Below are 57,671 nucleotides of genomic sequence, written 5' to 3' on the forward strand. Positions count from 1 at the left end.
CGGTGCGCGCCCATCTCGGGGTTCTGTACGGCACCGATACCGATGACTGGCAGCTGGTCGCCCGCTACCCGGTCGCCCCCCCCCGCCCCCCGGGGGGGGCCCCCCCCCCCGCCCCCCCCCGACGGACTCGTCCCGGCACGTTTCAGCCAAGCCACAGAACGCGCAGGACCGTGAGGGTGAGCCACCGCCCCTCGATCGTGTAGAGGATCACTCCTCGTCCCCGGTCGTAGCTCGTCGTCCACTGGTCGGTGCGCTTGTCGCAGGTGCCGATTCGAGGGTCCCGCAGGAGCTGGTGGAGCATCTCGTCGAGCCTGGCGCGGGGGTTGACCGGGAGGCTGCCGCGTTGCTCGCGGGCATGGTCGACCCAGCGAGCCGCGAAGGCGGGCATCAGGCGATGCGCGAGCCGTGGGGGTGTTCGGCCGGGGGGCCAGGTCTCGACGATGACGTTCGGGTCGCCCGCCTCGATGCGGCGGCGGTCCCGGTCCGCGCCAGCCTGGATCTCGCTGTGCTCGTGGGTCAGGCGGACGAGTCGGGGTGATGATCTTCTGGGGCGGGTCGGGGCTGTCCGGTGCGCGACCGGTGGGGAGACGGTGCTGGCCGCGCGGGGTAGAACCCAGGCATGGGGCGCCCAGGCGGATTCCGGCCATCGCGGCGGGACCGCGGGCGGCCGGGGGAGGGCGGCGCAGATGGCGGACAACGGTGCGAACGGGGCGGGTGCGAACGGGGCGGGTGCGAACGGGGCGGGCGAGCAGATGATCTGCCATCTGGGCGGGCGGTCCGCGTGGGCGGTCGGGGCGGCGGCCTACCGACCGGCGAGCCTCGGTACCGAGGGGTTCATCCACTTCTCGACGCCGCAGCAGGTCGCGGCCACGGCGAATCGGTTCTACCAGGGGCGGGGTGACCTGCTGCTCGTCGTCGTCGACCCCTCGCGGCTGCACGCGCCGCTGCGCTGGGAGCCCCCCGCCGAACCGGCCGGCGGGTCGAACGGCGCGCCGCCGGCCGCCGGGGAGCTGTTCCCGCATCTGTACGGGCCGATCGACGCGGGCGCGGTGGAGGCCGTCCTCCCGTTTCCGCCGGCGGCGGACGGCACGTTCGCCGCGCCGCCCGCCCTCTGGTGAGATCGGCCCGGGTGCGACCGGTCAGCCGTGGCCGCGACGCGGATCGGCGCGGGGGCGCGTGGGAAGAGGGCTTCCTGTCTCCTCCACAGGCTTTCGCTGCGGAAGAGACGGCGCGGCCAGCCGCCGGTGGCGCGCGGGCGGACGGGTCAGTAGGAGACGCCGGCCGACTGGAGGAGCTGGGAGATGCGGCGGGCGAGGGTGATGTCGAGGTCGGTGACGCCGCCTACGGAGTGCGTCCAGACCGTGAAGGTCAGGGTGCCGGGGCCGCGGTCGATCGTCGGGTGGTGGTCCATCTCGTCGGCGGCCCGCATGACCTCGGTGGAGATGGCGTCGGCCTCGTCGCCGTCGACCATGATCTCCAGCTGGAGGCGGTCGGCGTCACCGAGCCAGCCGGGGAGCGATACCAGCGTGTCGGCAACCTCGGCGGTGTCCAGTCTGGTCGGCATGCTGCTGCCCTCTCTCGTCGTCCTCGTTCGTGCTCTTCGACGGCCCGGCGGCGCGGTGGGCGCGGGCCGGGATGACTCCGTTGCGTGCCTAGCCGATCGCGGTGCTCTCCCGTCGGCGGCGCGCCGGAGGGAGCCGTGCCGTACCTGTCACGGATGCCGCCCGCGGCCTGCCGCCCTCGGATGGCACCATCCGGTCCTCCGTCCCGATCCGCAGGGAACGCGTCCACGAACAGTCGGAGTCTGGGAGAGTCCGGCAGCATGACTGCGGATGTACACGGCCCGGGTGCCTGTGCTCCTACCCCGCCGGTGCGCGGCGCAACGCGTGGCGGCCAGGCCGATGTTGCCGAGCCCACAGCCGGTTACGCTCCCGCGCCGGGACGGCTCGTGGTCGCCGCCGCGCTGCTGGACGACGCGGGCCGGGTGCTCGCCGCGCGTCGCCGCGAGCCACCGGCCTACGCGGGGATGTGGGAGTTTCCCGGCGGCAAGGTCGAGCCGGGGGAGGGCGCCCTGGACGCGCTGGTCCGCGAGTGCCGGGAGGAGCTCGACGTCGAGATCGAGGTCGGGCCGTGGCTCGGCGAGGTGAACCTGGCGCGGCCCGGCTGGGTCCTGCGGGTGTGGTTCGGTCGGGTCACCTGCGGCGATCCCCGGATAGTGGACCATGACGAGCTGCGCTGGCTGGCCGCGGCCGAACTGGACGACGTCGCCTGGATGCCCGCCGACGGCCCGCTGGTCGAGCGCCTGCGTGAGGTGCTGACCGGCGAGGATCCACTGGACTGGCCCGGCACCTGAGCCGTCCGCCCTCGCCGGGGCCGGCCGATCGGGTCTGGCCGGGGCGGCCCCCGGCGATGCGGCCGTGGATGACGAACGGATGTGCTGGAGGTGTCCGGACCGGGTCGGGCAGTGGTGGCACGAGCAAGCCGGGGCGAGGGATCCGTACCATGGGTTGTGGTACGAGCGTCGCCAGGCGGGCAGTGACCGCTGGCGGGCGCGCCGTCGTGCCGGGGCACCGCCCCATGTGCGGTGCCATTGTCCGTCTGTTGCGGGGTTGAGAGCCCCATGTCCGCCCCGGAGCGCCTCACCGTGTCCACACGTGCCGATCTTCGTAACGTGGCCATCATTGCCCACGTCGACCATGGCAAGACCACTCTCGTCGACGCCATGCTGCGCCAGTCCGGCGCCTTTGGCGAGCATGTCGAGCTGACTGACCGCGTCATGGACTCGATGGACCTGGAACGTGAGAAGGGCATCACGATCCTGGCGAAGAACACCGCGATCCGCCATGGCGATCTCACGATCAACATCATCGACACTCCGGGGCACGCCGACTTCGGCGGCGAGGTCGAGCGCGGGCTGTCCATGGTCGACGGTGTCGTGCTGCTGGTGGACGCGAGCGAGGGCCCGCTGCCGCAGACCCGGTTCGTGCTGCGCAAGGCGCTCGCGGCCCGGCTGCCGGTCATTCTTGTGATCAACAAGGTCGACCGTTCCGACGCCCGGATCGCCGAGGTCGTCGACGAGACCTACGAGCTGTTCCTCGACCTCGACGCCGACGAGGAGCAGATCGACTTCCCGATCGTCTACTGCAACGCCAAGGCCGGCCGCGCCTCGACGACCCGCCCGGCCGACGGGTCGAGCCCCGACTCGCCGGACCTCAAGCCGCTGTTCGACGTGCTGCTCGAGACCATCCCGGCGCCGTCGTTCGACCCGGAGGCGCCGCTGCAGGCGCTGGTCACTAACCTCGACGCCTCCCCGTACCTGGGCCGCCTCGCGCTGTGCCGGGTGCACAACGGCACGATCCGCCGAGGCCAGGCGGCGATGCTCTGCCGTGCCGACGGCACCCAGACCCGCGTCAAGATCAGCGAAATGCTGATCACGCAGGCGCTGGACCGGGTTCCCGCGGAGGAGGCCGGGCCGGGCGACATCATCGCCATCGCCGGCATCCCGGACATCACCATCGGCGAGACCCTCGCCGACGTCGAGGACCCGCGCCCGCTGCCGGTGATCACCGTCGACGAGCCGTCGATCAGCATGACGATCGGCATCAACACCTCGCCGCTGGCCGGCCGCTCGGGCAAGAAGCTCACCGCCCGGCTGGTGAAGAACCGCCTCGACGCCGAGCTCGTCGGCAACGTGTCGATCCGGGTGCTGCCGACCGAGCGGCCCGACACCTGGGAGGTCCAGGGCCGCGGTGAGCTGCAGCTCGCCGTCCTCGTCGAGCTCATGCGCCGCGAGGAGTTCGAGCTGACGGTCGGCAAGCCGCAGGTCGTCACCCGCGAGATCGACGGGAAGGTGCACGAGCCCGTCGAGCGCCTCACCATCGACGCGCCGGAGGAGTTCCTCGGCACCCTCACCCAGCTCCTCGCGCTGCGCAAGGGCCGGGTCGAGCAGATGATCAACCATGGCACCGGCTGGATCCGGCTGGAGTACCTGGTCCCGGCCCGCGGGCTGATCGGGTTCCGCACCGAGTTCCTCACCGAGACCCGCGGCACCGGCCTGCTGCACCACGTCTTCGAAGGCTACGAGCCCTGGTTCGGCGAGCTGCGCACCCGCTCCACCGGCTCGATGGTCGCCGACCGCTCCGGCCCGACCACCGCGTACGCGCTGTTCAACCTGCAGGAGCGCGGCACGATGTTCGTCGGGCCGACGATCGAGGTCTACGAAGGCATGATCGTGGGTGAGAACTCCCGGGCGGACGACATGGACGTCAACCCGACGAAGGAGAAGAAGCTCACGAACATGCGCTCGTCCACCGGCGACGAGCTGGTCCGGCTCACCCCGCACCGGGTCCTGACCCTGGAGCAGGCGCTGGAGTTCTGCCGCGAGGACGAGTGCGTCGAGGTCACGCCGGGCTTCGTCCGGATACGCAAGGTGGCGCTGTCCTCCGGGGAGCGCGAGAAGCTGCGCTCGCGGCGCCGCTGAGCCAGTCCGTCCGTTCGTCCCCGCCCCCGGTCACGCCCGGGGGCGGGGACGTCCGAGGTGGTTCTGTCGGTGGCGGGTCATAGGGTCGGAAACATGACGCCCGACGCCGCGCAGCCGGCCCCGGCCCACCGTCCGCCGGCGACCCGCCGGCTGATGTTCGTCCACGCGCACCCCGACGACGAGGTCATCTCGACCGGAGTGTCGATCGCCTCCTACGCCGCCGCCCCGGACACCTCCGTGACCCTCGTCACCTGCACGCTGGGCGAGGAGGGCGAGGTGCTCGTCCCGGAGCTCGAGAACCTCCGCGCCGACCTCGGCGACCAGCTCGGTGGCTACCGGATCGGCGAGCTGGCCGGCTCCTGCGCCGCGCTCGGCGTCACCGACCACCGATACCTCGGCGGCCCGGGCCGCTTCCGCGACAGCGGGATGATGGGCACCCCGGCCAATGACCACCCGCGCTCCCTGTGGCAGGCCGATCTCGACGAGGCCACCGCCGAGCTGGTGCGGATTGTCCGTGATGTCCGGCCGCACGTGCTGGTCAGCTACGACTCGTTCGGCGGCTACGGTCATCCCGACCACATCCGCGCCCACGATCTCACCGCGCGGGCGTTCACCGATGCCGCCGACCCCGCCTTCGCCCCCGACGCGGGCCCCGCCTGGCAGGTCGCCAAGCGGTACGAAACCGCCCTGGCGCGCGCCTGGGCCCTCGAGGGCTTCGAGCACTTCCGCGGGTCGGACGCCCCGAACAACCCCTTCGCCGGGCTCGACAACCTGGACGACTTCCCGGTGCGCCTCACCGACGACGCCAAGCTCACCACCGAGATCGTCGCGCCGGAGTACTTCGACGCGAAGATCGCGGCGATGCGGGCGCACCGCACCCAGATGGCCGTCGACGGCTTCTTCTTCGCGCTCGCCGACGGCATCGGCCAGCGGGCCTGGGGTGCGGAGCACTTCGTCCTGGCCGCGGGCACCCGCGGCCCCGGCGCCGGCACCGACGGGCGGGAGACGGACTTCTTCGCCGGGGTGAGCCTCTGACCCGGGAGCGGGGCGGGGCCCGGGCGGGCCATCCCGGCGAACGCCGGGGAATCGATGCGAAGCCCTGCTCGTTTGTAACGCTGTAATCCCCGTAAGGGAGGGTGCGGTCCGGGAGGTCGGATGCACGTCAGCAACAGCGGACAGAACCCCATCGATCCCACTGATCCCAACCAGCCCACCGAGCCTCGCGTCGACCCGGTGCCCGGCCCGGCCGCCGAGACGCCGCTCGACGCCTACTCGGCCGTGGTCACCCGGGTGGCGGCCGAGCTCATCCCGTCCGTGGCCAGCCTGCGGGTGCGGACCAGCCGCGGCACCGGCGCCGGCGCCGCCGTGGTGTTCACCGACGACGGGTTCCTGCTCACCTCGGCGCACGTCGTCGAGGGCCACCCGGGCGGCGCCGGCAGCCCGGCCGGGCTCGCCCAGTTCTCCGACGGCACCGAGCGCGACTTCGACGTCGTCGGCGCCGATCCCCTGTCCGACCTGGCCGTCCTGCGGACCCGCGGGGCGACCCCGCCGGCCGCTGTCCTCGGCGATGCTGCGGACCTGCGCGTCGGCCAGCTGGTCGTCGCGGTCGGCAATCCGCTGGGCCTCACCGGCAGCGTGACGGCCGGTGTCGTCAGCGCCCTGGGCCGCTCGCTGCCGACCAGGTCCGGCACGGCCGCCCGGATCGTCGACGAGGTGATCCAGACCGACGCGGCGCTCAACCCGGGTAACTCCGGGGGCGCGCTCGTCACCGCGGACGCCCGGGTGGTGGGGGTGAACACCGCCGTCGCCGGCGTCGGCCTGGGCCTCGCGGTCCCCATCAACACGACCACCCTGAAGATCCTCGGTGCGCTGATGCGGGACGGCCGGGTCCGTCGTGCCTACCTGGGCGTGGCCGGGGCGCGGGTTCCGCTGCCGCCGGCGGTCGCCGAGCGCACCGGGCAGCGGCACGGCGTCCGGCTGGCGGAGGTCGTCGTCGGCAGCCCGGCGGGCAGCGCGGGCCTGTTCACCGGTGATCTCGTGCTGTCGCTGGGCGGTCGGCCGGTCGTCACCCCGGGGGACCTGCAGCGGCTGCTGACGGAGACCACGATCGGGCAGCCGGTGGAGCTCACGGTCTGGCGGCGCGGTGCACTCGTCGACGTCATCGCCATTCCGCGGGAGCTCGTCACCAGCTGATCGGGGATGTGCCGCCGAGGTGGGATCAGCCGCCGGATGTCCTAGTGTCGAGACATGCCCCGTCCCGGTTCCGAGCCTCGCCGCACGCCGCCCCAGGCCCGGTCGCCGCGGCCGCCCGCCGCGGATCCGGCCGCCGGCGCGCGGACCGGCGGCCGCAGGAGCCCCGGTACCGCAAACCCCGAGGTCGGGACGTCCGCCGGCGTCGTCCCGGGTACCGCCGGGCGGGGCGCGGAACCCGAGCCCGGGCGGCTCTTCCTGGGCGCCGCGTACGTCCTGGGTGTGGTGCTGGGGCTGGGGCTTGGGCTCTACGGCGTTTTCCTCCTGCCGGCCGGGCCGGGCCTCGGCGGCACGGTGATCGCTGTGGGCCTGCTACTGGCACTGTTCGGCAACGCCGCGGCGGCGCTGCTGGTGCGCTGGCTGACCGGCACGCGGCTCGGGCCGATGACCGTGCTGATCGGCTGGGTGCCGGTCGTGCTGCTGTTCTCGGCCGCCCGGCCGGAGGGCGACCTGCTGCTGCGCGCGAACGCGGCGGGCTACACGTTCCTGCTGGTCGGAGGCCTGAGCCCGGTGGTCGTGACGGCCGTCGGCAGGGCGCGGCGCGGGCTGACCGCCCTTCCGCCGCCGCGCTGAGGACCTCGGCGCCACCGGTGGGCCGCAGCTCCGCGACCTGCCGCCGTTCGGATGAGCGGGGCCGCGGCGCGCTCGCTGTGCTCGATGTGCTCGATGTCACCGAACTCGTTGTCCGTGGGCGCCGCGTGGGATCGCGACGGTAGCGTGAAGCGGGTGGGAGGCCTGCCGCCAGAGATCCGCGCCGGGACGTCCGCCGTCCGGGCACCCCTGCAAGCGGGTGAGTTTCGCCAGGCTGTGGGCCGCTTCGCGACCGGCGTGACGGTGCTGAGCACCCTGGCGGGCGAGCGTCATCTGGGAATGACGGCGAACTCGTTCGTATCCGTCTCCCTCGACCCGCTGCTCGTGCTCGCCAGCGTCCGCCGTGATGCGCGCTTCCACGACCCACTGCTCGCGGCGGGCGTCTGGGGTGTCTCGGTGCTGGCCGCCGACATGTCCGAGGCGTCCCGGTTCTTCGCGAAGCGCGCGCACGATCTGCCCGACCCGTTCGCGCGGTGGGCGCATGCGATCGGCCCCGAGACCGGCGTCGTTCTGCTCGACGGTGCGCTGTCGGTGTTCGAGTGCCGGACGGTCGCGACCCATCCCGGCGGGGATCACACGTTGGTCATCGGCGAGGTGGTGTTCCTCGACCGCCGGCACGAGGACGCCGGGCCGCTGGTGTTCTACCAGGGCGACTACGTCGAGCCCGTCGCCGTTCGGACCGGTCCGAACGGCCCGGCCTGACCCGGGCGCCGCGGCGCGGGTCCTCGCTGCCTGGCGTCAGTTGAGTCTGGCGCGGGCCGCGGCGGCGGCCTGGCGGGCGGCCGCGGCTGCGGTGGGCTCCACCGCGGCGACCGTGTCGGCGAAGGCCGTGAGGTCCCGCGCGCCGCCGAGGAAGTCGCCGAGGCGCACCCGTAGCTCGCCGCGTTCCCGGCGCAGGTTCGTCGGGTGATGCGGGAGCAGCAGCGACAGCTCGACCGCCCACAGCCGGGTGCGGGGGGCGTCCGTGCGAGCCCCGAGGACCCGCACGTTGCCCAGGATGCGGGCCAGCACGTCGTGGGGCTCCATCGGCGCGAGCTGGCTCCGGTTGAACGCGGCACCCGCCGCGCGGACCTTCGCGGCGGCGTCGTGGATCGTCAGCAGCCGACCGGCGTCGTACGGATCGACGAGAACGTAGTCCTCGGGCGTGCCGACCGCCACGATGACGTGCCCGGGCAGGCCGACCGGGTAGGCGGCGACACCGAGCCGCCGGGCGACCTCCAGCCACACGACCGACAGCAGGATCGGCAACCCGCGCCGGCGGCGCAGCACGTCGGGCAGCAGGGAGGAACGCAGATCGGTGTAGTCCTCCTCGGAGCCGCCGAAGCCGGCGTCGAGCCCCAGCGCCTCGTGCAGGGCCTCGGCGGCGGACCGGGGCGTGAGCGAGCCGAAGCGGCCGACCTCACCGAGGCGCCCGACCGGATCGCCGCCGCTGCCGGCCTGGGCCGCCGCGCCACCGGTGCCGACGGCGGGTTGCGGGCCGGTGGACGAGCCGTGCTCCACCCGGGGGAAGCGGGGGGCCGTTCCGGCCCGGGCGGCCAACCTTGGCCGGGCCCGCGCCGCGAGGGTGTCGAGCAGGTCGAACGTGACGGCCGGGTCCTGGGTGTCGGCGCTGGCATCGGCCTCGGCGGCGAGCAGGTGGCAGGCGGCGGCCAGGTCGACGGGCTCCCGGCGGACGATCTCGGCGAACCGTCGGCGGCTGCGGTCGCTCACCTCGGCTCACCTCCCCGTAGGCGCTCCCCGTAGCCCGGGGATCCCGACTCCGGGTACCCCGTGTCCGTGTACGTCGCATCCGGCAGGGTCATAGGAGGAATTGTCGCGCGGTCCACCGGCTGGGTTCGGCCGAAGGTGGCGGGATTTGGCAGGTCGGCTGATGTCCCTGTACCGCTCAACTGACCATCGTCTGTGAGATTGGCGACTGCGCGTGACCGCCGCCTGGGCGGTCGGGCGGGGATAACGCGTGCCGCGACGAGGTCATCCTCGGTAATCTGAACAGCAGAACCTTCCGCCGTTTCGACCGTCAGCACGCGCGATGACCATGACCGCAGTGTCCCGAGCACGTCACTGAGAGGTACCGGACCCGGGATACGCCGCCGGATCATGACTCGCGCGCCGATGTCGGCCCGAGTGATGCGGACGACATACACCACCTGCGCACGCCCTTGCTGTCGACACGGAACGGTCCATGTCGATACTAGGGACTCAGTCGCCCGTGAGCCCGAGGAGGAACATCCGGTGACCTACGTCATCGCGGAGCCCTGTGTCGATGTCAAAGACAGGGCCTGCATCGAGGAGTGCCCGGTCGACTGCATCTATGAGGGCGGTCGGATGCTGTACATCCAGCCCGACGAGTGCGTCGACTGCGGGGCATGCGAACCGGTCTGCCCGGTCGAGGCCATCTACTACGAAGACGATGTTCCCGACCAGTGGAAGGGATACACCGACACCAACGCGAACTTCTTCGAGGAGCTCGGCTCGCCCGGCGGCGCCTCGAAGGTCGGCGCGCTCAGCTTCGACCCGCCGGCGGTTTCCGCGCTGGCCCCCCAGGGCGAGTCCTGAGCGGCGCTGGGAGGCCGGGCAACACCCCCGGCGTCCTGCGGTCACCGGCTCGTTCCCGCGTGCGGCTGCCAGACTTCCCCTGGGACCAGCTCGCTGCCTTCCGGGAGAAGGCACGCGCGCATCCCTACGGTCTGGTTGACCTCTCCGTCGGAACCCCGGTGGACTCCACGCCGGCCGTCGTGCAACAGGCGCTGGCCGGCGCCGCGGACGCGCCAGGTTATCCGCAGACCGTCGGCACACCGGATCTTCGAGAGGCGGCGGCGGGCTGGCTTGCCCGCCGCCTCGGCGTCCTCGTCGATCCGGGTGCCGTCCTGCCCGTGCTCGGTACCAAGGAACTGGTCGCCCAGTTGCCGGGGCAGCTCGGCCTCGAACCGGGCGACCGGGTCTGGGTGCCGACGCCGGCGTACCCGACCTACGAGGTCGGGGCGCTGCTCGCCCGCTGCGAACCCGTGGTCGGGCCCGCCGAGGGCGTGACCATGGTCTGGCTGAACTCCCCGGGCAATCCGACGGGCCGGGTCATGACGGTCGAGGAGATGCGGGCCGTCGTCGGCTGGGCCCGCGAGCGGGGTGTGATCGTCGCCAGCGACGAGTGCTACATCGAGCTGGGCTGGGAGGCCCGGCCCGTCTCCGTGCTGCACCCCGACGTGTGCGGGGGCTCGCACGAAGGCCTGCTCGCGGTGCACTCCCTGTCGAAACGGTCCAACCTCGCTGGTTACCGGGCCGGCTTCGTCACGGGCGACCCGCATCTCGTCGCGGGGCTGCTCGCCGTCCGCAAGCACGCCGGGTTCATGATGCCGACCCCGGTGCAGGCGGCGATGACCGCCGCGTACGCCGATGACCTGCACGTCGCGGACCAGCGGGCCCGGTACGCGAACCGCCGCGCGGTGCTCGCCGCGGCGCTGTCGGTCGCCGGTTTCACCATCGATCACAGCGAGGCCGGCCTGTACCTGTGGGCGACGCGCGGCGAGGACGCCTGGGCGACGCTCGACGCCCTCGCCGGCGTCGGCGTCCTGGTCGCGCCCGGGACGTTCTACGGCGAGGCCGGCCGCCAGCACGTCCGGGTCGCCCTGACGGCGCCGGACTCGCAGGTGGCGACCGTTCCCGAGCGCATGACGATGATCCCGCCGGCCGCCGCGCCAAGCCACGCCGGCGCGCACCAGCTCGGTGCCGCCTCGGCCCAGCCCGCTGCTGGTGGCTACCCGCCGGGTCAGGGGCAGGGCGGGGGCGGGGGCGGGGGCGGCGGTTATCCCGCCGCGGCTCAGCAGCAGGCCGGCTACGGCCCCGCCGCCGGCTACCCGCACACGTCGCCGACGCCGGTGCCGTACGAGCCCGCGCCCGGGTACGACACCCAGCGCGGTCAGGACCCGCGGCCCAGCCAGGAGCGAGACCCGCGGACGGCGTACGACGCCCGTCCGTCGGGTTACGAGGCCCGGCCCGGCGCCTACGAAATGCGCCCCGCCGGCTACGAGAACCGACCGGACGCCTACGACACCCGCCCGAACGGATACGAGACCGGGCCAGGCGGATACGAAAGCGGCCCGGCGAGCGGTTACGGCGCCCAGCCCGGCAGCGGATACGAGGGCCAGTCAGGCGACTACGAACAGGCGTCGCGTTACCACGCCCTGCGTCGCCGTCCGGGGCAGGCGAAGCCCGGCCCCGGCGGTTACGGCGCCGACCCGGCGGACCGCTATGACCGCCCCCCCGCCCGATCCGACGAGGACGCCGCCGGTACCTGGCGCGGTGAGCCCGACATTCGCTGAGCCGGCGCCGCGCGCCGGCCGGGATCCGGCCCGCGCGCGGCGGCCAGCCGTGGCCCGCCGGCCCCGCCACCTCATAGGGTCGGGCCTGTGAGCGCCTCCAACACCGCCATCGACTCCCCGATCGACCCCGTCATCGACGAGCTGTGGGAACGCCGGGCCGACCTGAGCCCCGAGAACGTCGACGCCCGCAAGACCATCGTGGCCGCCGTCGACGCCATCGACGCCGGCGACGCCCGGGTCGCGACCGTCACCGCGGACGGCTCCGTCGCCGTCGACGAGCGGGCCAAGCGGGCCATCCTGCTGTCGTTCAAGGTCCTGCCCATGGTCGAGTCGTCCGCCGGGGACTTCCACTTCCACGACCGGGTGCCGCTGAAGACCCGCTTCGACGGCGTCCGGGTGGTGCCGGGGGCCATCGTCCGCTGGGGCGCGCACATCGAGCCCGGCGCGATCCTCATGCCGAGTTACACCAACATCGGCGGCTACGTCGGCACCGGCACCCTCGTCGACACCTGGGCGACGGTCGGCTCCTGCGCTCAGGTCGGCCGCAACGTGCACCTGTCCGGCGGGGTCGGCCTCGGCGGGGTGCTCGAGCCGCCGAACGCGGTGCCCGTCGTCGTGGAGGACGACGCCTTCGTCGGCAGCCGCTGCATGGTCGTCGACGGAGCCAGGGTGCGCCGCGGCGCGAAGCTCGGCGCCGGGGCGATCCTCACCGCCTCCACCCACGTCTTCGACGCGACCACCGGCGAGGAGTACCCGCGCGGCGAGATCCCCGCGCGGGCGGTCGCCGTCGGTTCGACCCGGGTCCGCTCGTTCCCCGCCGGCGACTTCGGGATGCCGTGCATCCTCGTCCTGCGCACCCTCGCCGAGGGGGAGATCCACGACAAGCTCGCCCTGAACGACGTCCTGCGCGAGCACGGCGTCGCCGGCTGAGCGTTCGCCGGCAGGGTGTTCGCTGGCAGGGTGTTCGCCGGCCGGCATCTCCGGCTGGGTGTCGCCCGCTGAGCGCGGCCGGGGCGGGTCATAGGGTGACGGCATGGAGCTGGAGCTCACCGCCCCGGTCGGGGAACTCACCCGGTGCCTGGTGGACGTGCCTTCCGTCAGCGGCGACGAGGCCGCGCTCGCGGACGCGGTGCAGTACGCCCTCACCGGGATCCCCGGGCTGCGGGTCGACCGCGACGGCGACGCGGTCGTCGCCCGGACCTCGCTGGGCCTGCCGTCCCGGGTGGTGCTCGCCGGCCACCTCGACACCGTCCCGCTCGCCGACAACCTGCCGGCGCGCCTCGACGGCGGCCGGCTCTACGGCTGCGGCACCTCCGACATGAAGGCCGGGGTGGCGATCGCCCTGCGGCTGGCCGCCACCCTCCCGCTGACCGACCCCGGCGCGCTGCGTCATGACATCACCTGGATCTGCTACGACAACGAGGAGGTCACCGCGGCCCGCAACGGCCTGCGGCGCCTCGCCGAGCGCCACCGCGAGTGGCTCGACGGCGACCTCGCGATCCTCATGGAGCCGACGGCCGGCGAGATCGAGGCCGGCTGCCAGGGCACGCTGCGCGTGGTCGTGACACTGTCCGGCACCCGGGCCCACTCGGCCCGCTCCTGGCTCGGCGACAACGCCATCCACAAGGCCGGCGAGGTCCTGCGCCGCCTCGCCGACTACCAGCCGCGCAGTGTCACGCTGGACGGCTGCACCTACCGCGAGGGCCTGTCCGCGGTCCGGGTCGAGGGCGGCGTCGCCGGCAACGTCATCCCCGACGAGTGCCGGGTCACGGTGAACTTCCGCTTCGCCCCGGACCGGACCGGCGACGGCGCGATCGCCCATGTCCGCGAGGTGCTGTCCGGCTACGACGTGGCGGTCACCGACCTCGCTGGCGGCGCGCCCCCCGGTCTCGCCGCGCCCGCGGCCGCGGCGTTCGTCGCCGCCACGGGCCGTACCCCCGTGGCCAAGTACGGCTGGACGGACGTCGCCCGCTTCGCCGAGCTCGGCATCCCGGCGCTGAACTACGGTCCGGGCGACCCGAACCTCGCCCACACCCGGGACGAGTACGTCGAACTCGCCGCGATCGACGCGGGCGAGCGGCTGCTGCGTGACTACCTGAGCTAGCAGCTACCCTGAGTGATGATGGCTGACCTTCCGTCGACCCCTGCCTCGCTCGTCGCTGCACGGTTCCGGAACCTGTCACCTGCCTATGGCAGGACCGTGGGGCATTTCGGGCTGTTGGTTGGCAGTAGGTCTTGGTGTGTGGGGGAAATTCAGGGTCTGGCCCGTCCTGACGCATCGGCCGGGATTCCTGTGCGAGGTCGGTGACCTGCATGGATGTCCTTCACTCCCGGCGATTCATCCCGCTACGTGGCGTCCGTCGCGTTTGGTGCTTGAGTCCTGCCGGATCGACCGTTGACGGAGTAAGTTTGGTCCGCGCGGATTTTTCCGTGAATTGGCCGAGCAGCGATTTTTGTCACGTCAACGATCCATCCTGTGATACCTCCGTAGATCTGCCAATGCCGGGACGTTAGAGTTGTCGTGTACATACAGTGCCGGCCGGACGAAGTCCGCCAGACCGGCGCGTCGTCGGGTCTGGGGGGGCTCGGTCGTTGGCCAGGTACATCGCCCATCCGCATCGTCGGGGCATCGGCCCTGCTTGGCGCCGTTGATGCCGCCCGGCCCGCACTCTGTCCTTGCCGCCTGGCGGGGTCGTGACCGTGGAGGGTCTGCCAGATGACGGACACTGTCTTCAGCCGCGGCAGGATCGACGCACATGATGATCCGATGGCCCAGCCCGGACAGTCCAAATCCGAAAAAAAGCCCGTTATGCCCGATTCTGGTAGCCTGCTGGGCGCCTTCCAGCACCCGTTGACCGGGCCTGAGTCGCTGCCCGGCGAGCTCGACGAGGACGCCCTGGACCTGGTCCCTTCGGATCGCACCATTCCGATGCAGCGGATCCGCGTGCGCACCGCGGTCCTCGACCCTGTCGACGCGCGGGCCGCCGCGGTCGCCGCCGAGGCCGAGGCCGCGAAGGATCATCGTCGGCCCTCGTCCACCGGGCGGCGGGCCGGCTCCACGCCGGAGCTCGACGGCGTCTCCTTCGACGGCTACCGGGCTCGCGTGCCGTGGGAGCGCAGGTACAGCTGGCTGTTGTTAGCTCTGGACACCGCCGCCTGCGTGGTCGCCGCCGGCGTGGCCTACCTGGTGCGGTTCGGTGGGCTGGTCAAGTTCGACCTGAAGCCCGTGTCGGTGACGCCATACCTGGTGATGTCCGTCGTGTTGCCGCTGGTCTGGGTGTTTTCCCTGTTCCTTGGCCGGTCCTACGAAAGCCGGTTCCTGGGCAACGGTTCGGAGGAGTTCCGCCGGATCCTCAACGCCGCCGCGCACCTCACCGCTGTCGTCGCCGTGGTGTCGTACGCGACGAAGGCCGAGCTTGCCCGTGCCTACGTCCTCATCGCCTTCCCGGCCGCCCTGGTGCTCACGGTGCTCGGCCGTTTCGCCGCCCGCGGTTACCTGCACCGGATGCGCCGCAACGGCCGTGGTCTGCACCGGGTGCTCGTCGTCGGCGCCGGCGATTCCGCGGCGTCCCTGGTCCGGCTGGCCCGGCGCGACCCGTCGGCCGGCTGGTCGGTCGTCGGCGTGGTGCTCGACCGTTCGCCCGGTCGGCACAGTCATGACTACTCCGACCGCGGCGGCTTCGACCTGCTGGGCGTGCCGATCGTCGGGACCTCCGAAAGCCTGCACACCGCCATCCGCGCGACCCACGCCACCACCGTCGCCATCAGTCCGCAGATGGACGGCGAGACGCTGCGCCGGGTGCTGTGGATGCTCGAGGGCAGCGACGTCGACGTGCTCGTCTCCTCCGCGCTCACCGACGTCACCGGCCCGCGCATCTCGATTCGCCCGGTCGCCGGCCTGCCGCTGCTGCATATCGAGGAGCCGGAGCTCTCCGGTGCCCGCCGGGCGGTGAAGGGCCTGTTCGACCGCAGCGTCGCGCTGACGGTCCTGCTGCTGTGCTCACCGCTGTTCATCACCCTGGCGCTCGCCGTGCGGCTGACCAGCCGCGGGCCGGCGATCTTCCGTCAGGTCCGGGTGGGACTGGACGGCAAGCACTTCACGATGTTCAAGTTCCGCTCGATGTACATCGACGCGGAGGAGCGCAAGAAGGAACTGGAGTCCCTCAACGAACGTGGCGAGGGCCTGCTGTTCAAGATGCGCGATGACCCGCGGGTGACCAGGGTCGGCAAGATCCTGCGCAAGTGGTCGCTCGACGAGCTGCCGCAGCTGCTGAACATCGCCAACGGCACGATGTCGCTGGTGGGACCCCGTCCGCCGCTGCCTAGCGAGGTCGCCAAGTACGAGGACGAGGTCCACCGCCGGCTCATGGTCAAGCCCGGCCTCACCGGCCTGTGGCAGATCAGCGGCCGCTCGGATCTCGAGTGGGACGAGTCCGTCCGCCTCGACCTGCGCTATGTCCAGAACTGGTCGCTTCCGTTGGATTTCTACATTCTGTGGCGCACCGTCTTCGCCGTGCTCCGCCGCGAGGGTGCGTACTGAGCACAATCATTGCCGCGTGCCGGCCACGGCGATGAGGACTTCCAGCGATATGTCCAGGCGGCCGTCGGAGCGCCTGGCTGCCTGGCTGCCTGGTGGTTCTCGGCGTCCACGGCCGCCTGGGAACTCGGCGTGGTGCGACTTTCCGGGTAGCGCGCCGGTAAAACGGCGCGGAGGGGCAGTCATCTCCGCCCCGAGGTTGGTTTCCGCGCCTTTTGGCGAGCCAGGGCGCAGCGGCGGCCTGCCCGTCTCGCCTGAGAATCTGTGCCCGGGGTACGGGTAGCCGTCCCCTGGCCGCAAAAGTGGTTGGGGGGCGGGAACGTGCGGCGCTGTCCGCGTCCCGTGGTCTCTGCTGTGTCGCGTCCGCACCATGCGTACGTCGTCGGCGAAAGGGGCGGTCTTCTGGGCGCGTGGCGAAGACTGCCCGCACGTCCGTCAAGCTGCATTCATTGACAGTGGAAAGCAAACCCAGGTCGCACGGCGGGTGAACTCGTCAGATTCATCAACATCGCTGAAGGTCAAGCTGTTCGGCGGACTCCCATCGTATCGGCTCGGCCAATGGCCTGGCCTGGCCCGGGTAGGCGGCCCGAGGTGGCGGTCGGGCGGTATCTCGAGGTTTGCCTCGCTGTCACCGGGGAGTCAATCGACAATCTGGTGTGACCGCCTGGGTGGATCTGTTCATTGCGATTCGTGTCACCCATAGTAAATATGCTCCCACTCTCCAGCGATGACATCGTCCACGGTGGTGTCCGGGGCCTGGGTTCGCGGTCGGAGGTCTCGATGCGTGGTGGCCACCGGCGCCGGGAACGCCCGGGTTGGGGAACGTGTGGTCGGCGGTGACCGCTGCGACGGCGGCGAGTGTGCCGTCCAGGCCGCCCCGTCGGCCGGTGTGGCTGCCCGAGTCGCTGTCCGGTGGGTCCCGGGCGACCGATCGTCGACACCGCCCCGGCGAGGCCGCTGTGGGCGCTGGCCCGGATCGGCTCGGACGGGCCCGGGCGCCGTTCTCAGGGGGAGACGGGAGCCTGCCGGGGTGGAGGCGGCGCCAGATAGAGCGCTGACGGGACGGCGCCTCGATCGACCGGCCTCGGCGCTGTGGTGGCGCGGGTGATCCTTGCGGTGCCGATGCGTGCGATCGAAGGGGTTTTCACCCTTGGCGGGGTGTACCTGGACGGGGACCCTTGGTCTGGGGCGTTTCGGAAACGAGCAAATAAACAAAATCTGTTCGACATGGGAGCGGAGACTGCGGCGCAGCAGATTTCTGATCGGGTGTTGCGGAGTGCTGGATCTCGCGGCAGCCCGACCCCTGTCGGCCGATTCGCGCGCTGACATGCACTTATGGCGGGTCTGACCACTCGTAACCCGCGGTGCTGCCTGTGTGGTGTTCTGCGAGCGGGACGGTGACGCGAGACACAATCGAGTCGTTCCGCACGGGCGCCGCGACGGAAGGTGAAATTCTCTGGCTCGTTGCAGGGTCGAAAGTTCGGTGTGGCCGGTCACGATCGAATTCTCGATGATCGGTGGAGGTCGTTGTGGCTACGGGGGTCGGCTGCCGCTGTCGGCATCGCCGCCCGCCGTTCCGCCGCGCTCCACGCTGATCCTTTATTAACATGGTTGGCATCTAGCTGGTACAAGGTGTGCTGAGTGTCACCGGAGTGGCGCATGCCTCCGTGCTACGCTTTGCGCCAAGACGGGGAATCTTGACGAATCTTCGCCAAGTCGAGGAATATCTTCGCTGGCGGGGGCGAGGGGGAAGTCGCAGCCGAGAGGGATTTCGGCGCGCTCATTTTCTGCCAGCGGCGGCCGTTCCAGGCCTACGCCTCTACGCTGTCCGCGCGATCTCTGGCTGAGATACGGATCGCGAACCAATGTTTGTAATCGGGGTGAAGCGTTGAGTAGTTCCGACGGCGCGCCGTCGATCAGTATTGTCGTTCCTACGCTGAACGAGGCGCGAAACCTATCGCACGTCTTCGCCAGACTTCCGGCGGACGCCGAAATCATTGTTGTCGACGGTCGTTCGACCGACAACACCATCGAGGTGGCGCGTTCGCTGCGACCGGACGCGGTCATCGTCCACCAGACCAGGCGGGGCAAGGGAAATGCGCTCGCCTGCGGTTTCGCCGCCGCCACCGGTGACGTCATCGTCATGCTCGACGCGGACGGCTCCGCGGACCCGGGCGAGATCGACGCGTTCGTCGCCGCGCTGACGGCCGGCGCGGACTACGCGAAGGGCTCCCGGTTCCGCGCGGGCGGCGGCAGCAGCGACATCACCCGGTTCCGGCGCGCGGGCAACGCCGCGCTGAACGGGCTGGTCAACACCCTGATCGGCAGCAACTACTCCGACCTCTGCTATGGCTACAACGCCTTCTGGCGGCACTGCCTGCCGTTCCTCGCCCTCGACCCGGGCGAGCACGGCACGGCCGGCCAGTGGGGTGACGGCTTCGAGGTCGAGACCCTGATCAACATGCGGGTTTCCCGGGCCGGCCTACAGGTCGCCGAAGTGCCGAGCTTCGAGCACCGGCGCATGTTCGGCGTCAGCAATCTCAATGCCTTCTCGGACGGCCTGCGGGTACTGCGGACGATTCTCGTCGAGTCCCGGCAGCGGCGGACGGATGCCGACGGAACGCGCCTGCGCCGCCGGCCGTCCGCGCGACCGGCGTCGGTGACGACGGTCAGCACCGGCGGCACGGTCAGCACCGTGGCCACAGTCGGTCCGACAGACGTGGCGGGTGCTGACGGCGCGGCCGCGGGCCGGCCGGCGACGGCGGGTCCGCGGGTCTGCATCGTCGGGTCCGGCTGGGAGTTCGTCTCCGGTATCAGTTACTACACCCACCAGTTGACCCAGTCGTTCGACCGCACCGAGAACCTGCGCACCTCGACGGTACTCATGCGTCGCCTGCTGCCCGCCAGGTTCTATCCCGGGCGCGCCCGCGTGGGCGACGCGTCCATCGTCAATCAGCGGTATCCGGACACCGTCCCGGTGTTCGACGGTGTCGACTGGTTCTGGGGACCGACGATGGCGCGGGCGCTCGCGTTCCTCCGCCGGGAGCGGCCCGACGTGGTCGTGCTGCAGTGGTGGACCGGAACGGTTCTGCACAGCTACCTCGCCATCGCCGCGCTCGCCCGGGCCCGGGGCGCCAAGGTCGTCGTGGAGTTCCACGAGACGCAGGACACCGGCGAGGCGACCCGGCCAGGCGTGGCCGCCTATGTGGACCGGGTCCTTCCGGCGCTCCTGCGGCGGGCCGACGCCATGGTCGTGCATTCCGAGCATGACGCCGCCGCCGTGCGGGAGCGGTTCGGAAACCTCGGCCGGCCGGTCGCGGTGATTCCGCACGGGCCGTACGGGCAGCACGCGGGAAGCGCCGGCGTGCCTGCTCCGCGTCGGCATGACGGGGTCACCAACCTGCTGTTCTTCGGGACCATCCGGCCGTACAAGGGCCTGGAGGACCTGCTTTCCGCCTTCGAGATGCTCACGGACGAGGAGGCGGCCGGATTCCGGCTGACCGTCGTCGGTGAGACCTGGGAAGGTCACACCCTGCCGGCCCGGATGATCGAACGCTCGCGCCACCGCGACCGCATCGTCTTCGTCAACCGGTACGTCACCGATGTCGAGGTGAACTCCCACTTCGCCAACGCGGACGCCGTGGTGCTGCCCTACCGACGGTCCTCGGCCTCGGGGCCGCTGCACGTGACCATGGCGGCCGGTCTGCCGGTCGTCGTCACCGACGTCGGTGGGCTCACCGAGATCGCGGGGCAGTACCCCGGTGCGACCCTCGTCCCGCCGGCCGACGTGCCCGCCCTGCTCGCCGCGTTGCGCGAGCTGCCGGCGCGGTGCGGCCGCCACTACCCCGACCCGACCTCGTGGGCCGAGACCGCGCGCCGCTACCAGGACCTGTTCGACGGACTGCTGGGCGGTGCAGGGCGGCCCGAGCCGGTCGGCGGCGCGCGACCCGCGGACCTCGCCGACACCGCCGCATGACGGCACCTGGCATCAGCGGCGCCACCACGCCGGAGCTGACCAGTGCTGTCGATGAGCTCGCGGTGACGGTGGTGATCCCGACAGTCGGACGGGCCAGCCTCGCCGCGGCCGTGCGCAGCGTGGCCGGGCAGACCTGCCAGCCCGCGCAGATCGTCGTGGTGGTCGACGGCCCGGACGGCGACGGGCTGGCGCCCGACGTGCGCGACGAGCCGCTGGTCGACATCGTCACCACCGGCGGCGGCGCCGGGCCAGGGGGCGCCCGCATGATCGGTGCCCGGCACGCGACCGGAGATCTCGTCGCGTTCCTCGACGATGACGACGAGTGGCTGACGGACAAGCTGGAACGGCAGGTCGCCGCCTACCGGCTGGCCCGCCGCTCGGCGCGGCTGCCGCTGATCTCCTGCCCGGTGCTGCTCGTCAACGACGCCGGCGCGGTTCTCGATGTGGCCCCGCGGCGCGCGATGCACGGCCCCGGCGAGGACGTCGCGGAGTTCCTGTTCCGTCGTTCGCTGCGGCGGGACAGCGGGTTCGGGATGGGCTCGTCCACCCTCCTGTGCGACCGGGAGCTGCTGCGGGCCGTGCCATGGGACGTGCACCGCACCCTGCACGAGGACTGGGAGTGGGTGATCCGCGCCGCGCGCCATCCCGAGGTGCGGGTGATCATGCTGCCCGACCCGCTCGTGCGCTATCTGTCCCACCCGCCGGGCACGTCGGCGTCGCAGCCGCGCGGCGGCTGGCGGCGCAGCGAGGCCTTCGCCGAGGAGACCCTGCGCAGCCCGCGGGCCCGGGGGGACTTCCTGCTGGCCGTCACCGCGCTCATGGCCCTGTCCGAGGGCAGTCGGGTCGGCGCGCTGCGCGTCGCCGCCCGCGCGGCGGTGCGGGCCCGGCCCGGGATCGCCGCCTGGGGGCTGTTCGTCACCCACGTCGTCGCGCCCCGCGGCGGCGGCAGCGCCCTGGGCCGGCTCCGCGGCGTGCTGCACCGCCGCCGACCGGACGGCATGCCCGCGCCATGACCGACCTCGGAATCCCGAGCTCCGGCCACCGGGTCCCCGCCGAGCCGGCCAGCGGGCCGGGCCCGGCGCCCGCCCGGCCGGCCGGGCGGGTCGGCGAGATCGACCCCGCCACGATGCGCATCTCCCGGCTGCGGTCCCGGCCGGACGGGGACGGCGCCCCGCCGACCCTGCCGGTCCCGCGGGGCCGGGCCAGGGCGGACAGCCAGGTCGCGCCGCCGACCACGCCGATCCGGCGGGTCCGGACCAGACCGGACCAGCACGACGCGCCGGCGGGCGTGGCCACCCCGGACCCGCCGGCGGCCCGCGACCGGCGGCTGGTGTTCGACGCCTACGCGCTGACGGCGAGTTCCGTCGGCAACGCGCTGACCGGGCTGCTCTGCTACGTGCTGTCCGCGCGGCTGTACCCGCGCGACGTCGTCGGCCAGGCCGCCGGGCTCACCTCGGGGCTGGCGCTGATCTCGGCGATCGCGTCGCTGGACCTGCACACCGCGCTGCAGCGGTTCCTGCCCGGCGCCGGGCGGTCCGCCGGGCGGCTGGTGTGGGGCTGCTATGTCACTGTCGCGGTGGTCAGCGCGGCGGCGGCCGTGCCGTTCGTGCTGGCCTTCGGTTCCGACCTGTTCGGCGGCAACCCCGGCCAGGGACTCGTGTGGTACCCGGCGTCGGTCGGTGCCTGGTCGGTGTTCGCGCTGCAGGACATCGTGCTGCTCGGCCTCGGCGCCGCGGTGCTCGTGCCGGTGGAGAACCTGGCGTTCGGGCTGATGCGGCTCGCGCTGGTGGCGCTGTTCGTCGGCGGGGGCGGGTACGCGGTGTTCGCCTCCTGGCTGCTGCCGGTGGCCCTGCTCATCGTCGTGGTCAACCTGGTGGTCTGGCGCCGGGTGCTGCCGCGGTTCGCCGCGGCGGCCCCACCCGGGCCGCCGGGCTGGGACGTCCCGACCGTCGCCCGCTTCGTCGGCGGCAGCCACATCGGCAACCTCGTCGGCGTGGCCAGCGCGAACCTGCTGCCGCTGATCGTGGTCGCGCACCTGGGCACCGCGGGCAACGCGGTGTTCTACATCGCCTGGATGGTGCCGTACAGCCTGCGGATGATCGCCTTCAACTTCGGCTCGTCGCTGCTCGTCCACGGCTCCGTCGACCCGACCCAGATCCCCTCCCTGCTGCGCACGGCGCTACGCCGGCAGGCGATGCTGCTCGTGCCCGTCCTCGTCGTGATCCTGCTGTTCGCCCACCCGCTGCTGATGGTGTTCGGCCCCGCCTACGCGCAGGCCGCGAACCTGCTGCGGTTGCTGTCCCTGAGCCTGATCCCGATCGTGGTGGTCTCGGCGTACCTGCCGATCGCCCGGGTGACGGGCCGGCTGCTGGAGGCCGTGGCGATCAGCATCGTCTGCGGCGTCGCGGAACTCGGCGGCGCCTGGCTGGGCCTGACCCGCCACGGGCTGACCGGTCTCGGCCTGGGGTACCTCGCCGCGGACGTCGCCGTCGGGCTGCTCGTCCTGCCGCGGCTGGCGGCCTTCCTGCCGCTGCGCTCCCGGCACGCGCCGCCGGCGGCCGCGCTGGCCGGCATCACCGGAGCGGGCGGCGGCCCGCGGCCGCGCCGCGGGCGTGGGGCCCGACGAAAGGCGATCGACGATGACACCTGATCCGGCCGGCCGCGAGTTCGGTGGCCGCGACCTCGGTGGCAGAGGCAGGCCCGGTCCCGTCCGGTCTGGTCGGCCCGTCGACGGGGAACCGTGGGTGGACTCGGCGGCGACCATCGAGATCAACATGCTGGACCGCGCCGGCCGGCGCGGTCGCCCCGACGGCGACGACGCGGACGGACGGCGGGCGGACACCCTGCCCGAGCGGGCCCGGGTCGCCGTCGACGCGGTCCTTCTCGCGGCCGTGGCGGTGCTCGCCGTCGTGGTTCTGCTCGCTCCGCACTCGCCTGTGCGGCCCGCCGTCGCGTTCACCTGCCTGGCGCTGCTGCCCGGCTGGGCCGTGCTGACCAGGCTCGCGCCGCTGGACGCGGCGACGACGGTGGGCCTCGCGATCGCGTTCAGCCTCGCGGCGGACCTGCTCGTCGCCGTAGCCCTGGTGTTCGCCGGGGCCTGGCATCCCCTGCCGGCCGCGCTGCTGCTCGGGGTGCCGAGTGTCGGCCTGGTCGGCCATGACCTGTACCGCCGGGGCGCGCAGCGAGGCGCCGGCCCCACCCGTCCTGTCAGTGTGCTCGGATCTACAGGTAAGGACTCTGCGCGATGACTGATCCTCGGCAGCGGTGGGAGCGGTCCCGCCCCGTACCGACCTTCTGCGGTGAGGTCGAGCTCGGCGACCCGGCTCTGCCCGCCACGGTGCTCACCCGTGCCGGCGGGGAGCCGTACGAGCAGATCCGTCTGCTCGTCCGACTGCACGGCGAGCCCCTGGGCTACCTCAACCTGCCGTTGACGGACGGCCTGCTCGACCACGAGGACTTCTACGACACCGCGACCGCGGCGTTCCGTGACCGGGTGGCGATCCACCTGCGCGGCGACGGCCTGCACGCGGTCGCGACGCTCGGCCCGGGAGTGATCCCGCCGCGGGAGAAGGTGGCGCACTGCGCGCGGTCCGTGGTCGACCCGACGTCGGTGACCGTGGTGGTGTGCACCCGTAACCGGGCGGCGATGCTGCCCGCGTGCCTCGCGGGGCTGCGCGCGCTGGACCATCCGGACCTGGAGATCGTCATCGTCGACAACGCGCCGTCGGACGAGTCGACCCGGGAGGTGTTCGACCGCGAGGTCGGCGACGTGGCGCGGTTCCGCTACGTGCGCGAGGACCGGCCGGGCCTGTCCTGGGCCCGTAACCGCGGGGTCGCCGAGGCCAGCGGCGAGATCATCGCCTTCACCGACGACGACGTGCGCGTCGACAGCGGCTGGGTCGCCGGGCTGCTGCGCGGGTTCCGCACGGGCACGCACGTCGGCTGCGTCACCGGCCTGGTCTCGACCGCCACCCTGGAGAACCTCGCCGAGTACTACTTCGACTCGCGGGTGACCTGGGCGTCGAGTTGCCAGCCGCACCTGTACGACATGGACCGTCACCGGCTCGCCCACCCGCTGTACCCGTACTCGGCGGGCGTGTTCGGCGCCGGCGCGAACTTCGCGGTCCGCGCCGACATGATCCGCGAGATCGGCGGCTTCGACGAGGCGCTCGGCGCCGGCACCGCCACCGAGGGCGGCGAGGACCTCGACGCCTTCGTCCGGGTGCTGCTCGCCGGCTACCAGCTCGCCTACGAGCCCTCCGCGCTGGTCTGGCACAGCCACCGCAGCGACCTCGACGCGCTGCGCCGCCAGATGTGGGGCTACGGCACGGGCCTGACGGCCTACCTGGTCAAGCACCTGGGAGCCCGGCGCAGCCGCAACGAGATCCTGGCCAAGCTGCCCGTCGGCTTCTGGAAGATCTGGAAGATCGGTGACGCCACCCGGGAGAGCTACGGCCGCGAGCACACGATGCCGCGCGGGCTGCTCGCCCGCGAACGCATCGGCATGATCGCGGGTCCGGTGCTCTACGCGCAGTCGCGCGCCGCCGCACAGCGGGCCGGCGCGGTCCGGGCCGGGGCGGTCGATGCCCGCTCCTGACAGCCCGCCACTGACCGCGCCACCCCGGCCCAGCCGGCGCGCGACGGTGCTCGCCACCGTCCTGCTCGGGCTCGTCCTGTGGGTGGTCAGCCTGCGCGTCATCCGGGTTGACCACCTCGGTTCCTACGGGCTGCTGGCGGCACTGCCGGCGATCTGGTTCGTCGCGCTGGGGCTGGTGACGTTCGCCGCCGTCGGCGCGCTGGCGGCCGCCCGGCCGTCCGGGGCCGTGCTCGCGTGTGCCGGGGTCGCGCTGGCCGTCGTGCTGTACGCGACGATCCCGGCCGTCGCGGACATGCCGCAGTACGCCTACGTCTACAAGCACATCGGCGTCACCCGCTACATCGAGGCCCACCACGGCGTCGACCGGTCGATCGACATCTACCACCGGTGGCCCGGGTTCTTCGCGCTCGCCGCGCTGTTCGGCGAGGTCGCCGGGCGGCCGAACCCGGTGTCGTTCGCGGCGTGGGCGGAGCCGCTGTTCGCGGTGGTCGACCTGCTCCTCGTCGTCGCCCTGGCCCGCGCCGTGGTCGGCGGCACCCGGGTGCCCTGGTTCGCCGGGTACCTGTTCACCGCGGCGAACTGGATCGGCCAGAACTACTTCGCGCCGCAGGCCATCGGTTTCACCCTGGCGCTGGCCATCCACGTCCTTGTTGCCGGTCAGCTCACCGGCCACGGGGCTACCCGCGGTTCGGGCCGCCGCGCCCGGCTGCTGCGCCGGCTGCTGGGACGCTCGGGGTCCGATGCCGGCACCGACGCCGGCACCGACGCCGGCGTTCCCTCGCGCCGCGACGGCGGCTGGCCGCGCCCCGCCGTCCTCGCCGTGATCCTGCTGCTGACCGCGGCGGCCGTGGTCAGCCATCAGCTCACCCCGTATCTGGTCGTGCTCACCGTCGGCGCGCTCACCGTGCTCGGCGCGGTGCGCCCGCGCTGGCTGGTGGTGGCGATGGCCGCCCTCGCGGTGGCCTTCCTGGTGCCGAACCTCGCCTACATCCGGGATCACTTCGGGCTGTTCAGCGGGGCGGACGCGGTCGCCAACGCGACCAACTCCGGGGTCTACATCGAGCTGCACAAGTCCGCGGGGAAGATCCTCTACGCGCGGGCCGGGCTGCTGCTGTTCGCCGGCGCCTGGCTCGCCGCTGCCGTCGGCGCGCTGGTGCTGCGCCGCCGCGGCCGGGCGGGCCGCGGCGTCCTGCTGTGCTCCGGTGCCGTCGTCGGCACGGCGCTGGTGCTGTTCCTGCAGACCTACGGCGGCGAGGGGCGGCTGCGGGTCTACCTGTTCACGCTGCCGTGGTGCGTCATCCTCGTCGCCGCCGCGCTGCTCGGCGAGGGCCGGCCGGGCCGCGGGCGGATCGCGCTCGCCCTCGTCACCCTGGTGTCCACCCTCGGCCTGTGGATGTGCGCGTTCTACATCCCGTTCGACGCCGACAACATGACCCGCGGCGACGTCGACTCCGCCGCGTGGATCTACGACCATGGCGATCCGCGGATCCCGGTGATGCTCGGCGACAGCGACTGGCCCGGCAACTACGGACCCCGTTACGCCGAGTTCACCCGCACCCCGCAGCCGTCGTACACGCTGTTCGAGGACCCGGTGTTCCGCGGTACCGCCCTCGGGCGCTCACCCACCGTGGAGACCGCGGGCGTCATCGCGACGATGAGTCGTTACGGCCCGCGCGGCTACCTCGTGTTCTCCCGCAGCCAGGTCGCCTACGCGCACTCCTACGGCCTGGTGCCGGACGGCGCGTTTGACCGCGTCGAGCGGCTGGTCCGGGCGGACCGGCACTTCGCCGTCGTCCACACCAACCCGGACGCCACGATCTACCTGTTCACCCGCGACGTGAGGAGTCCGACCTGATGACAAGCCCGGTCACGGTGCGCCCGGCCCTCGCCCTGCCGGTCCGGCCCATCGCCCTCGGCGACCGGGTCTGGCGGCGCACGCACATCATCGGCATCATCGGCCCGATCGACCTGCCCTCGCCCGAGCAGATGCGCGACGTGCTGTTCCGGCTCGCGGCGGTCGCGCCGGGCACCCGCCTGCTGTGCACGCTGGAGGGCAACCGCAGCCGGTGGCGCCGCGTCCCCGGCCCGCGCCTCGCCGAGCACATCGACCGGATGGTGCGGACCCTGCCGGGCCCGGTCAGCGGCGCCGAGGACGCCTCCGACCTGGTCGAACACACGCTGCGGACACTGGCCGAGGACCTGCCGCTGCGGATCCTGCTCGGTCGGGACCACGTCCTGTTCGAGATGAGCCACCTGGTCGGCGACGGGCAGCAGCTCGATCCGATCTGGGCGGAGCTGCTCGCGCGGGCGGCCGACGGCGGCGTGCCCCGCTGGGCCGGCGACAGCGGCCCGCGCCTCGCCCTGCCCCGGGCGATCGCGGCGACCTTCGGCCGCGACGCGGGCCGGTTGGCCCGCGTCGTCCGTGACCCCCAGCGGCGAGCGGTCGCGCCGCCGGCACGGGCCGGCACCGCGGCCCCGGCCCGTGCCGGCGAGCGCGGGTCGACGACTCCTGGCGGGGACATCACGGCGGCGATCGACGCCGGCCCGACGGCGACTGCGGCGGGTGCCGACGGCGTGTTCGCGACCGGCCTCGCGGATCCCGGCTGCGTGATCCGACGCTCCGGCCCGGACCTCCTGCGCGAGGTGCGTGCGGCGCGTGGGGACCGGTCCGCGGGGCGGTCGGTGGCAGGCATCCTGTTCGCCGCGACGTGGAGCGCCGTGGAGAAGGCGGGCCTGCCGACACCGCCGCCCGGGATGTGGGTGCTCTTCGACGGCCGGCGCTACGTTCCGGTGCCGACCCGGGCCAAGGGGAACTTCGTCGCCGGCATCTTCCTGGAGCCCGAGGACCCGGGCGATCCGGCGGCCATCTCCGCCGCGATGCGCGAGGTGATCGACTCCGGCCGCCCGGTCGCGACGATGGCGGCCGCCGCGGCCAGGCAGCTCGTGCCGGTCCCGCGACAGCCGAGCGGCTCGGCGTCCGCGGCGGCCCCGGCACCGACGCTGGCCCTCAACTACCTCCCGCGACTGTCCAGGATCGGCGAACTTCCCTGGCAGGGTGAGGTGAGCGAGCGCGTACTGGGCCTCGCGCCGACCCCGGCCGAGGGCGGGGGGATGACCGTCACCCTGGCGGAGCTCGCCGGCTGCCTGCATGTCAGTGCCACCTTCGACGCGGCACTGTTCGATCGAGAGGCTGTACGGATGATGGCTGATCTGCTCTGTACGGATCCCCTCGGGCTTCTGCGGTGACGGAGACGAGGCGAGGAGCGCGACGTCGGACGGCCGCCGGCCGACCGCGGCACGTCGCCCTCGCCGCCGCGGCGCTGCTCGTCGGGGCCTGCTCGTCGACCGCCGTCGACACGTCGTCGGGATCGGCGGGACGCTCCACGGCAGCACCGTCCGCGGCCGCGGCGCCCGGCTCGGCGCCCGCGGGTTCCGCCGCCGCGGCCTCCGGTTCCACCGCGGCGAAGGCTCCGGGGAGCACGACGCCGAACGCGGCCAGCCCGGGTACGTCGCCCCGAGCCACCAGCCTCGGACCGAGGTCCGGGCCGGGGACCACCGGTTGGGTTGATCGCGGCCCCGCGGGCGCGGGCTCGTGGCCGGTGCCGCCGACCGGGTCGAGCCGGGCACCGTTGTCGAGCGGTGCTGGCAGGGCACCGTCCGCAGGCGCCGCCGCGCCCGCGACCGCGCCGGCGGCGACCGGCGGTGGGGCGGCGACCGGCATCGTGACCGGAACCCTGGTGCAGGCCGACGACTTCGACGGCTCGGCCATCGACACCAGGAAGTGGTTCGTCTACAACAGCCCGAACAGCGGCTTCGCGCGGGTGCCCGAAGCGGTGAGCGTCGGCGGTGGCTTCCTGAAGATCACCGGGGGTTACAACAGCGCCGGCAAGGACGTTTCCGGCGGCGTGTCCAGCCTCGTGCACCAGGCGTATGGGCGCTGGGAGGCGCGGATCCGCGTCGAGCGCGGCGCCGGCTACTCCGCGGTGGCGTTGCTGTGGCCGCAGTCGGAGAAATGGCCGAACGACGGGGAGATCGACCTCGTCGAGGTCAAGCAGGGCGACCGCCAGTCGGCCACCGCGGCCGTCCACAACGGGCCGAACAACGACATCATCGAGACCCCGACCGCGATGGTCGCCGACTTCACGGCCTGGCACACCGTCGCCGTCGAATGGCTGCCCGACCGGCTGACGTACTTCCTCGACGGTCGCGCCGTGCTCAATGTGAAGCCCGGGTACTCCAGGGACGGCGCGCCGACCATTCCGAGCACCTCCGAGATGCATATGGCGCTGCAGCTCGACACCGGCTGCCATGACGGCATTCCCTGCCGGACCAGCAGCACCCCCGCGAAGGTCTCGATGTACGTCGACTGGATCCGCACGTACGCCTACCGGGGCTGACAGCTGGCCAGGCTGACGGCCGTCCGGACCCAGCAGTCCGGCCCGCTCCCGGCGGTCAGCGGTCCACCCGGCGCCAGATCGTCCAGCCGCCGGGTTCGGGCAGCCTGGCGATCTGGCGGTACTTCCGCTGGTCACCGAGGATGTCGTGGACCTTCCAGTCGAGGTCGGCGGTCGGGCCGAACCGGAGCACGACGATGTCGAAGTACTGGTCGGACAGGGCGTGCCGGAAGGCGGCCGTTCCGGTGTAGGCGAGCTTCCTCCCCGGCTGCCGGTAGTAGAGGAAGTAGGTGCCGCTCCACTGCCAGGGGGCGGTGAGGTTCTCCATGTAGTACCTGGGGACCTCGGATTCCTCGACCAGGTAGTGGCCGGAGCCGAACCGGACCTGGGTCCGGAGCAGGTCGGTCAGCGGGCGGCTGTCCGCCCAGGCGTCGTCGAGCTGTTGGGAGCTGCGCATTCCGGCTGCCAGCAGCAGGACGGCGACCAGGGGGAGCGCGAGGAGCCGCGGGGTCAGCGGGCGGCCCGGGTCGCGCAGCTCCCAGCGGTCGAGCGCGGCGGTGATTCCGGCGCCAGCCAGTGGTGCGGCGAAGACGAGGCCGAAGGCCACATGCTTGTGCAGGGAGGTCAGCTCGCCCGAACGCGCCTGGAAGGCGATCGGCAGCACCGCGGAGCCGACCAGCAGGACGGTGAGCGCCGGCCGTCGGCGGCCGACGAGGACCACGCCGAGCAGCGCCACCAGCAGGGTGGGCGCGGCCCAGGCCAGCCCGCGGCAGGCGACTTCGACCGACGAGGTGGGCCCCACCACCCGGCGCGACAACGTCGTGGTGACGAGGCCCTCGAGCTGGTCGGTCCCGGTCAGTGCCAGCCAGGAGCCGACGGCGAGGCCGGCGCCCGCGACGGACCCGGCGGCGAGGACGAGCCGGCGCCTGCGCGCCTGGCCCCCGGCGGCCGGCGGCGATCCGGCCTCTCGGCAACCCCACAGGAGCACCACAAGCACCGCGGACGGTACGAACAGTGCGGAGACGTACTTGGTGACGACCGCGCCGGCGGCCAGGAACCCGGCGGTCAGCGCCAGCACCGCGGCACGTGACCCGCTGCTGCTGCGACCAGCGCGCAGTCCCAGGGCCAGGCCGCCGACCAGCAGCATCAACGCCATCGCGTCGTACGTCGCGAAGTGGCCGACGAACAGCACGGGCCCGGACAGCACGAACGCGGCGGCGCCCGGGACAGCGGCGCCCGGACCGAACAGCGACCGGCTCACCGAGGCGAGCAGGACGGTCGTGAGCACACAGCAGACCAGGCTGAGCAGTCGGGCGCCGCCGAGGCCGCCGGCGGCCTCGGCCAGCGCGCCGAGCGGCGGGTACACGTACGGCGAGCCTGAGAAATAGGAGCCGAAGTCCTCGGAGACCGGCGTCCCGTGCCGCCACGAGTCCAGGATCTGTCTGCCGGCGTCGAGGTAGAGCGCCTCGTCCTGGAAGGCCGTCGCGGACAGCCGGATGGACATCGCCACCTGCACGGCGAGGACCGCGGGCAGGCCGAGGAGATGTCCGCGGCGGCGGCGTCGATGGGCTCCGACGCCAGGCGCCCGCGCCGTGGTGCCGGGTGTTGTGGTGCCGGGTGCTGTGGTGCCGGGTGCGGTGCCGCCGGGTGCTGTGGTGTCGCGCGACCCGGTGCGCCGGGGGATCTCGAGAGTCTGGGCGCTCATGACCAGGCCCCGCAGCCATCCCGGCCGGGTGCCCCGGCGGCATCCGCGCCGGCAGCGGCCCCGTCCGAAAGGTTCGCCCGGTTCTCGCGGGTACGCAGGACCGCCGCGGTGAGGTAGGCACCGGCCCGCCACGCCGCGAACGCCGCCCGGGAGGCATGGGGATCAGGGCCGTCGGTCTGGTACACGAGTCCGAGCACGCGCTGCGAGCGCGCCGCGCGGACCGCGGCGCCGATCCAGGCGCTGGTCCTGGCCCGGGTCCCGGCCGCCGCGAGCGTGACCAGGAGTGGCTTGCTCGGATAGGCCGACCGCACCCGGGCCAGTTCGCGGACCGGCGACACCCACCGGGTGCCCGGGTACTGGATCCAGGTCACGGCGACCACATCGATCTGGCCGGCTGGCGGCCGGTACAGGGTGTCGCCCGCGGGCGCGGCGGGCTGCCACGTCCAGGCGATGTTGTCGGCGTGCGCGGCCGCGAAGACGCGCCGGATGTGCCGCCAGGCCCTGGCCGAGTCCGCCGGCACCCCGCCGTTCGCGACCGCCGAGCTGGCGGCGTAGTTGCGGTCCACCGACGGCAGTGCCGTCAGGTAGAGGGGATGTCCCCAGGCCGCGATCTGCCGCGCCCAGCGGCGCAGCGAGTCGTCCTGGACGGCGTTGACGATGGCGGGCAGCGCGGCGTCCAGGGAGCTCGCGCCGTCGCGGGTGAAGACGAGCGTCAGCCAGGGAATGCCGCCCGTTGCCCGCACCTGGTCGGCCCACGAGGTGGGAAAGCCGGCGCCGATCTCGACGGTGCGCGCCGAGATCCCCGTCATCCGCAGCCGCGTGGCGAGCCGGGCGTACCCGACGGCGGCCCCGGCGGTGACGGCGAGGCCGGTCCGCATCCCGGTGGCGCAGGGGGTTGGCGAAAGCCGCACCGGTGCGGAGGTCCGCGGCCGGACCTGGATCGCCAGGGCGAACGCGACCACGCACAACCCGGCCGCAGCGAGGCGCAGCGCGACCGGGAAGCCTCCCCCGGGCTGCCGGCCGCCCGCCCGGGCACTGCCGGTGTCCGCACGGCGCACCATGTCGCTGATGGTCAGACCGCAGAACACGGCCAGCATGGCGGCCATGTAGCCGATCCAGACACAGGCGATCAGGTCGCGCGCGGACAGGCCGCCCAGCACCGCGACCGTCAGGCCGTACCCGCACAGCAGGAGCGCGGCGAGGTGCGGCACGATCGGTCGCCAGGACACCGATCCACCCCGCTGTTTGGCGGTGACGGTGAAACTGCTGTGCGCGCCGAGGGCCACGGTCAGCGTCGCGGCCACGAGCGCGGGGAAGGAGATGAACCCGGCCACGATGCCGCGCCAGGTCGACCGACCCTTCGCGGCCGACCAGAAAGCGGTCTGCCCGAAGAGGAAGAACGGCCCGAAGTGGGTGAGGAAGCCGGTGGTGTCGGCTCCCCGGATCGCCGGGATTCCACTGGTGACGAAGATGATCGGCGTCAGCAGGTAGACCAGGTCCCGCAGCCCGGACAGGTAGTGGGTGCAGGCGAGCCCGTACTGGAGGCGTTGCGCGCCGGTCAGGCCGCTGCGCGGATCGAGCAGGTCCTTCCCGCGCGTCTTCAGGACCTCGAACGTTCCGCGCGCCCAGCGGTTCTGCTGTTTCAGATAGCTGGCCGCGTCGACAGGACCGAGTCCCTCCGCGAACCTGCCCGGCAGATAGACCCCGCGCCAGTCCGGTGCCAGCCGGATGGAGGCGGCGAAGTCCTCGGTGACCGAGTTCTGCGGCAGGCCGCCGATCGAGTCCAGCGCCGCGGCCCTGATGACGACATTCGTGCCGCAGATGAACGACGCGTTGCGGGCAGCCTTGCCGGGGCAGAGCACGTCGTAGAAGAGCGCCTGCTGGTCGGCGGCCCAGCGGGCGGCGGGCAGCTCGGTGTTGCGGTAGTACTGCGCGGTCTGGACCCAGCCGACCGAAGGATCGGCGAAGGGCTGGACCGTGGCGAGCAGGAAGTCCGCCGTCGGCACCATGTCGGCGTCGAACACCGCCACCAGGGCGTCACCGGTCGCGCCTACCCTGGCCCGGACGCTTTCGATGTTTCCCGCCTTGGCCCCGCCGCCGACCGTGCGGGTGATGCAGGAAACCCCGAGATCACGGACGCTGTTCTCGACGTCCTTCCAGGTCGGGTTTCCCGCGACCCGGCCGTCGTTGCAGACGATGACGTGGACCCGGGCCCCCGGATGTCGCCGCAGGAATTCCGTGCGGGCGGCGAGCGCGCCGGTGACGGTCGGGCCCAGTACCGCCATGGACTCGCCCGCGGTGGGAATGAGGACGTAGATGGGGAAGCGGGCGGGGTCGTCGATCCGCCGCAGCGGCGGCGGCGTCCGTGGCCAGATGGTCGCCTGCAACCCGAGCGCGTGCAGCGCCCCGAACGCCTCGGCGGCGAGCAACGGGACTGCCAGCCACGCCGCGGACCAGTTGGCGACCGTCACGCGCCAGACGAGATAGTCGACCGTGCTGACCAGGACGCCGACCGTGGTCGTCGCGATCCAGACCTGGTCCCGGCGACGGCCGGAGCCCGCCATCATGGCGAGCGTCAGCAGCGCTGCCACGCCGGACGCCCAGGGTCCCGGCCGCAGCCATCCGAGCGCGGCGACGAAGGCCACGGCCAGCAACGGCCCGGCGAGCGGCCGGCGCACCCGCTTACCCGACGCGGGCGGCTCCGGCCGGGGTGGCTGCGCCTCGGGGAATTCCACCGACTCGGCGGGTCTGCCGCGTGGGGCTGCGGAGTTTCGGAGAGATGCAGTCATCTATCGGAATCGGCCGGGCGGTTGCGGACTGGCGCTCGGCCCGGTGTCCGCCTTCGTGCCGGCGGGTGCCGCCGACGGGGTTCGAGAGCATGAAAAGGTCGGTGTAAACACCAGGATCCCCCGGGCCCGGTCCACGCCGGGTTGGCATTGGTGAGCTGCTCGGATGTCGGGAAGGATATCACTCGTCCACGGTGCCCAGGGCGTCCCGAGGCGCGAGTTCTGGCGGGAAAAAGAATCGACGCGACAGGTAGCCCTCGGGTTGAGAAATGAATGCTGTGCGCATTCATTTCAAAGAGCGCGCGATTTTAGGTGGACCGGTTCGGAGTTCCAGCTGGTGCCCGGCGGTCCCGGGTGTGGGATGACACCGCGCCGCGAAAGACCCAGGTGCGGTACGACCGGCGAAGCGGGACGCGGCGGCGAAAGGCCCGCCGTCCCGGCGTGCCCTCCGGTGCTCGGCGCGTCGCGCAACCGGCAGCCGGGCCGGCTCCCGCCAGGAAATCCGGTCCACCTGGGGGCCGGTGCTCACGACGCGCCGTCGTGGGATCGAGGAGCCTCGGTCACGACGCCGCTGGCCGGCGCCAGCCGGCCGGTGACGACCGGCACGACGGATCGCCGCGCGGGACTCGGCACGACCACCCGCCCACCGTGCACCGACGTGTCGGCGCGGGCCGGCTGGGCGTGGAGCATCGGGCGGGGCGCGGAGGGCTCCGGATCCCAGCGAGCCGCCAGCCCCCACCGGGTGACCTGGAGCAGCGCCTCGGCGATGATCCGCGCGGACATCTTCGAGGAGCCGGCCTCGCGTTCCCGGAAGGTCACCGGGACCTCCGCCAGCCGGTAGCCGCGCCGCCAGGCCAGGTAGGCCGTCTCGATCTGGAAACAGTAGCCACTGGAGGTCAGCGCGGTCACCGGCAGGTCCTCGAGGACGGCCCGGCGGAACACCCGGAAGCCGGCGGTGGTGTCACCGACCGGCAGCCCGAGGGCCCGGCGTACGTAGGCGTTGCCGGTGCGGGAGATGAGCCGGCGCAGGCGGGACCAGCCGACCGTCGAGCCGCCGTCGGTGTACCGCGAGCCGATGGTCAGATCGACGTCCCGGGCGGCCAGCAGCAGGTCCGGCAGATCAGCCGGATCATGGGAGAGATCCGCGTCCATCTCGGCGAACGTGTCGTAGTCGCGCAGCAGTCCCCAGCTGAAACCCGCCCGGTAGGCCCCGCCCAGGCCGTCCTTCACCGGTCTGCGCAGCAGGTGCAGCCGTGGCTCGGCGGCGGCGAGCCCGGCGACGATGTCGCCGGTCCCGTCGGGACTGCCGTCGTCGACGACCAGCACGTCCACGTCGTCGGTGACCGTCAGGACGGACCGGACCACCCGCTCGATGGTCTGGGCTTCGTTGAAGGTGGGGATCACACAGAGGCTGGTCATCGAGGTCTCCGAACGGGCGGTGTGGGATCAGCTCCAGGGCAGCGGCACGGGGCCGAGGTCACCGGACCGCGTAGACGTGCCAGGCGGGTAGATCGCCGGGATTCGGCTCGACGCGGGCGAGCCGGTAGGCGGGGTCGGTCTGCAGGCGCGGGTGGGCGTCGGCGACCGCGTCGGCCGGGCTGGACCCGCTGACCAGCCGGGTCACGAGATAGCGCACCCGGTGGCCCTTCGGATCACCGAGCAGGGTGGCGAAGTCCCGGTCGGGGGTGATGGCGAACTGGTCCGGGCGCCGGGACGAGAGGACGACCTCGTACCCGTCGGCGGCGTCGAGCAGCACCGCGCCATGCGGCAGGCGTTGCCTGTCCAGCCAGCGGGCGAGGGTGCGGTCCTGGACGTAGCGGTGGACGACCCTGCGCTGCTCCGGGCTGGCCCGGCCGGGGTCGAAGATCTGGGTCAGGAAGTACGACTCCTCCCGGGCGAGGCGCGGGTTGAGCATGCCGTCGGCGGTGACCGGACCGGCGGCGGCCAGCATCACCAGGACGACCCCGGGCAGCACGAGGTGCCCGTGCCGCAGGGCGAGATGCTGGTACCGCCCGGGCCCGTACCGGCGGGTGAGGCGGTGGCCCGCGGTGGCGAGCCGGTTGGCGGACCGGGACCGGCCGCCGGAGCGCCGGCGGCGGGCGGCGGCGGCCACGGTCCTCGCCGCCGCTCGGCGGGCGGCCCGCACGGCCGGCGGCATCGTCGTCGGGACCGGGTAGGGGCCGTGCGCCAGCAGGGTCGCGGCGGCGAGCAGCACCACCGGGACGATGGTGATCGAGAACCGGAGCCAGCCGAAGGTCTGCCCGGCGAGCAGGGCGGCCACCGAGAACGAGTACGCGCCGCCGAGCACGGCGATCGGCGCGAGCAGGCGCGCGTCGCGGCGGCGCCAGCACATCCCGAGGGCCGCGGCGAGGATCAGCGCCCCGAATGGTTCCAGCACCCGGGACTGGTCGAACATGTACCCGAGCGGGCCGCCCGGCTGGTCGATGACGGAGCTGATCCCGCCGGCCGACAGCCGGGTCTGCGCCGTGTTCCCGTTCGCTGAGGTGAACTGCGCGAACGGCGAGTCGATGATGAGGCTGCTGGTGATCGCCCAGACGGCGAAGGAGAACACGAACGGCAGCGCCAGGACGGTCATGTCGCCGAGCGCCGCCGAGCGCCGCAGTGTCGCCGGGCCCCGCGTCCGCCGGTAGGCGACCAGCCCGACGAAGACGGTCGTGACCAGGCCGGCGGCGACCGTCTCGTACCGGGTCAGGTAGGCGGCGCCGAGCGCGAGCCCTGCGCCGGCCAGCGGGTTCGACGCGCGGGTGCGCACCCAGCGGGTCAGCGCCGCCGTGGCGGCCAGCAGGAAGAACAGGAACGAACCCTCGCTCATCCCGTTCATGCCGTAGTAGGCGATCTCGGGGTGGACGGCGAACAGCACGGTCAGTGCCCAGGCGACCCGGGGGCCCGCGCCGAGTTCCAGGCAGGTGCGCCGGAAGTACACGACGGCGCCCGCCATGAACAGCGCCGACTGGACGGCCGCGGCGACCCCCCGGTAGGCGAACTCGGGCCACACCGTGGCCAGCGGTAGCAGCGGGATCTGCGCGAGGGAGGGCAGCGGGTTCCACACGAAGCCGACCGCGGCCAGGTGCGGGTCGCGGCTGAAGACCGTGTAGTAGCCGTTCGCGGTCCGGCTCAGCGCGTCCGACGTCACGCTGTCGTGCCCGAGGCACAGCCACACCCCGCCGCCGAGGTAGGTCGCGGCGGCCGTGACGAACAGGACCAGACCGGCCCAGCGCGGACCGGACCTCGCCGGCGCCGCCTCGGCCGCCGCCGTCCCGCTGCCGTCGCCGACCAGGGAGAGGACCTTTCCTGGAACCTGCTCGCCCGGCGCCGGCCCGTGCGGGACCGGCCGGCGTTGGATCGGCCGGCGTTGGATCGGCACCGTCATGGTGTCCTCGCTCGTCCCGGTGCTCGTCCCGGTGCTCGTCCGGGCGTTGGCCTCGGATCTGGCCTCAGACGCCGACATGACTCACCTCTCTGGCCGCGGCCCCGCTGGCCAGTTCGTCGACGTCGTCGTCGACCGGGTCAGCGGCGCCGAGACCGTGGGTGGTCTTCTCCCAGTACGACGGGGCGATCACGAGCTGCAACAGCGCCTTGGTGGCCGCCAGCGACATGAGCAGCCAGTAGGCCGGCGAGAGCACCGCCTGCGGCACCAGGCGGCCGATTCCGGTGGCCCGGGCGGCGACCACGTTGCAGTAGACGAACGTGAAGTTGCCGAGCAGCAGACACACCAGGCCGATGAAGTACAGCCAGGTCGGGAACAGTCGTTCGATGATCGGCAGGTTGCCGGCGAACCACATCAACGTCAGCGCCCACAACAGCGGATTGAGCACCGCCAGCAGCGGCGTCCCGCCGACGAACAGGTTGAACCGCAGGAATCCCAGCACGCCGATTTCCCGGCAGATCGCGATCGGCTGGCGGGAATGCACCAGCCAGGTCTGCAGGTAGCCCTTGTACCAGCGGGAACGCTGCTTGAGCCAGTTGATCGCGTCGCTGTTCGCCTCCTCCAGGGTCACCGAGTCGAGGACCAGGGTGCGGTAGCCGCGCCGGTGCAGGCGCACACCTAGGTCGGCGTCCTCGGTGACGTTGAAGGGGTCCCAGCCGCCCAGGTCACGCAGGACGTCGGCGCGGAAGTGGTTGGACGTCCCGCCGAGCGGGATCGGGGCGTCCTGCCGGACGAGACCGGGCAGCATCTGGTCGAACCACATCGCGTACTCCGTGGTGAACCAGCTCGTGAGGAGGTTCTGGTCGTGGTTGAAGTAGGCGAGCTTGGCCTGTAGACAGACGACGTTCGCCGGGACCTCGCGGAAGGCGATCGCGGCCTGTCGTAGTTGCAGCGGGTCGGGCCGGTCCTCCGCGTCGAAGATGGTGACCAGATCGCCGCGGGCGAGGGTCAGCCCGACGTTGCACGCCTTGGGTTTCGTCCGCGGCTCGGAATAGGGCACCCGGACGATCCGCAGGTAGTCCGGTGGGTCCCCCGCCAGGGCGGCGGCGTAGGTCTCGTCGTCGTCCTCCTCGAGCAGCAGGATGACGTCGAGCCGGTCCGGCGGGTACTCGATGTCGGCGATCGCGGTGAGCAGGTGGGGGAGGACCTCCGGCTCGCGGTAGGCCGGGATGAGGACGGTGTAGACGGGCAGGTTCTCGGCCGGCTCGGCCCGGGCCCGCTCGGGGGAGACGCGCAGCAGGCCCGGATCCCGCAGCGCGCGGTGCAGCAGCACCAGGCGTTCGGCGAAGACGGCCAGGTAGAGCAGGCTGATGACGGCGATCACGCCGACCATGGCGGCCATCGGGGCGAGGACGAACGCGCCGATCACGATCGCGGCGGTGACGCCGAAGGTGATCCGCTGGCCGAGGGAGAGCCGCTCCCGGGCGGAGAACTGGTCGGGCACCCGCGCGCCGCTCATCGGACCCGCTCCGTGGCTGGCTGTGGGTCCGTGGCTGGCTGTGGGTCCGTGGCTGGCTGTGGGTCCGCCGCTGGCTGTGGGTCCGGCCAGGCGGCGTGCGGGGCCGATCGGTGCGGGCCGAGGTCCCGGTTGCCGGGGATGTCCAGCGCCGCCAGCCCGGCGCACACCAGTGCGACCAGCAGCAGCGCCGGGTAGGCGCGGGCGACCGGGGGACGCCCGGTGGCCCGACCGGCGGCGGGGCGGCGGGCGCCACCGCGGGAGCGCCGGGTGCCGGCGGCGAGGCCGAGCCCGCCGAGCGCGGCCAGGATGAGGCCGAGGGCGACGACGTCGCCGCCGTGGCCGAGGACCGTGCGCGCGGACGCCGGGCCGGCGGCGAGCCCGGCGAGCACCGCGACGCCGATCCGGCCGAGGATCACGACCACGCACACCGCCGCGGTGGTCAGGGCCCGCCGTGCGGCGCCGCGCCAGGTGGCTGCGGTCGCGGCGAAGATGACGATTGTCGCGAGGGCACCGAGCCCGCCGACCAGGCCGTGGGTCGCGCCGCCGAACACGACGGCGCCGCCGGGCCCGTCGGCGACCCGCAGGACGGTGCCGTGCGGCGGGGCCGCGACGACGTCCCAGCCACCGAGCCAGGCGCCGCTCGTGCGGGCCAGCGCGAGCGGCGGCCACGCCAGTCCGTCCGACATCCGCCGGACCGTGCCGGCCGTCAACGGCGCGAGGACGAGCAGCCACACCGTGAGCGTCACCCGCTGTCGCCACAGCGCGCGGGTGCCGAACACGAGCGTGATCGCGCCCGCCGCGAGCAGCGGCAGGGCGAGCAGGTCGGCGTGCGCGTTCCAGTACCGGTCGTCGAATCGTGCCGGTGGTACCGAGAGCTCCGCCGCGGCCAGCGCCAGCAGCGGGAGCCCGACCAGGTAGTCGACCTGCCGGTCGTGGATGCCTGGCTCGCCGGGCGGGCGCCGGGCGCGGGCGAGCAGCGCGAGTGCGCCCGCGAGGGCGGCGGTCAGGCGGTAGGCTGTCGGGCTCTGAGCCTCGGTGGCGTCCCACAGCCGCGGCAGGCTGCCGGACAGCGCCAGCGTCGCCGCGGCGGCCACCCACAGCCCGCGCGCCGCCGGCCGCCACCGGGCGGTGACCCGCGCAGAGGCGGGCCGGCGGACCGCGGCAGTCGCCGCCGGCGGCACGATCGCCGCGCCCGGGGAGGTCGTCGCGGCCTCGTCCAGCGGCTCCAGCGGCAGGGTTCCCGCCGGGTCGCCCGCGTCGGGCCGGGCGCGGGGAGCGGGTACCGCGCCCGGCGTGAACGGGGGCACCGGCGGTCCCACATCGGTGTCCGGTGACGTCCGGGCGGCCGTGTCCGGATCGCGGGCCGAAGGTAGATCGCTTCGCGCTGGATGCACGCGTTTCTCCAATCGCACACGTCGCTGGCATCGTGGGCGGAAAAAGAAGCCGGCACGCTTGCCCGCGTGTTTTTCGGGGCTGTGGCGCCGGCCAGGAGAAGCGGGTCGACGCCGAAATGGCCGCGCCAGCGGGGCGGCGTCCGTCTCGAGGGAGAACCGGCCTCGGAGTAAAAAATCAGACGATTAATGTCGCCCAACCGTGCAGGCCGACTGCTGAACCCCCTGGACGGCGTGATTCCGAAGCCGTGGACGCCGTGCGGCCGGGCCGAGGCTCGGGGCCGCTGTGTACTCTGGCGAAGCGGAACTGCCGGCTGAATCAGCTACAGAAATGGGTTCCCCGGCGTCGCTGGGCGAGCTGCTGCGCGGTCAACACTGTTACCCCCGGACATATCTGGCGCCGTACGGCACCGCGGCGTGCGACGCCGGTACTCAGGCAAATGCTAGTGATCGAACGTGGAGAGTCAAGCCTACGTCACGGTTAAACCCAGGAAATGCTGCTGGAATGTTGTCCTGAAGTGGCATCGAGAATCTCTCCGATAAACGGACGAGATTGGACATAGTCGCCTTCTGCCGCTCGCGGAAAAACCTCGCCGCGGCAGGTGGGTCAGGGAGCCTGGAAAATGCATCGATCGTTACAGTGTGGCGCATGCCACGGTCTGCGGACTCCGCTCAGGCCCCGTCACCCGGGCGTCCGGCCGCCAGACGCCTCCTGTCCGTCCGGCCACCTCCGCGGCTGTGCGCGGGTCGCCGAGACCGGCCCGCCGACATGACGGCGCACCGCCAGCGCCGCAGGCCACAGCTCGCCCAGGCCATCCGGCGCCGGGCCGGACGGCTCCTGCTGGCCGGCGTTCTCCTCGTGGTCGGACTCGCCGGCAGTGCCGCGGGGGAGGAGTACTCCTTCGTCGGCACCTCCGGCGGCCAGCTCACCCTCGACGGCGGGCCAGCCCGGCTCGCCGGACTGAACGTGTGGAACGCCAACGAGAACCCGCAGTCCCGCCGCTACTGCGGCACGCCGCCCGACCTGTCCGCCGCCGGCAGCGAGTTCGGGCCCGGCGTCCGGGCCGTCCGGATCTGGTTCTTCCAGCGGCTCGCGACCACCCCGGACGGGGTGCGCGACTGGACGACGTTCGACAACACGCTGCACGCCGCTGCCATGAACCATCTTCGGGTGATCGCGGTGCTCGGCAACCAGTGGGCCGACTGCGAGGGGTACGACTCGGCCGAGGCCGGTTACAAGACCGAGCAGTGGTATCGCCAGGGCTACTGGCAGGATCACCCGCCCGGTCAGCCCGCCACCTACCTGGAATGGGCCCGAGAGGTCGTCGACCGCTATCAGAACGACCCCACGATCATGCTGTGGCAGATGGTGAACGAGCCGGAGGACGCGGTCGCGCTCGGCGGTTCCTGCCCGTCGGATGCCAGTGAGGTGCTCCGCGCTTTCGTCCAGGACGTCGGTCGGCAGATCAAAGCGATAGACAACAGGCACCTGCTCGGCATGGGAACCGTCGGCAGCGGGCAGTGCGGGACAGCGGGCGGTGAGTACGTCGACCTCAACGCCGACCAGTACATTGACATCGCCGACTACCACGACTATTCGCTGGACGTCGTTCCGGGAGACCAGTGGAACGGCCTGGCGACGCGGGCCCGCGAAATGACCGAACTGGGCAAGCCGTTGATCATCGGGGAGATGGGGGTCATCCCCAGTCAGGTCGGTGGGGTGCAGGCGCGGGCGGCGCTCCTCGGCAGCAAGATCTACGCCGATTTTCAGCTCGGCGTGCAGGGCGCGCTGCTGTGGGCCTGGCGGCCGGCGGCGCTCGGTGGGACGAATCCCGACGGCTACGACATCGGGCCGGGCGATCCGGTGCTGGACCAGCTCACCAGCCTCACGTCCTGACCCACCGCCACCTGTGCGCGGGCGGCTTCGGTCCGCCGCAGTGCGGTGGCCTATGGTGCCGTGGTGACCCGGTCCCCGAACCCGCAGGCTGACCCCTCCCAGCCGGACGAGGGCGGCGGCGTCCCGGTCGGGCGGGAACGTCGTTATCCGCCGCCGGAGCAGTTCCGCGGGCCGGTGGTCGCCCGCCGGGGCCAGGTCGAGCGCGCCACCACCGACCAGAGGCTGCTGGACACCCGCAGCCCGTCCGGGTTCGTGCACAGCGACCCGTGGCGGGTGCTGCGGATCCAGAGCGAGTTCGTCGAGGGCTTCGGGCTGCTCGCGGACCTGCCGCGCGCGGTCACGGTGTTCGGCTCGGCGCGCATCCGCCCCGACGACCCGATCTACGAGCAGGGCCGACGCCTCGGCGCCGGCCTCGCCGAGGCCGGGTTCGCCGTCATCACCGGCGGCGGCCCGGGCACGATGGAGGCGGTCAACCGCGGTGCTCAGGAGGCCGGGGGACTGTCCGTGGGCCTCGGCATCGAGCTGCCCTTCGAGCAGCGGCTCAACGACTGGGTCGATCTCGGCGTCAGCTTCCGGTACTTCTTCGTGCGCAAGACGATGTTCGTCAAGTACGCGCAGGCCTTCGTCATCCTGCCCGGCGGCCTGGGCACCCTCGACGAGCTGTTCGAGGCCCTGACCCTCGTCCAGACGGGCAAGGTCACCCGGTTCCCGGTCGTCCTCATCGGCTCGGACTACTGGTCCGGCCTGATCGACTGGCTGCGGGAGACCGCCCTGCGGGCCGGCCTCATCAAGGAATCCGACCTGCACATCATGTCGGTCACGGATGATGTGGACGAGGCGGTACGCATTGTCGTGGCGGGAACCGCCGGCCACCGCGAGCCGCCGGGCTCGGAGGTGCGTGGGCCGTGAACATCTGCGTCTACTGTGCGTCGTCCGCGGAGATCGACCCGGTCCACGTGGCGCTGGCCACCGAGACGGGGGCGGCCCTCGCCCGGCGCGGCCACACGCTGGTCTCCGGCGGCGGATCGGTGTCGTGCATGGGCGCGGTCGCCGACGGCGCGCGGGCCGGCGGTGCCCGCACCATCGGGATCATCCCGCGGGCGCTGCTGGCGCTGGAGGTGACCGACGAGAACGCGGACGAGCTGATCGTCACCGGGACGATGCGCGAGCGCAAGGCGCTCATGGACGACCGCGCCGACGGCTTCCTCACCCTCCCCGGCGGCCTCGGCACGCTGGAGGAGCTGCTGGAGATCTGGGTGGCCCGCGTGCTGGGCATGCATGCCAAGCCCGTGGTCGTCCTCGATCCCTGCGGGGTGTTCACGCACCTGCGACTGCTGGTCGACTCGCTGGTCGACAGTGGCTTCGTCCGCGTCGCCGCCCGCGACGCCATGATCTGGGCCACCGATCTCGAGGCGGCGCTCGACGCGCTGGAGGCCGGTGTCGCTCCGCCGCCCGCGCCCACGGCGGGCGAGATCGTCGAATCCGACTGAGCACGGCCGGCCGCCCCCCGGCCCGGTGCTCCGGTCAACGCGAGGTCAGTGTCGGAAGACCTGGCGAAGGCCGTCGATGAGCGACTCCGGCTCCTCGATTCCGACGGAGATGCGGAGCATGTCGCGGTGCAGGCCGCGCTCTCGTAGTTCCTCCCGGCCGGCGACGGTGGCGAGCATGTCGTTGTGCGCGATGAACACCTGGGGTGAGGCCATGGTGAAGTCGGCCCCGAAGCTCGGGCCCTTCGGGAAGGGCAGCGGATCGTAGATCTGCTCGATCGGCACCGCGAGGTCGAGCAGGACCAGGCCGCCCGGCGAGGAGGGTGCGCGATGGATCTTCGTGTAGTTACGGGCGGATCGGTCGCTGTAGGCCCACTCGACGCGGCGGACGGCATTCTGGGCTTCGAGGAACTCGACCACGGCCATGGTGTTGCGGTTCACCTGCCTGATGCGCGCCTCATAGCCGGGTATTCTCGCCGCGACCCGCGCCGCATCCCGGCTGAACGGGCGGTCGCCATGCTCGTGCAGGCCAGCGCGAAGGTCGTCCGCGAAGGGCGACGCCGCATTGACGACCGCCGCGCCCATCAGGACGTCGGCGGATCCCGTCGCGTACTTGGTGAGGCTTTCGCAGGTCACGTCGGAAAAGGATAGGACGTCGACGTTCCAGGGTGTGCCGATGCTCGTGTCGAGCACCACGGCGGCGCCGGCCCGGTCGGCGACCTCCCGCACGGCGGCGACGTCCGGCGTCTGCAGCAGAGGATTGCTGGGAATCTCGCCAATGATGCCGGCGAGGTCGCCGGCGTGGGCGAGTGCCGTAGCCACGATCGCGTCGGTGTCACTCGGGTCGGGGATGACGATCCGGTCGGCGCCGGAAAGGTGCTTCTCGAAGATGCTCATCGTGTCGAAGAAGATCCAGCCGAGCTGAAGCCAGAGTTTCCGGCCGCGCTCGCGCTGGACCCGCGTCAGAGTTTCCACGGCCGCGGCCACGGCATTCATGCCGCTGTTGTGGAGAAACACGTCGGCGGCGTCGCGCGCGCCGTAGGCCCGCGCCAGCTCCACGCTGATCGCGTCCTCGGGTCGGTCCGGGGCGAGCGGCTCGTCCTGCTGGGTCGGGAGCGCGCGGCAGCGGACGAGAACGCCCTCCGCCTCGCGCGAGGAGAGATGGCAGCCGGTGTGCTTCACGAACTCGCGCACCCGCTCGGCGGCGGCCGTGTCGCCCCTGGCCGCCACCGCGTTCACCCCCTCGGCGACGAGGACGCTGGAACGGGGCAGGCCCGCGTACGCGGCCGCCGCGGCCGCCGCCCGGGCCGTGCGGACCAGGACCAGGTCGTGGACCGGTGTGCCGAGGCGCCCGCTGAGAAGAAGAGCCAGCTCCGCGACATAGCGGTGGGTGCGAAACCGTGGATAGCCCGCGGTGACGTGACGAAGGGTCTTCTCGTCGGCTGACTCGAAGCCGATGACGTCGGCCACCGTCGGAAGGGATACCGACACCGAGTGAACGGAACCCGGGATCGTCTGGCCCAACGGCAGTGGCTGAACACACCGGGTGCGCTGGATCTCCACCTCAGCGGGTCTCACCTCACAGACCCACGAGCTTCTGCACGCCGTCCCAGTATCGTTCCACGTGCGCCAGGAAGTCGAAGGTGCCGGCCTCGAACTCCCGGCGGGTTTCGGCGGAGTGCACGTAGGGCGCGCTGGCGTTGAACACGGAGTTGCTGTGGCCCACCTCGACGTCGATGTGGATAGTCCAGAAGTGCCTGGTCTGCGCGTCGTAGCCCTGGTTCTGGAGGCCGTCGTTGAGCTTCGAGACCATGATCGAGGACATCGTCTCGTCGGCGTACAGGGCGCCGAGAGACTTCTCGATGGAGCCCTCCGTGTAGAGGTGCCGGATACGTTCGTTGAGCTCGACGGTGACGTCGAGCGGCTGGTAGCCCCGGATGAACTCCATGTCGATCCCGAGGCTGGCCAGGAACTTCTCGAACAGGGCGGAGTGGGTCTGCTCGGAGGTCACCTCGTCGGCGGCGTTCAGGACGATCGCGCGCAGGATCGTCTCGTCGCGCGTCTTCATCGCCATGCCGGTGATGTAGAAGGGCAGGTAGCGAAAGAAGTAGTAGCACTCGGCGTAGAGGTGACGTTCCTGCTCTGGGGTGAGGGCCGTGGTCCGGTACTGGTTGAGGAACGGATGCTCCACCGCGCGATGGTCGGCGATACGAACAAGGAGGTCGTCGAGATACGTCTTGATCGACGGGTCGTCGACGGAGACGCGTCGCCGGACCCCCGCCTCGACGTGATCGAAGCTCGCCCACGTGGGGCGGGCCTCCCTGGCCTCCCTGGCTTCCCTGCTCGCTTCAGTCACTGATCTTCTCCTGTTCGTCCCGGATGCTGACCGCTGCGGTGACTTCCGCGTTGTCCCACCAGCGGTCGTCCTCGGTGAAACTGCGCTGAAGGTCCCGGTCGGCGGCCCAGGTCATGTTGAGGATCACCCGCACGGCGTCCTCGCGAAGTGGGATGGTCCGGTGGAGGGTCGTGTCCGTCCGGAGCAGGTAGACGTCGCCGGGTGCGAAGTAGTAGGTGTTGATCGGGTTCTCGACGAGATACTGGTTGATCTTTGGGTCGGCCTTGTTCCACGTGGTGTGGGCGATGCACTGCAACAGCCCGCCGATCTCGAGCGGCGGTGCTTCCGGGACCCAGATCAGCGCGTAGCTGAAGTCTCCCCAGTGCCAGCCGTGCGTGTCTCCCTTCCTTTCGTGCCTGGTGATGAGGAACTCCTCATCCTTCTTCGGGCAGGGATACAGCTTCTCCCCGACGATCGCCTCAAGCATTGCCAGCAGCTCGGTGTTCCGGTAGAGCGCGGCGATCGGCTCGCTCTGCGCCACGATCTCGCTCGGCACCACGGACATGGAGCGGCGGGTGAAGTCGGTGGTCGCGAGCCTGAGGTCGCGACGCTCGGAATACTCCGCGAGCAGGTGGTTGGCCTCGGCCCGGATCAGCGCGTGCGTTTCCGGGCTGATCAGGTCGGTGGCGCTCAGGATCCCGTACCGCTGGAACCTCTGGGCGGCCCTCCTTAACGTGTCGGAATCAAGCTCGATGCAGGTCGTGCCATAGGTCTGTGATGGCATCTCTTACCTCCGAGTCGGACGCGGCGTCGAACAGAAGGGCATGGCGAGAAGAAGGCATGGCCGCTGCCGGGCACTGGGTGCTGGGATTCGGCATGCTGAAGAGCACGAAGTCAACGTGGGGGAGTAACAGTGGGACGCGCGACCGTCCCGGAGATGTGGGTGAAGGGTGCTGAGTCAGTTCGAGTACATCGTCACCTCGTCCCGTCGGGTCATCGCGGCGGCCCGGCGAGGAGAGGCAGCAGCGGTGGGCGAGCCCTCTTCGAAGGCTATGTTCGCACACGCGGCGCGTGGGCGTACAAATTTACGCGAGATACGCGGGAGATCGGTCGCGCCAGTGCTTCTGCCTGGGGATACGGAACCTTGTGGCCCGGAAGGCCGATGATTCTCCTCGACATACGTCGGAAGTCGACGGAAACCGGACTTTCGCGTTGTTGCCGGCACGGAGAGGGTTCACTGTAAGTGAGCCTGGCAGGGAGATGGACAAAGGAGTGGAGTGATGTGGTGGCCCGGCGTTCGGCGCGGGGTTCCCCGGGCGGATCGCTAGGTTGTTTTCGTCCGATCATGGTGAGGACATCGGACGCCGACCCCTCCAAGGCGACCAGCCGGTCCCGCCACGGAACCCGACCAGCCAACCAGGCCACCGCCCACAGGAAGACGACACGCCCACCAGCAAGATCGCCCGGATGCTGTCCGGGTAACGGTTCCCGGTGCTGGCGGCGTGGCCACCGGGGCGGCGCTCAGCCCCCGTGCCGCAGGCGATCCCATCCGCGGCGGGGTCGGCCGGTCGAGGTGGCGCAGAGGACGCTCGTCCGGTCGCCTGCGCCGCCTCGCTCGTCCTGGCCGGTCCCAGGTCGGGCAACCAACGCCCGACGATCTCGTTGTGCTGGCTGTCCACCCCAGCGCCGTTCTCCTCGCCGGGCGGGGCGGCGGCGACCGGGATGTCCGTACCGGCAGCGGCGTGCGGGCTGCGGTTGACGACGGCGGGGGCGAGCCGGGCCCGGCCGTGAAACCGTTCGCCGCGGGAAGTGGTTACCTCGGGTTGAACCGGCCCTCGTGTAGGCTTTTTCGAAAACTTCGGGTCCGTGTGAAACGGCTAGCGAGAGGCGGATATGGTGACCCCTTCCAGCGGCATTGTTGACACGAAGATCGTGCTTTACTCGTTCAATTTTGCGGAGAAGCTGCTCCGCGAAGTGAGCTATCTTCGTTTCTCCGCCGAGCGCGGGCTGTGCTATTTGGAGGAGCTTCGTCGCGAGGACCTCCAGCTCGTCCTCATCACCTCGACCGAGGTGAGTCAGGCCGCCCTGGATTACCACTTCCGCGAGATCTTCGGCTTCAGCGAGGCGCAGATCCCCAGCGCGACCAGCCGTTTGCGGCTGCTCTCGCCGGCACTGCGGGAGGGCTGGCCACTGGACGCGTCGGTTCTCGCCGATGCCGAGGTGATGTCGGCGCTGACCTCGATCGCCGAGAGCAGCCGGTCGACATCGATCGTGAACTTCATGGCGACGCCGACCTCCGACCAGATCGCCGTCATCCTCGGCGCGACGATCGAGGAACACGGCGCGGCCATCGCGGCCGAGACGGGGAGCAAGCTCGGCGGCAAGAGCCTCCTGAAACGCGCTGGTGTGCGCGTACCCGAAGGCCCGACCACGCTTCTCATCGAGGAGGGCTCGGTGCTGGCGGAAATCGGCAGGATCGCCGCGAGATCTGCCGTGGTAAAGCTGAACTCCGCCCACTGGACGGCTGGGGTCGGAAACATGGTCGTGCCGGTGGAGGATGTGCGCCGGGGTGGGGGCCTGTTCGAGGCGGCGCAGACCGTCCGCCTCTCGGCGGAGAACTTTCGGCGCGAACTCGCCGCCGAGGGCGCCGTCGTGGAGGAGTACGTCGACGATGTCGTCGCGTCGCCGAGCGGCCTCGGCCATATCAACGCCGACGGCACCGTCGACATCGGGCCGACCCACGAGCAGATCCTCGTGTCGGGCCAGTACTGGGGTTGCCGCTTCCCGGCGGAGGAGGGATGGCGTTCCAGCGTGCTCGCGGCGACCGACCGGGTGGGTAAGACACTCGCTGACAGTGGTGTTCGTGGAACGTTCGGAATCGACTTCGTGGTCGCTGGGGACGGCGGCCTGTTCGCCGTCGAGGTGAACCTGCGAAAGGTGGGCACGACGCATGTCGTGCGGTACATCGAGAAAGTGGTCGGCGCGCAGATCGAGACCGATGGCCAACTCCGGCGGGATGGTGGGCCCGACGTCTTCTACGTGAACGGACGGATGCAGGAGGCCGCACTGCTCGGAACCGCTGGTGAGACAGTGCTCGACCTGCTCCGGAAGGAATGCCTTCTCTATCGCCGGGAATCGGGCGAGGGCGTCCTGCTGCACTGCCTCGGAGCCCTCCCGGCCTGTGGCTATCTCGAGCTCACCGCGATCGCGGCGTCGAGGGCCAGGGCGGCAGGCCTCATCCAGGCGGCCCAGGGCGTCGTCGTGGGTTCCGTCGCCGATGCCGGCGGGTGATGCCGACCATCGGTGAAACCGGCTGGCGCACGACGGCCCGAGCCGCCAGACCAGTTCCCACCGAGGTTCGTGGTCGGCGCGTTAGACGACGCCGCGGCGGGCGACGGCGAGGTCGGTGTCACCGCGGATGGCACAGACCATCCGCAGGGTGCGGAGGGTCTCGGGGACCTGGTGGGCGCGGAAGACCCGGGCGCCGAGCCAGGCGCTGACGGCGGTCGCGGCCAGGGTGCCCTCCAGCCGCTCGTCGACGCCGGTGTCCAGGGTCTCGCCGACGAAGTCCTTGTTCGACATGGCGACCAGCACCGGCCAGCCGGTCGCCACGAGCTCCGGAAGGCGGCGGGTCGCCTCGAGGGAGTGGCGGCTGTTCTTGCCGAAGTCGTGGCCCGGGTCGACGAGCACCGAGTCGGGATGCACGCCCAGCGCCGTGGCGCGCTCGGCGAGACCGACCGTGGTCGCGACGATGTCGGCGACCACGTCGTCGTAGGACATCCGGTGCGGGCGGGTCCGGGGTGGCAGGTGGCCGGCGTGCGTGCAGACGAGGCCGGTGCCGAACTCCGCGGCGACCTCGGCGAGGCCGGGGTCAACCCCGCCCCAGGCGTCGTTGAGCAGGTCGGCGCCCTCCCCGGCGACCACCCGGCCGACCTCGGCCCGCCAGGTGTCGACGCTGATCACCAGGTCGGGGTGGCGGCCGCGGACGGCGGCGACGAATCCGCCGACCCGGCGCAGCTCCTCGGCGGCGCTGACCTCCCCGCCGGGCGCCGCCTTCACCCCTCCGATGTCGATGATGCCCGCCCCGTCGGCGACCGCACGGGCGACCGCGTCGAGGGCCTCGGCCTCACCGAACGTGGCACCGCGGTCGAAGAACGAGTCGGGGGTGCGGTTCACGATGGCCATGACGACGAGCTCGGTCGGCGCGAACACCCGCCGGCCCAGCCGCAACGGCCGCTGGCGGGCGGTGTCACCGGGCTGGGGGGTGCCGGGGACGGTGTCCGTCGACGCGGGGAGAACGGTCGACACGGGATGATCGGCGTCCATCCGGCCAGCGTGCCAGATCGCACGGGGTGCGCGGCGCGACCCGACGGCGGTCATGGCACGATCGGAAGGTGGTGCTCGCCGTCGAGATAGTGATCGTCGCCGCCGTCGTGTTCGCCGTGGCCGCGCTTGCCGTGGGTCGGTTCGATCGGTTGCGCCCCGCCCCGCCGGACAGTGCCTCCGTCGGCCTACCCACCGGGATGGTCACCGCGGGGGACATCAGCCGCACCCGGTTCGCGATGGCGCTGCGCGGCTACCGGATGGCCGAGGTCGACGCGGTCCTGCTGCGGCTCGCCGAGGAACTGGCCTGGCGTGACGACGAACTCGCCCGGCGCGACGACGAGCTCGTCCGGCTCGCGACGTTCGCCCGGGCCGAGGCCGAGCCGCCGTCGACCGATCAGCCCGTCGTACGGCTCGACGAGCCGCAAACCTGACGAGACCCGGCCGGTTCGGGCGGGATGCCCCTGGTTGGGTCGGCCGAGGACGACCGCACCGCCGCTGGACATCTCCGTCCTCCGTTGGCGTACGGTCGCTCTGGATCACTCGGTACCTGTCGTGGGCACGGCTCCCGACACCGGTGGCACATGGTTCGACGTCCCTACCGGCGACCGTTGTGATGCCGCGGGGAGACGTGTTTCGGTTTGCGGTCCGGTCTACGGGATAATCGACGTCAGACGCAGGTCCGACGGCAGGAAGAGGTGCACCGATGGCGGCCATGAAGCCGCGGACGGGTGATGGTCCGCTCGAGGTGACCAAGGAGGGACGCGGCATCGTGATGCGTGTCCCGCTGGAGGGGGGCGGTCGACTCGTTGTGGAACTCACCGCTGACGAAGCGAGCGCGCTGGGGGACGCCCTCAAGAACGTGGTCAGCTAGCTCGCCGTCGGGAGGCCTCGCTCGCGCGAGGGCCCGCCCTCGGGCCGTCCGTGGCGATCCGGCGCGTCGTGGCCGCCGGGCTGTCGGCCTGGTGGGTGGGATTCGGGGATGACCAGAGCGAGGAGGGTCCCATGACCGCGGGCGGTTCGGCGCCGGCTCCGGCTTTCGATGATCTCATCGGGGTGCCCCCCGATGTGATCCTTCGTTCCGGGCCCGTCGGTGACGCGGCGGCCCCCGTCGTCGCCGTGGTGCTCGCGGTGGGGGATGACGGGCCGGTGTTCGACGAGATCGCCCGCCAGGTCGGCCTCGACCTCGGCGTGCCGCTGGACCGGCTGGTCGAGACCGAGGCGCTGCGCGGGGACGCGGGCTCCGTGCTGTCGGTGCCGCTGGGCGGCGCCGAGGGCGCGGTCCAGCGGCTGCTGGTGGTGGGGGTCGGCGCGGGCCGGCCGGCCGACTGGCGCAGCGCGGGGGCCGCGTTGGCTCGGCGCGGGGGGTCGGCGTCGCGGGTGGCGCTGGTCGCGAGCCCCCCGGCCGAGGGGTTGCGGGCCCTCGCCGAAGGCATCGCGCTCGGGTCGTACCGGGTTCGCGGTCTGCTGGACCGGGCCGGCCAGGCGGGCGTACCCGCGGCCGCACCGGGCGGGCGGGACGATCTGAACGTCAATGAGGTCGCGGTGGACGAACCCGGCCTCGATGTGGACACGGTCGCCGACGGATCCACCGGGGTCGAGGCGGCCGGGGACCAGGCCGCCGGGGACCAGACGGCCGGCGCGGACGGTCTGGCGCGCGAGGTCGTCGTGGTCACCGACCTCGCGGCGGACGCCGACGCGCGGGCCGCGGTGCGGGCTGCCCGCGCGGTGGGTACCGCGGTGTACATCGCCCGTGATCTGGTGAACACGCCCAGTCTGGTGAAGTCGCCGGAATGGCTCGCCGATCGAGCGGTGCGGATCGCGACGGCCGCCGGCCTCACGGCGACCGTGCTCGGCCCGCGCGAGCTCGCGGAACAGGGGTGCGGCGGGCTGACCGCGGTGGGCCAGGGCTCGCCGCGCCCGCCGCGACTGGTCCGGATCGAATACCACGGGACCGGCGCGAACGGGACCGGCGCGAACGGGGTCGAGGAGCACCGCGTTCTGGTCGGGAAGGGCATCACCTTCGACTCGGGCGGGCTCTCGCTGAAGCCACCCGTTTCGATGATCGGGATGAAGACCGACATGGCGGGCGCGGCCGCCGTGCTCGGGACGATGACGGCGCTGTCCGCCCTTGGCGTGCCCGGCCGGGTGACCGGCCTGCTGTGCCTGGCGGAGAACATGATCGGCGCTGCCGCGATGCGGCCCGGCGACGTCATCACCTGCTGGGGTGGCACGACCGTCGAGGTGCTCAACACCGACGCGGAGGGCCGGCTGGTGCTCGCCGACGGCCTCGCCTACGCGGCCGGCGAGCTCGGCGCGGACGTCATCGTTGATCTGGCGACCCTGACCGGGGCGATCGCCGTCGCCCTCGGCCGGCGCACCGCCGGCCTGTTCAGCTCGGACGACGACCTGGCCGAGGCGCTGGCCGCCGCCGCCGGCGCCGCCGGCGAGCAGGTGTGGCGGCTGCCGCTCACCGAGGACTACCGGCCGGCGCTCGACTCGCCCGTGGCCGACCTGGCGAACATCGGCCGGGCCCTGGACGTGGGCGGCGGGTCGATCACGGCCGCGCTGTTCCTGCGGGAGTTCGCCGGCGGCCGGCCGTGGGCGCACCTCGACATCGCCGGCACCGCCCGGGCCGACTCCGACGACGGCGAAATCAGCCGTGGCGGCACCGGCTGGGGCGTGCGCACGCTGCTGAGCTGGCTGTCGCCGCAGGCTGCCGCGGCGGAACCGAGCCCTATCCCGGCCGGGTAGCGCCGGCCGGGCGGATCGCGAGGAGCTGTTCGCGGGCCCAGCGCAGGCTGTTGTGTTCGCCCATCACCGCCGGCCAGCCGGCGAGTGCTTCCTCGACCGTGCCGCGGCGGGCCGTCGCGAGGATCTCCACCGTCAGGTCGCTGACGTCGGGCTGGTCGACGTCAAGCTGGTCGAGGTAGCGCGCGAGGATGCCGCCGGGGTGCGGCTCGCGGACCGCGTAGATCTCCCCGGTGTCGGCGACCCAGTTCAGCCGGTAGGTGCTGTGGACGTCCCGCTGATCGGTCCAACCGTCGCCGAACGGGACCTCGGCGGAGTCCCGCCGCCGCGGATCCTCGCCGTAGAACTCATGGATGTTCATGATTCCTGCCTCCCTGCCGCCGCCCAGCCTAACCGGCTGACCGGTCAGGACGAGATCGACGCCAGGCCGGTCCGATAGCCCGCGGCCTGCTGCTCGGTCAGGACGAGGGACACCCGAAGAACGACAGTTCCACGGGTGTAGACGTATTCGGTGACGAGTGGGTTCTGCTCGGTCACGGTCAGCAGGCTGCGGGCGCGTCGCTGCGCGCTCGTCGCATCCGGCCACACCTCCACGGCGCCGCCGCGTTCGATCGCTCCCGCCGGTGCGCCCGCCACCTCGTTCGCGCCCACCCGGGAGTCGCTGAACGCGAGCCGGCTCCAGTAGCCGCCCACGGTTCCGAGCAGATGATCGGGGTCGGTGGCGGCCGTGTACACGACGGTCGGGTGCAGGGGGAGGCCGGTCTCGGCGAGCCGGCCGGCGACCTGCTGGGCGGTGAGCGCGGTCAGGCCGCCGTCCGCCGCGGCGCCGCCGCCCGCGCCCGGATCGGCCGGGCCGGGGGTGACCGTCGGGGTGGCCGGCGCACTCGGCGTGGCGGAGGCCGTGGCCGGCGCGGGCCGCTGCCGGTGGGCGGGGCCGACGAGATGGTTCAGCGCATAGCCGGCGGCGCCGGCGAGCACGGCCACCACGGCGACGAACGCGATGTAGGGCAGCAGGCCGTCGGAGGAACGCGGTGGCGGCCCGGACCGCGGCGCGGGCTGGGCACGCGGCGCCTGGGGGGCGAACGGGACGGGCGTATCGACCCGATCGGTGTCGAAGCCGCCGGCGGCGCCGTAGCGGCCCGCGCCGTCCGGCCGTCGGGCCCGGGCAGCGCGGTCGTCGCGGGCCGCCCGGTCGCGGCCGACCGAGCCGGCGCCATGGGGACGGGCAGCCGGCGACCGGGCGCCGCCGTACACAGCTGTCTCGCCGTACGGGCCGCGTTCGGCGAGCGGTTCGCGCCCGCCATAGCCGTCCCGGGCGCCGCGCGCGCCACCGCCGCGCCGCGGGACGGGAGTGTCCACGCGATCGCTGGGCCAGCCGCCGTCGCCCCGCCGATCCCCGCCCCGCCGATCCCCGCCCCGCCGATCGTCGCCGTAGGGGGCCTCGCCGTAGGGGTTCTCGCTGTACTGGTCGTCGCCGTACGGGTCGCCGTGCCGGTCACCGCCGTGCCGTCGGTCGCTGAGGTGGCGGGAGTCGTCGTACCGGTCGTCGTACCGGCGGTCGTCGTCGTAGGGGTCGCGGTCACCGAAGCGGCCGTCGTCGTAGCCGTCCCCGGTGACGTAGCCGCCGGAGTCGTGGCGGTCGTCGTAGCCGTCGCGACCGCCGCGATCCTGCGGGGCATCGTGGGGTTCGGGGCGGGAACGCTCCCGGGGAGCAGCGGGGTTCGCCCGGCCGGGCTCAGCCGGCCAGTCGGGGTGGTTCGGCCCGGCCCACGCGGCGCGATCGTCGTAGCCGACCTGCCCGCCGGGGCCGTTGTAGCGCCGGTCTTCCCGGGCCGCCGGTGCCATCCACTCCCCAACATCTCGCCCTGTCACCTTTGAGGGCAGATTACGCGACTCCGATCCCTCGCCATCCGCCTGTCACCGACCGCGGCGATCGCCTCCGCGGGAAGCGAACCGGGCCCCGGTGACCAGCGGACATCCCGATCAAGGGGATTTCGCCCGGCCCGTTCGAGTGCCCCCACCGCCCTCGCGGGAGTACCCCCATGGCCGGCGGCTGCCCGCGGGCCGGTCTACCCGACCGGTGAGGACTTGGCGACCACCGCGACGAGCAGGCCGCCGCCGGTGGTGAGGAGCATCTGGGTGAGCCGGATGTCGTCGCGCACCGCGGTGGCAAGCTCGCGGACCGCGATCGCGTCGGGGGTGCGCACGCTGGGGTCGGCCGCCTGGCCATCGGCCAGCACGCCGGCGAACACCACGACGCCGCCGGGCCGCAACAGTCGCAGCGCCTGCGTGAGGTACTCGCTGCCCTCACGGCGGTCGGCATCGCAGAACACCAGGTCGTAGGCGCCGTCGGTGAGCCGGGGCAGCACGTCCAGCGCGCGACCGGTGATCAGGCGGGAGCGGCCGGGCGCCATCCCCGCCTCGGCGTAGGTGCGGCGCGCGAGACGCAGGTGCTCGGCTTCGACGTCGATGGTGGTCAGGGTGCCGTCCGGGCGCATTCCGCGCAGCAGCCAGGTGCCGGACACGCCGGTGCCGGTGCCGATCTCGACGACCGCGCGGGCACCCACGGAGGCGGCGAGGAAGCGCAGCACCGCGCCGGCGCCGGGACTGACCGGGACGATCCCGACTTCCTCGGCACGGGAGCGGGCAGCACGAAGGATGGGGTCTTCCAGAAGGAAGCCCTCGGCGTAGGCGGCGGCCGATCCCAGCTCGCCGATGTCTGTCTGGGGCATGACATCCGCAGCCTACGGGAACGTGAGAGCACAGACGCGCGTTCATCTGGTCGACGCGCACCGTGTCGAGCAGGGAAGGGAGAAACATCGGTGTCCGCAGCGGGATTCGCCGCTCCATGGCCGGGTCGTCGGGTACGTTCGACGAGAACCGACCGAGAGGCGGCTGTGGCTGCGCAGGACTCCGGGGCGGGTTCCGACGCCGCCGGCGCCGCCGCCACCTCAGATGCTTCCGCCTGGGTGCCTCCGTCTTGGGAGGACGTGGTCCGCGAGCACGGCAACCGGGTGTACCGCCTGGCCTACCGCCTCACTGGCAACGCCCACGACGCCGAGGACCTCACCCAGGACGTCTTCGTGCGCGTCTTTCGATCCCTGGCTGACTACACGCCAGGCACCTTCGAGGGATGGCTGCACAGAATCACGACCAACCTCTTCCTGGACCGGGTCCGCCGGCAGCAGAAGATCCGCTTCGACGCGCTGCCGGAGGACACCGAGCGCCTCGCCGGCCGAGAGGCGAGCCCCGAGGCCGTCTACGCCGAGGCGCATCTCGACGCGGATGTGGAGGCGGCGCTCGCCGCGCTGCCGCCGGACTTCCGCGCCGCCGTCGTGCTGTGCGACATCGAGCAGCTCTCCTACGAGGAGATTGCCCAGACGCTCGGGGTCAAGCTGGGCACGGTGCGCAGCCGGATCTCCCGCGGTCGGGCGATGCTGCGTGCGGCGCTGGCGGACCGCGCCCCGCGCGGTGAGGGCGTCCTGCTGGCCGCCGAGAACGACGGTCTGGACGAGGTGCTGACCGGCCTTGCCGGCCGGCCCGCGGTGCCAGTACGCGGCGATCAGCCGGTCGCGGAGCCGGCCGGGCGTCGCGACCGGGACGACGGACGGGGCAGGATCGGGCGGCGGCGTGGGCCGGTGCCCGCCGGCGGCAAGGGTGGTGCTCCCGCGGAGCGGCCCGCGTGACCGAGCACCTTGGTGACCGGGTCTCGCCGCTCATCGATCACCAGCTCGACCACGACGCGCGAGACCGCGCGCTGGCGCATCTTGCCGGCTGTGCGCGGTGCCAGGCGGAGGTGGCGGAGCTGCGCCGGGTCAAGGGCCTGCTGGTGGCCATGGAGGACCCGGCGATGTCGGGTGCCCTCGTCGCGCGGCTGTGCGGCATCGGCGCCGAAACCGGGCCCCCGGCCCGACCCGGCGAACGACGCGGCGCCGCCGCCACTCGCGCCGCCGCCACTCGCGCCGCCGCCACTCGCGCCGCCGCCACTCGCGCCGCCGCCACTCGCGCCGTGGCCACTCGCGCCGTGGCCGCCGCCGGCCCAGCGCCTGGCGGCTCCGCCCGGCCCGGCGGACCGTCGGCGTCGGACGGGTCTTCCGGGTCCAGCGCCGCGCCCCCGCCCGAGGCGGCGTCCGCTCCGGGCCGGTCGCGGCTGGGGCTGGGGCTGGTGGAGCTGCCGGTGGCGCCGAACGGGCGGCCGCATCGCGGTGTCCGGCTGCGCCGCGGCACGCACACGCGGTCAGGCGGGCCCCCACGCGGCCCACGGGCAGGATCGGCCCGGCCGTCGAGGCCGGGCCGGCCCGGTGTGGGACCGTCGCCGGACAGTGCGCGTGGCCGGTCCCGCCGGCCGTCGCCGCCGCGGCTGCTGAGCGCCCCGAAGTCCAGTGTCCGCCGGACCCTGCTCGGCTCGGCCGCGCTGTTGGTTCTCGCCGTGACCGGCGCCGCCATGACGGACAACGGGGGCAACGCCCGTCCGGGTGGTTCGGTCGCCGTGCCGACGGTTTCGTCCGTGGTGGCGCCGGGTCAGCCGACGGGAGGATCACTCCGGTTGATCCCGATGTTCACTCCGGTGCGTGTATCGCTGCGGCGATGACACTCGACCGATCTTCTTCGCCAGTTCATATCGACTGAACGTCACGGAAATCTTTGTGGTGCACGGGCGCCCGGCCCGTCCAGGCGGGGATCGCCGCCGATGCTGCTCCGGGGGTGCCTCCAGGTGGGGGCCACCGTGCGGGTGTCCACCCGGACGGGTTTTCCCGGTGATGTGCCTGTGGCTGAACGTTGATACTCGATACTGAAGAAGTCTTTTTCGGACTGTTCTGGCGCAGAGGTCTCCTCTGCTGTGATGTGAGGCTTTACCGTGTTACCCGCTCGGAGTCGTTGCGAGTCTCCTGGGTGGAACCGGATGCCGGCGTTCCACCGGGTCGTGATGAATCGGGTCGGGAGGTCG

45 protein-coding genes and 2 pseudogenes are annotated in these 57,671 nt (G+C 72.3%); 30 read left to right on the top strand and 17 right to left on the bottom strand.

Annotation, left to right across the window (positions count from 1 at the left end; genetic code table 11):
• Window positions 1–142 precede the first annotated feature (142 nt).
• Window positions 143–697: a hypothetical protein gene (locus MXD60_RS03645; protein WP_248817509.1), complete on the bottom strand. Its 555-nt coding sequence runs from the start codon at window positions 695–697 to the stop codon at window positions 143–145.
• Here MXD60_RS03645 and MXD60_RS03650 point away from each other — a divergent pair.
• Window positions 687–1,118: a DUF952 domain-containing protein gene (locus tag MXD60_RS03650; protein WP_518467280.1), complete on the top strand. Its 432-nt coding sequence runs from the start codon at window positions 687–689 to the stop codon at window positions 1,116–1,118. The two genes, MXD60_RS03645 and MXD60_RS03650, sit on opposite strands and share 11 nt — an antisense overlap.
• Before the next feature lie 146 nt (window positions 1,119–1,264).
• On the opposite strand, the gene MXD60_RS03655 is transcribed toward MXD60_RS03650, so the two are convergent.
• Window positions 1,265–1,564, bottom strand: coding sequence for a 4a-hydroxytetrahydrobiopterin dehydratase (locus tag MXD60_RS03655; RefSeq protein ID WP_248817510.1), 300 nt, complete (start codon window positions 1,562–1,564; stop codon window positions 1,265–1,267).
• Window positions 1,565–1,822: 258 nt separating this feature from the next.
• Here MXD60_RS03655 and MXD60_RS03660 point away from each other — a divergent pair, with 258 nt between their 5' ends.
• From MXD60_RS03660 to MXD60_RS03685, 6 genes are all read left to right on the top strand, one after another.
• Window positions 1,823–2,353 carry a (deoxy)nucleoside triphosphate pyrophosphohydrolase gene (locus tag MXD60_RS03660; protein ID WP_248817511.1) on the top strand — a complete coding sequence of 177 codons (531 nt, stop codon included), beginning with the start codon at window positions 1,823–1,825 and terminating at the stop codon, window positions 2,351–2,353.
• 291 nt (window positions 2,354–2,644) lie between these two features.
• Window positions 2,645–4,480, top strand: coding sequence for a translational GTPase TypA (gene typA, locus MXD60_RS03665; RefSeq protein WP_248817589.1), 1,836 nt, complete (start codon window positions 2,645–2,647; stop codon window positions 4,478–4,480).
• 153 nt (window positions 4,481–4,633) lie between these two features.
• Window positions 4,634–5,515, top strand: a complete 882-nt coding sequence (gene mshB / locus MXD60_RS03670; protein WP_248817590.1) for an N-acetyl-1-D-myo-inositol-2-amino-2-deoxy-alpha-D-glucopyranoside deacetylase — start codon at window positions 4,634–4,636, stop codon at window positions 5,513–5,515.
• A gap of 120 nt (window positions 5,516–5,635) precedes the next feature.
• Window positions 5,636–6,673, top strand: a complete 1,038-nt coding sequence (locus MXD60_RS03675) for a S1C family serine protease (RefSeq protein ID WP_248817512.1) — start codon at window positions 5,636–5,638, stop codon at window positions 6,671–6,673.
• Between the two features lie 54 nt (window positions 6,674–6,727).
• Complete coding sequence (locus MXD60_RS03680) at window positions 6,728–7,303, top strand: DUF6113 family protein (RefSeq protein WP_248817513.1); 576 nt, start codon at window positions 6,728–6,730, stop codon at window positions 7,301–7,303.
• Window positions 7,304–7,456: 153 nt separating this feature from the next.
• Entirely contained in the window at window positions 7,457–8,023 is a 567-nt protein-coding gene (locus MXD60_RS03685) for a flavin reductase family protein (protein ID WP_308222361.1), read from the top strand.
• A gap of 36 nt (window positions 8,024–8,059) precedes the next feature.
• On the opposite strand, the gene MXD60_RS03690 is transcribed toward MXD60_RS03685, so the two are convergent.
• Both MXD60_RS03690 and MXD60_RS30195 read right to left on the bottom strand, forming a co-directional pair.
• Window positions 8,060–9,031: a transglutaminase family protein gene (locus MXD60_RS03690; RefSeq protein ID WP_248817514.1), complete on the bottom strand. Its 972-nt coding sequence runs from the start codon at window positions 9,029–9,031 to the stop codon at window positions 8,060–8,062.
• Window positions 9,028–9,468 (bottom strand): putative acetyltransferase, encoded by a 441-nt coding sequence (locus tag MXD60_RS30195; protein WP_518467283.1) that lies wholly within the window; start codon window positions 9,466–9,468, stop codon window positions 9,028–9,030. Before MXD60_RS30195 ends, MXD60_RS03690 begins: the two co-directional genes overlap by 4 nt.
• A gap of 85 nt (window positions 9,469–9,553) precedes the next feature.
• On the opposite strand from MXD60_RS30195, the gene fdxA reads away from it, so the two are divergent.
• The 14 genes and pseudogenes from fdxA (at window position 9,554) to MXD60_RS03760 (ending at window position 29,144) form a co-directional block, all read left to right on the top strand.
• Window positions 9,554–9,877 carry a ferredoxin gene (fdxA, locus tag MXD60_RS03695; protein WP_248817515.1) on the top strand — a complete coding sequence of 108 codons (324 nt, stop codon included), beginning with the start codon at window positions 9,554–9,556 and terminating at the stop codon, window positions 9,875–9,877.
• Window positions 9,878–9,936: 59 nt separating this feature from the next.
• Window positions 9,937–11,637, top strand: a complete 1,701-nt coding sequence (gene dapC / locus MXD60_RS03700; protein ID WP_248817516.1) for a succinyldiaminopimelate transaminase — start codon at window positions 9,937–9,939, stop codon at window positions 11,635–11,637.
• Window positions 11,638–11,724: 87 nt separating this feature from the next.
• Window positions 11,725–12,567 carry a 2,3,4,5-tetrahydropyridine-2,6-dicarboxylate N-succinyltransferase gene (locus tag MXD60_RS03705; protein WP_248817517.1) on the top strand — a complete coding sequence of 281 codons (843 nt, stop codon included), beginning with the start codon at window positions 11,725–11,727 and terminating at the stop codon, window positions 12,565–12,567.
• Window positions 12,568–12,670: 103 nt separating this feature from the next.
• A complete protein-coding gene (dapE, locus tag MXD60_RS03710) occupies window positions 12,671–13,741 on the top strand; it encodes a succinyl-diaminopimelate desuccinylase (RefSeq protein ID WP_248817518.1) in 1,071 nt (356 codons plus the stop codon).
• 705 nt (window positions 13,742–14,446) lie between these two features.
• Window positions 14,447–16,177: a sugar transferase gene (locus MXD60_RS03715; protein WP_248817519.1), complete on the top strand. Its 1,731-nt coding sequence runs from the start codon at window positions 14,447–14,449 to the stop codon at window positions 16,175–16,177.
• A gap of 1,885 nt (window positions 16,178–18,062) precedes the next feature.
• Window positions 18,063–18,767: pseudogene (locus tag MXD60_RS03720) on the top strand (glycosyltransferase family 2 protein); the annotation flags it as partial.
• Between the two features lie 321 nt (window positions 18,768–19,088).
• Window positions 19,089–20,150 (top strand): annotated as a pseudogene (locus tag MXD60_RS03725) (glycosyltransferase); the annotation flags it as partial.
• Window positions 20,147–21,163 (top strand): glycosyltransferase family 2 protein, encoded by a 1,017-nt coding sequence (locus MXD60_RS03730; RefSeq protein ID WP_248817520.1) that lies wholly within the window; start codon window positions 20,147–20,149, stop codon window positions 21,161–21,163. The pseudogene MXD60_RS03725 and the gene MXD60_RS03730, both read left to right, overlap by 4 nt.
• Complete coding sequence (locus MXD60_RS03735; RefSeq protein WP_248817521.1) at window positions 21,160–22,800, top strand: lipopolysaccharide biosynthesis protein; 1,641 nt, start codon at window positions 21,160–21,162, stop codon at window positions 22,798–22,800. Before MXD60_RS03730 ends, MXD60_RS03735 begins: the two co-directional genes overlap by 4 nt.
• Window positions 22,801–22,894: 94 nt before the next feature.
• Complete coding sequence (locus MXD60_RS03740; protein ID WP_248817522.1) at window positions 22,895–23,398, top strand: hypothetical protein; 504 nt, start codon at window positions 22,895–22,897, stop codon at window positions 23,396–23,398.
• Window positions 23,395–24,747, top strand: coding sequence for a glycosyltransferase family 2 protein (locus MXD60_RS03745; protein WP_248817523.1), 1,353 nt, complete (start codon window positions 23,395–23,397; stop codon window positions 24,745–24,747). Before MXD60_RS03740 ends, MXD60_RS03745 begins: the two co-directional genes overlap by 4 nt.
• Window positions 24,734–26,602, top strand: a complete 1,869-nt coding sequence (locus MXD60_RS03750; protein ID WP_248817524.1) for a hypothetical protein — start codon at window positions 24,734–24,736, stop codon at window positions 26,600–26,602. Before MXD60_RS03745 ends, MXD60_RS03750 begins: the two co-directional genes overlap by 14 nt.
• Window positions 26,602–27,993, top strand: coding sequence for a hypothetical protein (locus tag MXD60_RS03755; protein ID WP_248817525.1), 1,392 nt, complete (start codon window positions 26,602–26,604; stop codon window positions 27,991–27,993). The genes MXD60_RS03750 and MXD60_RS03755 overlap by 1 nt, the downstream gene beginning before the upstream one ends.
• A complete protein-coding gene (locus MXD60_RS03760; RefSeq protein WP_248817526.1) occupies window positions 27,990–29,144 on the top strand; it encodes a glycoside hydrolase family 16 protein in 1,155 nt (384 codons plus the stop codon). The genes MXD60_RS03755 and MXD60_RS03760 overlap by 4 nt, the downstream gene beginning before the upstream one ends.
• A 55-nt stretch (window positions 29,145–29,199) precedes the next feature.
• On the opposite strand, the gene MXD60_RS03765 is transcribed toward MXD60_RS03760, so the two are convergent.
• From MXD60_RS03765 to MXD60_RS03790, 6 genes are all read right to left on the bottom strand, one after another.
• Window positions 29,200–30,846: a glycosyltransferase family 39 protein gene (locus tag MXD60_RS03765; protein WP_248817527.1), complete on the bottom strand. Its 1,647-nt coding sequence runs from the start codon at window positions 30,844–30,846 to the stop codon at window positions 29,200–29,202.
• Entirely contained in the window at window positions 30,843–33,635 is a 2,793-nt protein-coding gene (locus tag MXD60_RS03770; protein ID WP_248817528.1) for a glycosyltransferase, read from the bottom strand. Before MXD60_RS03770 ends, MXD60_RS03765 begins: the two co-directional genes overlap by 4 nt.
• A gap of 522 nt (window positions 33,636–34,157) precedes the next feature.
• Window positions 34,158–35,051 carry a polyprenol monophosphomannose synthase gene (locus tag MXD60_RS03775; protein ID WP_248817529.1) on the bottom strand — a complete coding sequence of 298 codons (894 nt, stop codon included), beginning with the start codon at window positions 35,049–35,051 and terminating at the stop codon, window positions 34,158–34,160.
• Between the two features lie 58 nt (window positions 35,052–35,109).
• A complete protein-coding gene (locus tag MXD60_RS03780; protein ID WP_248817530.1) occupies window positions 35,110–37,101 on the bottom strand; it encodes a glycosyltransferase family protein in 1,992 nt (663 codons plus the stop codon).
• On the bottom strand, window positions 37,088–38,539 hold the full coding sequence (locus MXD60_RS03785) for a glycosyltransferase (protein WP_248817531.1): 1,452 nt from the start codon (window positions 38,537–38,539) through the stop codon (window positions 37,088–37,090). The genes MXD60_RS03780 and MXD60_RS03785 overlap by 14 nt, the downstream gene beginning before the upstream one ends.
• Window positions 38,536–39,846: a hypothetical protein gene (locus MXD60_RS03790; RefSeq protein WP_248817532.1), complete on the bottom strand. Its 1,311-nt coding sequence runs from the start codon at window positions 39,844–39,846 to the stop codon at window positions 38,536–38,538. Before MXD60_RS03790 ends, MXD60_RS03785 begins: the two co-directional genes overlap by 4 nt.
• A gap of 853 nt (window positions 39,847–40,699) precedes the next feature.
• On the opposite strand from MXD60_RS03790, the gene MXD60_RS03795 reads away from it, so the two are divergent.
• The 3 genes from MXD60_RS03795 (at window position 40,700) to MXD60_RS03805 (ending at window position 43,317) form a co-directional block, all read left to right on the top strand.
• On the top strand, window positions 40,700–41,827 hold the full coding sequence (locus MXD60_RS03795; RefSeq protein WP_248817533.1) for a cellulase family glycosylhydrolase: 1,128 nt from the start codon (window positions 40,700–40,702) through the stop codon (window positions 41,825–41,827).
• 63 nt (window positions 41,828–41,890) lie between these two features.
• Window positions 41,891–42,736 (top strand): LOG family protein, encoded by an 846-nt coding sequence (locus tag MXD60_RS03800; RefSeq protein ID WP_248817534.1) that lies wholly within the window; start codon window positions 41,891–41,893, stop codon window positions 42,734–42,736.
• On the top strand, window positions 42,733–43,317 hold the full coding sequence (locus MXD60_RS03805) for an LOG family protein (protein ID WP_248817535.1): 585 nt from the start codon (window positions 42,733–42,735) through the stop codon (window positions 43,315–43,317). Before MXD60_RS03800 ends, MXD60_RS03805 begins: the two co-directional genes overlap by 4 nt.
• Before the next feature lie 45 nt (window positions 43,318–43,362).
• Here MXD60_RS03805 and MXD60_RS03810 read toward each other — a convergent pair whose 3' ends face one another.
• The 3 genes from MXD60_RS03810 to besD form a co-directional block, all read right to left on the bottom strand.
• Window positions 43,363–44,805 (bottom strand): PLP-dependent transferase, encoded by a 1,443-nt coding sequence (locus MXD60_RS03810; RefSeq protein WP_248817536.1) that lies wholly within the window; start codon window positions 44,803–44,805, stop codon window positions 43,363–43,365.
• Between the two features lie 88 nt (window positions 44,806–44,893).
• Window positions 44,894–45,670 (bottom strand): iron-containing redox enzyme family protein, encoded by a 777-nt coding sequence (locus MXD60_RS03815; RefSeq protein ID WP_248817537.1) that lies wholly within the window; start codon window positions 45,668–45,670, stop codon window positions 44,894–44,896.
• Entirely contained in the window at window positions 45,663–46,433 is a 771-nt protein-coding gene (gene besD, locus MXD60_RS03820; protein WP_248817538.1) for an L-lysine 4-chlorinase BesD, read from the bottom strand. The genes MXD60_RS03815 and besD overlap by 8 nt, the downstream gene beginning before the upstream one ends.
• A gap of 1,109 nt (window positions 46,434–47,542) precedes the next feature.
• Between besD and MXD60_RS03825 the strand changes: the two genes are divergently transcribed.
• Complete coding sequence (locus MXD60_RS03825) at window positions 47,543–48,940, top strand: peptide ligase PGM1-related protein (protein WP_248817539.1); 1,398 nt, start codon at window positions 47,543–47,545, stop codon at window positions 48,938–48,940.
• A gap of 81 nt (window positions 48,941–49,021) precedes the next feature.
• Here the strand turns inward: MXD60_RS03825 and folP are convergent, their stop codons facing one another.
• Entirely contained in the window at window positions 49,022–49,975 is a 954-nt protein-coding gene (gene folP, locus MXD60_RS03830) for a dihydropteroate synthase (RefSeq protein ID WP_248817540.1), read from the bottom strand.
• A gap of 68 nt (window positions 49,976–50,043) precedes the next feature.
• Between folP and MXD60_RS29245 the strand changes: the two genes are divergently transcribed.
• The 3 genes from MXD60_RS29245 to MXD60_RS03845 all read left to right on the top strand — a co-directional run bounded on the left by MXD60_RS29245 (window position 50,044) and on the right by MXD60_RS03845 (window position 52,726).
• On the top strand, window positions 50,044–50,406 hold the full coding sequence (locus tag MXD60_RS29245) for a DivIVA domain-containing protein (RefSeq protein ID WP_248817541.1): 363 nt from the start codon (window positions 50,044–50,046) through the stop codon (window positions 50,404–50,406).
• A gap of 272 nt (window positions 50,407–50,678) precedes the next feature.
• Window positions 50,679–50,846, top strand: a complete 168-nt coding sequence (locus MXD60_RS03840; protein WP_248817542.1) for a DUF3117 domain-containing protein — start codon at window positions 50,679–50,681, stop codon at window positions 50,844–50,846.
• Between the two features lie 131 nt (window positions 50,847–50,977).
• Window positions 50,978–52,726 (top strand): leucyl aminopeptidase, encoded by a 1,749-nt coding sequence (locus tag MXD60_RS03845; RefSeq protein ID WP_248817543.1) that lies wholly within the window; start codon window positions 50,978–50,980, stop codon window positions 52,724–52,726.
• Here MXD60_RS03845 and MXD60_RS03850 read toward each other — a convergent pair.
• From MXD60_RS03850 to MXD60_RS03860, 3 genes are all read right to left on the bottom strand, one after another.
• Complete coding sequence (locus MXD60_RS03850; protein WP_248817544.1) at window positions 52,710–53,084, bottom strand: hypothetical protein; 375 nt, start codon at window positions 53,082–53,084, stop codon at window positions 52,710–52,712. The two genes, MXD60_RS03845 and MXD60_RS03850, sit on opposite strands and share 17 nt — an antisense overlap.
• A gap of 44 nt (window positions 53,085–53,128) precedes the next feature.
• Window positions 53,129–54,568 carry a hypothetical protein gene (locus tag MXD60_RS03855; protein WP_248817545.1) on the bottom strand — a complete coding sequence of 480 codons (1,440 nt, stop codon included), beginning with the start codon at window positions 54,566–54,568 and terminating at the stop codon, window positions 53,129–53,131.
• 224 nt (window positions 54,569–54,792) lie between these two features.
• On the bottom strand, window positions 54,793–55,455 hold the full coding sequence (locus MXD60_RS03860; RefSeq protein ID WP_248817546.1) for an O-methyltransferase: 663 nt from the start codon (window positions 55,453–55,455) through the stop codon (window positions 54,793–54,795).
• Between the two features lie 165 nt (window positions 55,456–55,620).
• Between MXD60_RS03860 and sigE the strand changes: the two genes are divergently transcribed.
• Entirely contained in the window at window positions 55,621–56,409 is a 789-nt protein-coding gene (sigE, locus tag MXD60_RS03865) for an RNA polymerase sigma factor SigE (RefSeq protein WP_248817547.1), read from the top strand.
• Window positions 56,406–57,314 (top strand): anti-sigma factor family protein, encoded by a 909-nt coding sequence (locus tag MXD60_RS03870; RefSeq protein WP_248817548.1) that lies wholly within the window; start codon window positions 56,406–56,408, stop codon window positions 57,312–57,314. Before sigE ends, MXD60_RS03870 begins: the two co-directional genes overlap by 4 nt.
• Window positions 57,315–57,671: the final 357 nt, after the last annotated feature.

It is taken from the genome of Frankia sp. AgB32, assembly GCF_023243045.1.
GTDB lineage: Bacteria > Actinomycetota > Actinomycetes > Frankiales > Frankiaceae > Frankia.

Coding starts and splice junctions, on each gene's coding strand:
- MXD60_RS03845 (WP_248817543.1), top strand. CDS start 50,978: ATGACCGCGGGCGGTTCGGCGCCGGCTCCGGCTTTCGATGATCTCATC.
- MXD60_RS03825 (WP_248817539.1), top strand. CDS start 47,543: ATGGTGACCCCTTCCAGCGGCATTGTTGACACGAAGATCGTGCTTTAC.
- MXD60_RS03855 (WP_248817545.1), bottom strand. CDS start 54,568: ATGGCACCGGCGGCCCGGGAAGACCGGCGCTACAACGGCCCCGGCGGG.
- MXD60_RS03765 (WP_248817527.1), bottom strand. CDS start 30,846: ATGAGCGCCCAGACTCTCGAGATCCCCCGGCGCACCGGGTCGCGCGAC.
- dapE (WP_248817518.1), top strand. CDS start 12,671: ATGGAGCTGGAGCTCACCGCCCCGGTCGGGGAACTCACCCGGTGCCTG.
- MXD60_RS03795 (WP_248817533.1), top strand. CDS start 40,700: ATGACGGCGCACCGCCAGCGCCGCAGGCCACAGCTCGCCCAGGCCATC.
- MXD60_RS03745 (WP_248817523.1), top strand. CDS start 23,395: ATGACTGATCCTCGGCAGCGGTGGGAGCGGTCCCGCCCCGTACCGACC.
- MXD60_RS03680 (WP_248817513.1), top strand. CDS start 6,728: ATGCCCCGTCCCGGTTCCGAGCCTCGCCGCACGCCGCCCCAGGCCCGG.
- MXD60_RS03780 (WP_248817530.1), bottom strand. CDS start 37,101: ATGTCGGCGTCTGAGGCCAGATCCGAGGCCAACGCCCGGACGAGCACC.
- MXD60_RS03775 (WP_248817529.1), bottom strand. CDS start 35,051: ATGACCAGCCTCTGTGTGATCCCCACCTTCAACGAAGCCCAGACCATC.
- MXD60_RS03755 (WP_248817525.1), top strand. CDS start 26,602: ATGACAAGCCCGGTCACGGTGCGCCCGGCCCTCGCCCTGCCGGTCCGG.
- besD (WP_248817538.1), bottom strand. CDS start 46,433: ATGCCATCACAGACCTATGGCACGACCTGCATCGAGCTTGATTCCGAC.
- mshB (WP_248817590.1), top strand. CDS start 4,634: ATGTTCGTCCACGCGCACCCCGACGACGAGGTCATCTCGACCGGAGTG.
- MXD60_RS03850 (WP_248817544.1), bottom strand. CDS start 53,084: ATGAACATCCATGAGTTCTACGGCGAGGATCCGCGGCGGCGGGACTCC.
- folP (WP_248817540.1), bottom strand. CDS start 49,975: ATGGACGCCGATCATCCCGTGTCGACCGTTCTCCCCGCGTCGACGGAC.
- MXD60_RS03785 (WP_248817531.1), bottom strand. CDS start 38,539: ATGAGCGGCGCGCGGGTGCCCGACCAGTTCTCCGCCCGGGAGCGGCTC.
- MXD60_RS03660 (WP_248817511.1), top strand. CDS start 1,823: ATGACTGCGGATGTACACGGCCCGGGTGCCTGTGCTCCTACCCCGCCG.
- MXD60_RS03770 (WP_248817528.1), bottom strand. CDS start 33,635: ATGACTGCATCTCTCCGAAACTCCGCAGCCCCACGCGGCAGACCCGCC.
- MXD60_RS03860 (WP_248817546.1), bottom strand. CDS start 55,455: ATGCCCCAGACAGACATCGGCGAGCTGGGATCGGCCGCCGCCTACGCC.
- MXD60_RS03650 (WP_518467280.1), top strand. CDS start 687: ATGGCGGACAACGGTGCGAACGGGGCGGGTGCGAACGGGGCGGGTGCG.
- MXD60_RS03750 (WP_248817524.1), top strand. CDS start 24,734: ATGCCCGCTCCTGACAGCCCGCCACTGACCGCGCCACCCCGGCCCAGC.
- MXD60_RS03715 (WP_248817519.1), top strand. CDS start 14,447: ATGCCCGATTCTGGTAGCCTGCTGGGCGCCTTCCAGCACCCGTTGACC.
- MXD60_RS03840 (WP_248817542.1), top strand. CDS start 50,679: ATGGCGGCCATGAAGCCGCGGACGGGTGATGGTCCGCTCGAGGTGACC.
- MXD60_RS03730 (WP_248817520.1), top strand. CDS start 20,147: ATGACGGCACCTGGCATCAGCGGCGCCACCACGCCGGAGCTGACCAGT.
- MXD60_RS03655 (WP_248817510.1), bottom strand. CDS start 1,564: ATGCCGACCAGACTGGACACCGCCGAGGTTGCCGACACGCTGGTATCG.
- MXD60_RS03675 (WP_248817512.1), top strand. CDS start 5,636: ATGCACGTCAGCAACAGCGGACAGAACCCCATCGATCCCACTGATCCC.
- MXD60_RS03735 (WP_248817521.1), top strand. CDS start 21,160: ATGACCGACCTCGGAATCCCGAGCTCCGGCCACCGGGTCCCCGCCGAG.